Source organism: Streptomyces sp. NPDC053513 (assembly GCF_044544765.1).
In the GTDB taxonomy this organism is placed as follows: Bacteria; Actinomycetota; Actinomycetes; order Streptomycetales; family Streptomycetaceae; genus Streptomyces; species Streptomyces litmocidini.
Map to the genome: position 1 here is coordinate 332,661 of NZ_JBITXP010000008.1, position 47,267 is coordinate 379,927.

At 72.4% G+C, this 47,267-nt stretch carries 36 protein-coding genes (1 of these 36 only partly in view); 20 read left to right on the plus strand and 16 right to left on the minus strand.

Annotated elements, in window-relative coordinates:
* Positions 1–44 carry the end of a 2-phosphosulfolactate phosphatase gene (locus tag ACIGW4_RS17035; RefSeq protein WP_399581237.1) on the plus strand. 670 nt of this gene lie to the left of the window's left edge, so the window shows 44 of its 714 coding nt (coding positions 671–714); its start codon lies off the left edge, out of view; it ends in the stop codon at positions 42–44.
* A 146-nt stretch (positions 45–190) separates the two neighbouring features.
* Positions 191–862 carry a hypothetical protein gene (locus tag ACIGW4_RS17040; protein WP_399581239.1) on the plus strand — a complete coding sequence of 224 codons (672 nt, stop codon included), beginning with the start codon at positions 191–193 and terminating at the stop codon, positions 860–862.
* Positions 863–899: 37 nt separating this feature from the next.
* Here the strand turns inward: ACIGW4_RS17040 and ACIGW4_RS17045 are convergent, their stop codons facing one another.
* Together ACIGW4_RS17045 and ACIGW4_RS17050 are read right to left on the minus strand one after the other, a co-directional pair.
* Positions 900–1,676, minus strand: a complete 777-nt coding sequence (locus ACIGW4_RS17045) for a GNAT family N-acetyltransferase (RefSeq protein ID WP_399581241.1) — start codon at positions 1,674–1,676, stop codon at positions 900–902.
* A gap of 58 nt (positions 1,677–1,734) precedes the next feature.
* Complete coding sequence (locus ACIGW4_RS17050; RefSeq protein ID WP_399581244.1) at positions 1,735–3,162, minus strand: family 2B encapsulin nanocompartment shell protein; 1,428 nt, start codon at positions 3,160–3,162, stop codon at positions 1,735–1,737.
* Between the two features lie 296 nt (positions 3,163–3,458).
* Here ACIGW4_RS17050 and paaK point away from each other — a divergent pair, with 296 nt between their 5' ends.
* Positions 3,459–4,745 carry a phenylacetate--CoA ligase PaaK gene (paaK, locus tag ACIGW4_RS17055; protein ID WP_123458413.1) on the plus strand — a complete coding sequence of 429 codons (1,287 nt, stop codon included), beginning with the start codon at positions 3,459–3,461 and terminating at the stop codon, positions 4,743–4,745.
* A gap of 23 nt (positions 4,746–4,768) precedes the next feature.
* Positions 4,769–5,149 (plus strand): VOC family protein, encoded by a 381-nt coding sequence (locus tag ACIGW4_RS17060; protein ID WP_123458414.1) that lies wholly within the window; start codon positions 4,769–4,771, stop codon positions 5,147–5,149.
* A gap of 60 nt (positions 5,150–5,209) precedes the next feature.
* Here ACIGW4_RS17060 and ACIGW4_RS17065 read toward each other — a convergent pair whose 3' ends face one another.
* Positions 5,210–6,718, minus strand: a complete 1,509-nt coding sequence (locus ACIGW4_RS17065) for a fatty acyl-CoA synthetase (RefSeq protein WP_359587747.1) — start codon at positions 6,716–6,718, stop codon at positions 5,210–5,212.
* Between the two features lie 115 nt (positions 6,719–6,833).
* On the opposite strand from ACIGW4_RS17065, the gene ACIGW4_RS17070 reads away from it, so the two are divergent.
* On the plus strand, positions 6,834–9,317 hold the full coding sequence (locus ACIGW4_RS17070; RefSeq protein ID WP_399581247.1) for a penicillin acylase family protein: 2,484 nt from the start codon (positions 6,834–6,836) through the stop codon (positions 9,315–9,317).
* 9 nt (positions 9,318–9,326) lie between these two features.
* Here ACIGW4_RS17070 and ACIGW4_RS17075 read toward each other — a convergent pair whose 3' ends face one another.
* On the minus strand, positions 9,327–10,433 hold the full coding sequence (locus ACIGW4_RS17075; RefSeq protein ID WP_398709932.1) for a calcium:proton antiporter: 1,107 nt from the start codon (positions 10,431–10,433) through the stop codon (positions 9,327–9,329).
* 94 nt (positions 10,434–10,527) lie between these two features.
* The gene (locus ACIGW4_RS17080) at positions 10,528–10,932 is read right to left on the minus strand and encodes a MarR family winged helix-turn-helix transcriptional regulator (protein ID WP_399581307.1); all 405 of its coding nucleotides are present in this window, start codon (positions 10,930–10,932) and stop codon (positions 10,528–10,530) included.
* Positions 10,933–11,085: 153 nt separating this feature from the next.
* Here ACIGW4_RS17080 and ACIGW4_RS17085 point away from each other — a divergent pair, with 153 nt between their 5' ends.
* The gene (locus tag ACIGW4_RS17085; protein WP_399581250.1) at positions 11,086–11,925 is read left to right on the plus strand and encodes a nitroreductase/quinone reductase family protein; all 840 of its coding nucleotides are present in this window, start codon (positions 11,086–11,088) and stop codon (positions 11,923–11,925) included.
* Positions 11,926–12,121: 196 nt separating this feature from the next.
* On the opposite strand, the gene ACIGW4_RS17090 is transcribed toward ACIGW4_RS17085, so the two are convergent.
* Together ACIGW4_RS17090 and ACIGW4_RS17095 are read right to left on the minus strand one after the other, a co-directional pair.
* Positions 12,122–13,690 (minus strand): acyl-CoA synthetase, encoded by a 1,569-nt coding sequence (locus ACIGW4_RS17090; protein ID WP_123458421.1) that lies wholly within the window; start codon positions 13,688–13,690, stop codon positions 12,122–12,124.
* Positions 13,687–14,799, minus strand: coding sequence for a nitronate monooxygenase family protein (locus tag ACIGW4_RS17095; RefSeq protein WP_123458422.1), 1,113 nt, complete (start codon positions 14,797–14,799; stop codon positions 13,687–13,689). Before ACIGW4_RS17095 ends, ACIGW4_RS17090 begins: the two co-directional genes overlap by 4 nt.
* Before the next feature lie 117 nt (positions 14,800–14,916).
* On the opposite strand from ACIGW4_RS17095, the gene ACIGW4_RS17100 reads away from it, so the two are divergent.
* Together ACIGW4_RS17100 and ACIGW4_RS17105 are read left to right on the plus strand one after the other, a co-directional pair.
* Positions 14,917–16,782 carry a serine hydrolase gene (locus ACIGW4_RS17100; protein WP_399581253.1) on the plus strand — a complete coding sequence of 622 codons (1,866 nt, stop codon included), beginning with the start codon at positions 14,917–14,919 and terminating at the stop codon, positions 16,780–16,782.
* A gap of 300 nt (positions 16,783–17,082) precedes the next feature.
* Positions 17,083–19,074 carry an exo-alpha-sialidase gene (locus tag ACIGW4_RS17105; protein ID WP_399581255.1) on the plus strand — a complete coding sequence of 664 codons (1,992 nt, stop codon included), beginning with the start codon at positions 17,083–17,085 and terminating at the stop codon, positions 19,072–19,074.
* 66 nt (positions 19,075–19,140) lie between these two features.
* Here ACIGW4_RS17105 and ACIGW4_RS17110 read toward each other — a convergent pair whose 3' ends face one another.
* The 5 genes from ACIGW4_RS17110 to eccE form a co-directional block, all read right to left on the minus strand.
* On the minus strand, positions 19,141–19,662 hold the full coding sequence (locus tag ACIGW4_RS17110) for an alpha/beta fold hydrolase (RefSeq protein WP_399581258.1): 522 nt from the start codon (positions 19,660–19,662) through the stop codon (positions 19,141–19,143).
* 137 nt (positions 19,663–19,799) lie between these two features.
* A complete protein-coding gene (locus tag ACIGW4_RS17115) occupies positions 19,800–21,632 on the minus strand; it encodes an ABC transporter substrate-binding protein (protein ID WP_399581310.1) in 1,833 nt (610 codons plus the stop codon).
* Between the two features lie 192 nt (positions 21,633–21,824).
* Positions 21,825–25,133, minus strand: coding sequence for an SCO5717 family growth-regulating ATPase (locus ACIGW4_RS17120; RefSeq protein WP_399581261.1), 3,309 nt, complete (start codon positions 25,131–25,133; stop codon positions 21,825–21,827).
* A gap of 228 nt (positions 25,134–25,361) precedes the next feature.
* On the minus strand, positions 25,362–26,135 hold the full coding sequence (locus tag ACIGW4_RS17125) for a hypothetical protein (RefSeq protein WP_123455686.1): 774 nt from the start codon (positions 26,133–26,135) through the stop codon (positions 25,362–25,364).
* The gene (eccE, locus tag ACIGW4_RS17130) at positions 26,135–27,439 is read right to left on the minus strand and encodes a type VII secretion protein EccE (protein WP_123455687.1); all 1,305 of its coding nucleotides are present in this window, start codon (positions 27,437–27,439) and stop codon (positions 26,135–26,137) included. The genes ACIGW4_RS17125 and eccE overlap by 1 nt, the downstream gene beginning before the upstream one ends.
* A gap of 191 nt (positions 27,440–27,630) precedes the next feature.
* Between eccE and eccB the strand changes: the two genes are divergently transcribed.
* The 4 genes from eccB (at position 27,631) to ACIGW4_RS17150 (ending at position 31,338) form a co-directional block, all read left to right on the plus strand.
* The gene (gene eccB / locus ACIGW4_RS17135; protein ID WP_359592398.1) at positions 27,631–29,175 is read left to right on the plus strand and encodes a type VII secretion protein EccB; all 1,545 of its coding nucleotides are present in this window, start codon (positions 27,631–27,633) and stop codon (positions 29,173–29,175) included.
* A gap of 12 nt (positions 29,176–29,187) precedes the next feature.
* Positions 29,188–30,453 carry a type VII secretion-associated serine protease mycosin gene (mycP, locus tag ACIGW4_RS17140; protein ID WP_399581266.1) on the plus strand — a complete coding sequence of 422 codons (1,266 nt, stop codon included), beginning with the start codon at positions 29,188–29,190 and terminating at the stop codon, positions 30,451–30,453.
* A 190-nt stretch (positions 30,454–30,643) separates the two neighbouring features.
* Positions 30,644–30,994, plus strand: a complete 351-nt coding sequence (locus tag ACIGW4_RS17145) for a WXG100 family type VII secretion target (RefSeq protein ID WP_123455689.1) — start codon at positions 30,644–30,646, stop codon at positions 30,992–30,994.
* A gap of 53 nt (positions 30,995–31,047) precedes the next feature.
* Positions 31,048–31,338 carry a WXG100 family type VII secretion target gene (locus ACIGW4_RS17150; protein ID WP_123455690.1) on the plus strand — a complete coding sequence of 97 codons (291 nt, stop codon included), beginning with the start codon at positions 31,048–31,050 and terminating at the stop codon, positions 31,336–31,338.
* Positions 31,339–31,446: 108 nt separating this feature from the next.
* On the opposite strand, the gene ACIGW4_RS17155 is transcribed toward ACIGW4_RS17150, so the two are convergent.
* Positions 31,447–31,731, minus strand: coding sequence for a DUF397 domain-containing protein (locus ACIGW4_RS17155; RefSeq protein WP_123455691.1), 285 nt, complete (start codon positions 31,729–31,731; stop codon positions 31,447–31,449).
* Positions 31,732–31,813: 82 nt separating this feature from the next.
* The gene (gene eccCa, locus ACIGW4_RS17160; protein ID WP_399581269.1) at positions 31,814–35,767 is read right to left on the minus strand and encodes a type VII secretion protein EccCa; all 3,954 of its coding nucleotides are present in this window, start codon (positions 35,765–35,767) and stop codon (positions 31,814–31,816) included.
* 226 nt (positions 35,768–35,993) lie between these two features.
* Between eccCa and eccD the strand changes: the two genes are divergently transcribed.
* From eccD to ACIGW4_RS17190, 6 genes are all read left to right on the plus strand, one after another.
* Positions 35,994–37,463 (plus strand): type VII secretion integral membrane protein EccD, encoded by a 1,470-nt coding sequence (gene eccD / locus ACIGW4_RS17165; protein ID WP_359592400.1) that lies wholly within the window; start codon positions 35,994–35,996, stop codon positions 37,461–37,463.
* Between the two features lie 190 nt (positions 37,464–37,653).
* A complete protein-coding gene (gene rpsO / locus ACIGW4_RS17170) occupies positions 37,654–37,944 on the plus strand; it encodes a 30S ribosomal protein S15 (protein WP_015036567.1) in 291 nt (96 codons plus the stop codon).
* A 282-nt stretch (positions 37,945–38,226) separates the two neighbouring features.
* A complete protein-coding gene (locus ACIGW4_RS17175; RefSeq protein ID WP_123455694.1) occupies positions 38,227–40,446 on the plus strand; it encodes a polyribonucleotide nucleotidyltransferase in 2,220 nt (739 codons plus the stop codon).
* The gene (locus ACIGW4_RS17180) at positions 40,443–41,822 is read left to right on the plus strand and encodes a M16 family metallopeptidase (protein ID WP_399581273.1); all 1,380 of its coding nucleotides are present in this window, start codon (positions 40,443–40,445) and stop codon (positions 41,820–41,822) included. Before ACIGW4_RS17175 ends, ACIGW4_RS17180 begins: the two co-directional genes overlap by 4 nt.
* Positions 41,823–41,850: 28 nt before the next feature.
* Positions 41,851–42,603 carry a 4-hydroxy-tetrahydrodipicolinate reductase gene (gene dapB / locus ACIGW4_RS17185; RefSeq protein ID WP_398713381.1) on the plus strand — a complete coding sequence of 251 codons (753 nt, stop codon included), beginning with the start codon at positions 41,851–41,853 and terminating at the stop codon, positions 42,601–42,603.
* Between the two features lie 5 nt (positions 42,604–42,608).
* Positions 42,609–43,061, plus strand: coding sequence for a hypothetical protein (locus tag ACIGW4_RS17190; protein ID WP_123455697.1), 453 nt, complete (start codon positions 42,609–42,611; stop codon positions 43,059–43,061).
* Positions 43,062–43,108: 47 nt separating this feature from the next.
* Here ACIGW4_RS17190 and ACIGW4_RS17195 read toward each other — a convergent pair whose 3' ends face one another.
* Positions 43,109–43,654 carry a hypothetical protein gene (locus tag ACIGW4_RS17195; RefSeq protein WP_399581277.1) on the minus strand — a complete coding sequence of 182 codons (546 nt, stop codon included), beginning with the start codon at positions 43,652–43,654 and terminating at the stop codon, positions 43,109–43,111.
* A 54-nt stretch (positions 43,655–43,708) separates the two neighbouring features.
* Positions 43,709–43,948 carry a hypothetical protein gene (locus ACIGW4_RS17200; protein ID WP_123455699.1) on the minus strand — a complete coding sequence of 80 codons (240 nt, stop codon included), beginning with the start codon at positions 43,946–43,948 and terminating at the stop codon, positions 43,709–43,711.
* A 338-nt stretch (positions 43,949–44,286) separates the two neighbouring features.
* On the opposite strand from ACIGW4_RS17200, the gene dapA reads away from it, so the two are divergent.
* Both dapA and ACIGW4_RS17210 read left to right on the plus strand, forming a co-directional pair.
* Complete coding sequence (gene dapA / locus ACIGW4_RS17205) at positions 44,287–45,186, plus strand: 4-hydroxy-tetrahydrodipicolinate synthase (RefSeq protein WP_123455700.1); 900 nt, start codon at positions 44,287–44,289, stop codon at positions 45,184–45,186.
* A 100-nt stretch (positions 45,187–45,286) separates the two neighbouring features.
* Complete coding sequence (locus ACIGW4_RS17210) at positions 45,287–46,972, plus strand: ribonuclease J (protein WP_123455701.1); 1,686 nt, start codon at positions 45,287–45,289, stop codon at positions 46,970–46,972.
* The last annotated feature ends 295 nt before the right edge of the window (positions 46,973–47,267 follow it).

The window sequence follows — 47,267 nt, forward strand, 5'->3', positions numbered from 1 at the left end:
TGCCCTCGTCGGCGCCTTCACCGGCCGACGGCGCCGCGACCTGATCGCCGACGAAGACGGGCTCCCCCGCGGCTTCACCGCCCACCGAGCCCCCGAAGACAAGACTGCCGTTCCCGCCCGTGAACCGGGACACTCGCTTCCGGGGCGGCCCTCCGCGCCGCCCGTCCACGGGAGGAGTCACGGAGGACTCATGGCAGAGCTCTGGGATCCGCACGGCAGCCTGCGCCGGATGCTGTGGATCGGTGGCGCGCAGTGGGCCGGCAAGACGACCGTGTCCGACATCCTCGCCCGTCGCTACGGCCTGACGGTGTATCACTACGACTACCACGACGCCCGCGGCCATCAGGACCGCCGGATCGCGCGGCGGGTGGCACGGGGCGAGCCGGTGGCGGGTCCGGGGCCCGAGCAGGTCTGGACGGAACGGAGCCCGGCGGAGATGGCGGCCGAGACGCTGGCCGGCTTCCCGGTGCGGTTCGACTGGGTCCTGGACGACCTGCGCGCCCTGTCGACCGGCCGGCCGGCGATCGCCGAGGGGTGGGGGCTGCGGCCCGAGCTGGTCGTTCCGCTGGTCGACTCGGTCCGTCGGATGGTGGTCCTCGTGCCCACGGAGGAGTTCCGGCAGCACCAGATCCGCACCCTTCCGCGCGCGGGCGCCCTGGACGTGCCGGTCGGCGACCCGGCACGCGCCCAGGCCAACCGGATCGCCCGCGACCGGCTGGTCGCCGAGGACGCGGTGCGCGCCGCCCGGCGCCTGGGCGTCCGCGTGATCGAGGTCGACGGGACGCGGGACGCGGCGGCCGTGGCGTCGCTGGTCGCCGAGCACTTCTCCCCCTGGATGGGAGCGCCGGACGACACCCCCTAGACCCCGTACGCGTACGGCGTGGTCCGAAGGAAACGGCCTAGGCCTCGTACACGTACGGCGTGGTGGTCGTCAGCGTCAGGAAGCCGAGGCGGTGGAGGATGGGGCGGCTGGTGTCCGCCGCGTCGACCTGGACGTAGCGGTGGCCCCGGGCGGCGGCGACGTGGGCGCGGTGGGCGACGAGGGCGCGGTAGAGGCCCCGGCCACGCCAGCCCTCGACGGTGCCGCCGCCCCAGAGGCCCGCGAAGTCCGTGCCGGGGTACAGCTCCAGGCGGGCGGCGCTCACGGGTTCCCCCGCGGCGAGGGCGACGACGGCGGTGACCGCGTCGGGGTCGGTCGCGAGCCGGTCCAGGAGCCGGCGGCCGAGGTCGGAGCTGTCGGTGCCGAAGGCGCGCTCGTGGACCTCGACGACCTGGCGGACCCCCGCCTCGTCGGTGACCTCGCGGAGTTCGACGCCCTCCGGGAGCGGAACCTCCCGGGGCAGGGCCGCGGCCTCGGCGGCCATCAGGGTCTCCGGCTCCTCGGCGGTGAAGCCGGCCGCGCGGAGCCGGTCGCCGAGGTCGGCGGGGGTGTCGTGCGCGTACAGCTTCCACTCGAAGGACAGGCCGGCGGCGCGGTAGTGCTCGATCTGCGCGGCGATGGCCCTGTCCGCGTCCCGCGCGTCGAGCCCGGACCAGAGGACGCCGTTCCACGCGTGCGCGGGGCCGGTGTGGCGGACGACGCCGTCGACGTGCTCGACGCGGCAGCCGGGCCCGTCGGAGCGGGCTTCGCGGCGCAGTTGGAGGTCGTGGAGGTCACGCAGGTGCTGGGGTTCCATGGCGGCCACTCCAGCACCGGCGTCCCGGTCCGGGCAACGGGTTTTGCCCGGCCGGCGGTCAGGCCCGCGGGCGCACCTCGACGTTCTCCAGGATGCCGACCGCGTCCGGCACGAGGATCGCGGCGGAGTAGTAGGCGGAGACGAGGTAGGAGATGATCGCCTTCTCGTCGATGCCCATGAAACGGCAGTTGAGGCCGGGCTCGATCTCGTCGGGCAGGCCGGTCTGGTGGAGACCGATGACGCCCTCGTTGTCCTCGCCGGTGCGGACGGCGATGATCGAGGAGCTCTGCCGGTCGGTGACCGGGATCTTCCCGCAGGGGAGGAGGGGGACCCCGCGCCAGGCCGGCATGTGGCGTCCCTCGACGTCGACGGTGCCGAGCACGAGACCGCGCTTGTTGCACTCCTTGCCGAAGGCGGCGATGGCCCGGGGGTGGGCGAAGAGGTAGTCGGTGTCGCGGCGCATGCTGAGCAGGTCGTCGAGGTCGTCGGGGGTCGGCGGGCCCGAGTGGGTCTGGATGCGCTGGTCGAAGTCGGTGTTGTGGAGCAGCCCGAACTCGGGGTTGTTGACGAGTTCGTGCTCCTGGCGCTCGCGGAGCTCGTGGACGGTCAGGCGGAGCTGCTGCTCCGTCTGGTTCATCGGCTGGTTGTAGAGGTCGGCGACGCGGGTGTGGACCTTCAGGACGGTCTGGGCGACGCTGAGTTCGTACTCGCGCGGCCTGGGTTCGTAGTCCGCGTACGCGCCGGGCAGCACGGCCTCGCCGACGTGGCCGGCGCTGAGCTCGATGGCCGCCTCGCCGGCCCGGTTCACGGGACGGCGGTGGCCGTTCGTCCCGGTGCCCTGGACGTGGTCGCGGAGGTTCTCGTACTCCTCGGCCACGGCCAGGTAGGCGGTGCGGGGCAGGGCGAGGAGGGTGACGGCGGTGGCGGCCTTGGCGGTGAAGTCCCAGGTCCCGTCCCCGGCGAGCACCTGGCCGCCGAAGGTGTCGCCGTCGCCGAGCAGGCCGAGGAGGGTCTCGTCGCCGTACTGTCCGGTGCCGAGCTTCTCGATCTTGCCGTGGGCGATGAGGTGGACGTGGTCGGCCGGGCTGCCGGCGTTCACGATGACCTGGCCGGGCGCGTACTCCTGCTGGACGAAGCGTTCGGCGAGGGCGCCGAGCGCGGCGGGGTCGTCGAAGCCGCGCAGCAGCGGGAGTTCGGCCAGCTCGGCGGGGATGACCTCGACCCTGGAGCCGCTCTTGACGAAGGTGACGCGGCCGTCGCCGACCACGTACGAGAGGCGCCGGTTGACGCGGTAGACGCCGCCGGGGGTGTGGACCCAGGGGAGCTTGCGGAGCAGCCAGCGGGAGCTGATGCCCTGCATCTGGGGTTCGGACTTGGTGGTGGTGGCGAGGTTGCGGGCGGCGGCGGTGCTGAGGCTGAGCTGGATCTGGCGGAGCTCGATGGCGGGGGCGGGCGGGGTGGCCGCCGGCTCGGTGTCGACCGACATGGATGACTCGCTTTCTGGGGCGTTCGCGGACTCGTGCGTCACTCTCCGCGTCCAGATGTAACGCACGGTGGCGTACGTCATCCGGGTGCGGCGCGAACGGGTGGGAGCGCCGTGCGGCGGCGGCCGCCCGGCGAGCGCCGTGCGCGCTCCGCCGTCCGGGCGGTCGTCCGGTGGCCACCTGGCGGGAAAAGTCCTCCCGGCCTCTTGCCAAGCCCCGGGGGCCTCCGGATTTACTGGCCCCGAACGGATCAACCGAATGATCGGTTGTCCGTTTTACGATGGCGGAGGAGTGGCGCATGACGGAACTGCTGGACAGCGGCGAACGGCTCGGGCGCGAGGAGCTCGCGGCCCTCCAGCTGGAGCGGTTGCGCACGACCCTGCGCCACGCGTACGAGAACGTGGAGTTCTACCGGCGCTCCTTCGACGCGGCCGGGCTGACCCCGGACGACTGCCGCACGCTCGCCGACCTGGCCCGCTTCCCGTTCACCGCCAAGTCGGACCTGCGCGACCACTACCCCTTCGGCATGTTCGCCGTCGACCAGTCCCGGATCCGGCGGATCCACGCCTCCAGCGGCACCACCGGCCGGCCGACCGTCGTCGGCTACACCCGGGCCGACCTGGACATGTGGGCCGACGTGGTGGCCCGCTCGCTGCGCGCGGCCGGGGCGCGCCCAGGCCACAAGGTCCACGTGGCCTACGGGTACGGCCTGTTCACCGGCGGCCTCGGGGCCCACTACGGCGCGGAGCGGCTCGGGTGCACGGTGATCCCGGCGTCCGGCGGCATGACGGCCCGGCAGGTGCAGCTCATCCAGGACTTCCGGCCCGAGATCATCATGGTGACCCCCTCGTACATGCTGACGCTGCTCGACGAGTTCGAGCGGCAGGGCGTGGACCCGCGCTCCACCTCGCTGAAGGTCGGCGTCTTCGGCGCGGAGCCGTGGACGGAGGAGATGCGCAAGGAGATCGAGGAGCGGTTCGCGATCGACGCGGTCGACATCTACGGCCTGTCGGAGGTGATCGGCCCCGGCGTGGCGCAGGAGTGCGTGGAGACCAAGGACGGCCTGCACATCTGGGAGGACCACTTCTACCCGGAGATCGTGGACCCGTTCACCGGCGAGGTCCTGCCCGACGGGGAGGAGGGCGAGCTGGTCTTCACCTCCCTCACCAAGGAGGCCATGCCGGTGATCCGCTACCGGACCCGTGACCTCACCCGGCTGCTGCCGGGGACCGCGCGGGTGTTCCGCCGGATGGAGAAGGTCACCGGACGCAGCGACGACATGATCATCCTGCGCGGGGTGAACCTCTTCCCCACCCAGATCGAGGAGATCGTGCTGCGCACCCCGGGCGTGGCTCCGCACTTCCAGCTGCGGCTGACCCGGGAGGGCCGGCTCGACGCCCTGACCGTGCGGGCCGAGGCCCGTCCGGACGCGACGTCCGAGGAGCGCGAGGCGGCGGCCAGGGCGATCGCGGCGGCGGTGAAGGAGGGGGTCGGGGTCTCCGTGGGCGTGGAGGTGGTCGCCCCGGAGACGCTGGAGCGTTCGGTGGGCAAGATCAAGCGGATCGTGGACCTCCGGGGCGCGTAGCCTGGGGGAAGGAGGTGGTTGCGATGCTGTCGGACTCCCCCATAGCCGCGATCATTCCGGTCAATGACATGAACCGGGCCAAGCAGTTCTACTCGGAGACCCTCGGCCTCTCCCTCACGAAGGAGTCCCCGGAAGACACCAGGTACGAGTGCGGTGGCACGATCATCGGCCTCTACGAGACGCCGTACGGCGGCCAGGCGAGCCACACGCTGGCGAGCTGGAAGGTCGACGACCTCGACGGCGAGATGAAGGAGCTGCGCTCCAGGGGCGTGACCTTCGAGGAGTACGACCTGCCCGGCATCAAGACGGTCGACGGCGTGGTCGAGTCGGACACCATGCGGGGCGCCTGGTTCAAGGACAGCGAGGGCAACATTCTCTGCGTGATGGAGGAACGCACGGGCTGAGCGCGCGGACGCGCGGGGTGCCGGTCGCGGGCAGGCGGCCGACCCCCGTGCGCCACGGTGTCACGGGGCGCCGAAGCGGTCCCTCAGCTCCCGCTTGAGGATCTTTCCGCTGGCGTTGCGGGGAAGCGCGTCCACGAGGAGGACGCGCTTCGGCGCCTTGAAGCGGGCGAGCTTCTCGCGGGCGTGGTCGAGGAGTTCGGCCTCGGTGACCTCCCCGCGCGGGACGACGACGGCCGTGACCGCCTCGATCCACCGCTCGTCGGGGAGGCCGATGACGGCGACCTCCGCGACGCCGGGGTGGGTGTAGAGCGCGTCCTCGACCTGGCGGGAGGCGACGAGCACGCCGCCGGAGTTGATGACGTCCTTCACACGGTCGACGATCGTGAGGTAGCCCTCGGCGTCGCGGACCGCGAGGTCCCCCGAGTGGAACCAGCCGCCCCGGAAGGCCTCCTTCGTCTCGTCGGGCTTGCGCCAGTAGCCCTCGCACAGCTGCGGCGAGCGGTAGACGATCTCCCCCGGGGTGCCGTCGGGCACGTCCTCCCCGTCCTCGCCGACGACGCGGGCCTCGACGTGGCGCACGGGGCGGCCGCAGGAGTCCATCCGGCCCTCGTGCTCGTCGGGGCCGAGGACCGTGGCGAGCGGGCCGATCTCCGACTGGCCGAAGCAGTTGTAGAAGGCGAGTCCGGGCAGGCGGGCGCGCAGCCGTTCCAGGACGGGCACGGGCATGATCGAGGCCCCGTAGTAGGCCTTGCGCAGGGCCGAGAGGTCGCGGGTGGCGAAGCCGGGGTGGTCGGCGAGGCCGATCCAGACGGTCGGCGGGGCGAAGAGGCTGTCGGCGCGGCCCGCCTCGACCAGGTCGAACAGGACGTCCGGGTCGGGTCCGTCGACGATCGTGTTCTCGGCGCCGACGGCGAGGTAGGGCAGCAGGAAGACGTGCATCTGCGCCGAGTGGTAGAGCGGCAGCGCGTGCACCGGCCGGTCGTCCTCGCTCAGGTCGAGGGCCTCGATCGCGCTCGCGTACTCGTGGGCGAGGGCGAGGTGGGTCATCATCGCGCCCTTGGGGAGCGCGGTGGTGCCCGAGGTGTAGAGCAGCTGGGCGAGGTCACGGGCGTCGCGGTCGGTGAGGTACTCCTCCGGTTCGGCGAGCGCGTCGAGCAGTGAACCGGCCGCGTCCCGCAGGGGCTTGACCGCGAAGCCCGCGGGGATCCGGTCGGCGAGGGCGGGGTCGGCGAGCACGAGCGAGCTGTCCGACTGCTCCAGGACGTACGCAAGGTCCTCGCCGGTCAGGTGGTGGTTGACCGGCACGTGGACCAGGCCGGCCCGGGCGCAGGCGAGGAACGCGATGAGGTAGGCGTCCGAGTTGTGGCCGTACGTGGCGACGCGGGCGTACTCCGGCAGGGCGATCCCGTGCTCCGGCTCGCGCAGGACGGCGGCGGCCGTGGAGACGGCCGCGTCCAGCTCCGCGTACGTCCAGGTCCGGTCGGCGTACCGCACGGCGGTCCGGTCGGGCACGCGCCGGGCGCTCGCGCGCAGGAAACCGTCGACGGTGCGGCTGAGGAGTCGGTCCATGCGGTGATCCTCGGCGCGGGGCATGCGGAAGGTCAAGTACCGCGCGGGGGTGCCGTGTCCGCCCGGACCTCGGATACCGAACGGGATGTTGACAAGGGGGCGGGCAACTGCGTGCATGGTCCAACCCGCAGTGCCCGTCAGCCCGTTGGGAGTCATCTTGCACCTCCGGACCCGTCTGAAACACCTGGCGCTCACCGGCGCGGCCCTCGCCGTCGTCACGGCCTCGCTGCCCGGAGCGGCGGCCGCCGACTCCGGCGGCCGGGACCGTCACCCCGCCGACCGGGGCCTGTCGGCCGTCATCCGGTACACCGAGTACGGCATCCCGCACATCGTGGCGAAGGACTACGCGGACCTCGGATTCGGCACGGGCTGGGCCCAGGCCGCCGACCAGGTCTGTGTGCTCGCCGACGGCTTCCTGACCGTGAACGGGGAGCGCTCCCGGTACTTCGGCCCGGACGCCGCGCCCGACGGCTCGCTCTCCTCCGCCACCACGAACCTCTCCAGCGACCTGTACTTCCGCGGCGTGAAGGACGCGGGCACGGTCGAGGACCTGCTCCGCACCCCGGCGCCGGCCGGGCCGAGCCGGGACCTGAAGGAACTGATGCGCGGCTGGGCGGCCGGCTACAACGCCTGGCTGCGGAAGAACCGCGTCACCGATCCGGCCTGCGCGGACGCCGACTGGGTCCGTCCGGTGACCGCGCTCGACGTGGCCCGGCGCGGCTTCGCCGTCTCGGTGCTCGGCGGACAGGGCAGGGCCGTGGACGGCATCACGGCCGCCCGGCCGCCGGCCGCTCCCCCGGCGACCACCGCGCGCACCGCCGGCCCCGCCCCCGGCCCCGCCCCCGGCCCCGCCCCCGTTCCCGGCTCCGTTCCCGATCCGGACGAGGCCGCCGAGGCGGCACGGGCGCTGTTCGCTCCCGAGAACGCCACCATGGGCTCCAACGCCGTCGCGTTCTCCGGCGCCACGACGGCGAACGGGCGCGGACTCCTCCTGGGGAACCCGCACTACCCGTGGCAGGGCGGCCGCCGGTTCTGGCAGTCGCAGCAGACCATCCCGGGCGAGCTGAACGTCTCCGGCGCCTCGCTCCTGGGCACGGCCGTCGTCAACATCGGCTTCAACGACAAGGTCGCCTGGAGCCACACCGTCGCCACCGGGGTGCCGCTCAACCTGCACCAGCTGACGCTCGTACCCGGCGACCCGACCTCCTACCTGGTGGACGGGAAGCCGGAACGGATGACCCCGCGCGCGGTGACCGTGGCCGTGCGGGACGGCGCGCCCGTCACCCGCACCCAGTGGTGGACCCGGTACGGGCCGGTCGTCGGCGGCCTCGGGGCGCAGCTGCCGCTGCCGTGGACCGCGACCACGGCGTACGCGCTGAACGACCCCAACGCGCTCAACCTGCGGGGCTCCGACACCGCGCTCGGCTTCGGCAGGGCCCGCTCCACGCAGGACGTCGTCGACGTCCTGGAGCGCACGCAGGGCCTGCCCTGGGTCAACACGATCGCGGCGGACTCGGCCGGGCACTCGCTCTTCGCCCAGTCCCAGGTGCTCCCCCGGATCACCGACGAGCTCGCCGCGCGCTGCTCCACGCCGCTCGGCCGGGCCACCTATCCGGCCTCGGGGGTCGCCGTGCTCGACGGCTCGCGCTCGGACTGCGCGCCCGGCTCCGACCCGGACGCGGTGCAGCCGGGCGTCTTCGGCCCGGCGCGGATGCCGGTCCTGCGGGACGCCCCGTACGTGGAGAACTCCAACGACAGCGCCTGGCTGGCCAACGCCGACCGGCCGCTGACCGGTTACGAGCGGATCTTCGGCACGGTCGCGACGCCGCGCTCGCTGCGCACCCGGGGCGGGATCGAGGACGTGGCGGCGATGGCCGGCCGGGGCGGGCTCGCGGTGGCCGACCTCCAGCGGCAGCAGTTCGCCAACCGGGCGCCGGCCGGTGACCTGGCGGCGGCCGACGCGGCGAAGGCCTGCGCGACCGCGCTGCCGGAGGACCCGGAGGTCTGCCGGGTGATCGGGGCCTGGGACCGGACGATGGACACCGGCAGCCGGGGCGCGCTGCTCTTCGACCGCTTCTGGCGGAGGTTCACGGGCACGGTGAAGCCGGCCGACCAGTGGAGGGTGCCGTTCTCGGCGGCCGACCCGGTCCGCACCCCGAACACCCTGAACACCGGGGTGCCGGAGTTCGCGAAGGCCCTCGCGGGCGCCGCGGCGGAGCTGCGGGCGGCGGGCATCGCGCTGGACGCGCCGCTCGGCGCCCACCAGTTCGTCGTACGGAACGGGGAGCGGATCCCGGTGAGCGGCGGGACCGAGTCGCTGGGCGTCTGGAACAAGGCCGAGCCCGTGTGGAACGCGGCGGGCGGCGGCTACGTGGAGGTCGCGCACGGGACCAGTCACGTGCAGGCCGTGGGCTGGGACGGCGGCCGGTGCCCGGTGGCCCGCACCCTGCTCTCGTACTCCCAGTCGTCGAACCCGGCGTCGCCGCACCACAGCGACCAGACCCGGCTGTTCTCGGGCGAGCGCTGGGTGACCTCCCGGTTCTGCGAGAAGGACATCCTGCGCTCGCCCGCGCTGAAGGTGGTCGTCGTCAGGGGGTGAACCCGCCCGTCAGGGGCTGAAGGAGAGGAACACGAAGGCGGCGAAGATCGCGAGGTGGACGCTGCCCTGGAGGAGCGTGGCGCGCCCCGGCACCACCGTCAGGGCGCTCACCACGGCCGTGAGCACCAACAGCACCATGTGGAGGGGCCCCAGACCGAGGATCAGGGGCCCGTCCAGCCAGATCGAGGCGAGCGCGATCGACGGGATCGTCAGGCCGATGCTGGCGATGGCCGAGCCGTACGCCAGGTTCATGCTGGTCTGCATGCGGTCGCGGCTCGCCGCGCGCACGGCGGCGAGGGTCTCGGGCAGCAGCACCATCAGGGCGATGACGACGCCGACGACCGCCTTGGGCAGGCCGGCGGAGGCGACGGCGTCCTCGATGGTGGGCGAGACGAGCTTGGCGTTGCCGACGACGGCGACGAGGGCGACCACGAGCAGGCCGAGGCTGAACCAGGCGTCACGGGCGGTGGGCGGCTCGGCGTGCTCGTCCTCCGACTCCGGGATCCCCCGGTCCGGCCGCGGCACGGGCAGGAAGTAGTCGCGGTGCCGGACCGTCTGGACGCCGACGAACACCGCGTAGAGGAGCAGCGAGGCGACGGCGGCGAAGGCCAGCTGCCCGGCGGAGAACTCGGGGCCGGGGTGGGTCGTCGTGAACGTCGGCAGGACCAGGGTCATGGTCGCGAGGGTGCAGACGATGGCGAGCTCGCCGCCGGAGCCCTCCGCGTTGAAGACGGCGGTCCGGTTGCGCAGCGCGCCGACGAGCAGCGAGAGGCCGACGATTCCGTTGCAGGTGATCATGACGGCGGCGAAGACCGTGTCCCGGGCGTAGCTCGTCGCCTTGTCGCCGCCCCCGGTCATCAGCATGACGATCAGTCCGACCTCGATGACGGTGACGGCCACGGCGAGGACGAGGGAGCCGAAGGGTTCGCCGATGCGGTGGGCGATGACCTCGGCGTGGTGGACGGCCGAGAGCACCGCGGCGAACAGGCAGACGACGACGATCGCCACCGCGAAGCCCGGGAGGTCGCGCCCCCAGGCCAGGCCGAGTACAAGCGCCGCCACCACCGGCCCCCAGGTGGTCCACTGCCGTGCCCTTGCCGTCACCGTCGAACTCATGATCCGCATATTGCCACAAGAGGGGCCCTTCGCCCGTTTCGCCCGGGCGTCTCGCCCGGTCGCCCCGTTCGGTCGTCCCGTTCGGTCGTCCCGTTCAGTCGCCCTGGTCGGCGAGACCGCGCTCGTACGCGGCGAGGGTCTCGACGAACATCCTGCGTTCGGCCGGACCGAGGGGCGCGAGGGCCGCACGCCAGGCGCCGGCGCTGCGGCCCAGCCAGCCGTCGATGGCGGGGCGGCGCGCCTCGGCGATGGAGACGATCTTCCGCCGCCGGTCGGCGGGGTCCTCCGCCCGCTCCAGGACCCCCTTCTTGGCGAGGTCGCCGACCATCAGGCTCACGGTGGTCGGGGCGACCTCCAGGCGGGCGGCGAGCTCGTTGACGCCGAGCGGCCCGTCGAAGAGGAGGTAGGCGAGCAGGGAGAGGTGGCGGGGGGCGAGGGTGAGCGACTGCAGCTCGTCGGGGATCCTGATGCGCTTGACCCGTCCGACCATCCGGGGCATGAGCAGCAGCAGCGTACGGACGGCGTCGTCGACATCCGGCCCTTCGGCGCGCTCGCCGGCCTCGTGTGCGGTTGACACCCTGCACCCTCCGATTTAGCTTTGCTTTCAAAGCAAATAGATCTGTCGTGATCGATGCTACCGAAGGACACCGTCATGTCCGATTTCAATGAGCAGGTCATCGAGGAGTTCCGCGCCAACGGCGGCCGCGTGGGCGGGATGTTCGAAGGCGCCTCCTTACTCCTCCTCACCACCACCGGCGCCCGCAGCGGACGACCCCACACCAACCCCGCCGTGTACGTACGCGACGGGGCCCGGCTCCTCGTCTTCGCCTCGAACGCCGGCGGGCCGAAACACCCGGCCTGGTTCCACAACCTCCGCGCCCACGCGCACGTCACCGTCGAACTCGGCACCCCCGAGGGGACCGTCGAACGCTTCGCGGCCACGGCGGTGGTGACGGAGGGCGAGGAACGGGACCGGCTCTACGCGGAGCAGAGCGCCCGGGACCCCGCGTTCGCCGCCTACCAGGCCGGCACGGACCGGGTCGTCCCCGTCGTCGCCCTGCACCGCGTGGACCTCGCGGACCCGGCCCGGCACCGGGCGATCGCCGCCCACCTCGTCAAGGTCCACGACGAGCTCCGCGCCGAACTCGCCGCGCTCCGCGAGGGCCTGGACTCCCCGGCGCCGACGCTCGGGCGGCAGCTCGCCCGCCACTGCCTCACCTTCTGCGGCGCGCTCCACGCCCACCACCACAACGAGGACGGCGTCTTCGACCTCCTGGAGCGGCAGTTCCCGGACCTCGCCGAATCCCTGGACCGGATGCGCCGTGAGCACCGGGTGGTCGCCCGCACGGTCGACGAACTGGAGGCCCTGCTGAGCTCCGGCGCCGCCCCGGAGACTCTGCGCCCCCAGGTCGACCGCCTGGCGAAGAGCCTGGAGGAACACTTCGCCCACGAGGAGTCCCAGCTGCTCCCGGCCCTGGCACCGGAGCAGTAGTCAGACGCGCCGGTCCTCGCGGTATTGGACGTGCAGGGCGCCCGGCCCGTGTCGGCGGGCCCGGGGCCCGGACCTGCTTCCACGCGCCTCCTCACCCCGATCGACCGCCGCACCCCGACCCGGCCGCGCCTCCGGCGCGGGCCGGTTTCCTCCGGAACGGGTGCGGGGCGCGGTGCCGGGTCCGGGGCGCGTCGTCCTAGAGCGGGCGTTCCCGGCCCTCCCAGTACGGGTCGCGGAGGCGGCGCTTGTACAGCTTGCCGTTGGGATCGCGGGGCATGGCCGGGACGAAGTCGACCGACTTCGGGCGTTTGAAGCCGGCGAGGCGGTCGCCGCAGTGGGCCAGGATCTCGGCGGCGAGCGCGGGCCCCGGCTCGTACCCCTCGGCCGCCTCGACGACCGCCTTGACCTCCTCGCCCCAGTCGGCGTGCGGGATCCCGAAGGCGGCGGCGTCCGCGACGGCGGGGTGGGCGAGCAGCGCCGCCTCGATCTCGGCGGGGTAGATGTTGACCCCACCGGAGATGATCATGTCGATCTTGCGGTCGCGGAGGAAGAGGTAGCCGTCCTCGTCGAGGACGCCGAGGTCGCCGACGGTGAAGAAGTCGCCGATGCGGTTCTTCGCGGTCTTCGCCTCGTCCTTGTGGTACTGGAAGCCGCCGGTGTTCATCTTGAGGTAGACGGTGCCGAGTTCGCCCGGCGGCAGCCGCCTGCCGTCGTCGTCGAAGACGGCGAGTTCGCTGATGGGCCAGGCCCGGCCGACGGTCCCGGGCCTCTTGAGCCACTCCTCGGCGGTGGCGAAGGCACCGCCGCCCTCGCTGGCCGCGTAGTACTCCTCGACGCACCGGCCCCACCAGTCGATCATCGCCCGCTTGACGTGCTCGGGGCAGGGCGCGGCGCCGTGGATGGCGTGGCGCATGGAGGAGACGTCGTACCGTTCCCGCACCTCCGCGGGGAGGGCGAGCAGGCGGTGGAACTGGGTGGGGACCATGTGCGTGTGGGTGCACGCGTACCGGTCGATCAGCCGGAGCATCTCCTCGGGAGCCCACCGGTCCATGAGGACGAGCGGGTGGCCGATGTGCAGGGCGGCGGCCGCGAACTGGAGCACGGCGGTGTGGTAGAGCGGCGAGCAGACGAGGTGGACGTTGCCGTCGGCGGGCCGGATGCCGAAGATGCCGAGGAAGCCTCCGAGGTGGGTCTCCTCGGGGAGCTTTCCGGGCAGCGGGCGGCGGATGCCCCGGGGCCGGCCGGTGGTGCCGGAGGTGTAGTTCATGACCCAGCCGAGCGTGCGGTCGGCGGGCGGGGATCCGTCCTGTCCGTCGAGCAGTTCGGCGTACGGGCGGAAGCCGGGGACGGTGCCGACGGCGTACCGGTGGGTGGGCGCGAGTCCGGCCTCGTCGGCGGCGAGGGTGACCGCCTCGGCGAACCGCTCGTGCGCCACCAGGACCTTGGCGCCGGAGTCGGCGACGATCCAGGCGATCTCGGGGCCGACGAAGTGGTGGTTGACGGGGACGAGGTAGAAGCCGGCCTGGGTGGCGGCGAGGTGGGCGGTGAAGAACTCGGGGCCGTTGGGCAGGACGACGGCGAACGCGTCGCCGCGTTCGAGTCCGGCGGCGCGCAGCCCGTGGACGAGCCGGTTGGCCTCGGCGTGCAGCCGGCCGGCGCTCCACTCCTCGCCGTCGGGCGCGACGAGGACGGTGCGGCCGGGGTCGGCGGCGGCCTGGGCCCAGAATCCGGTGGGGGCCTGGGTGCCGGTGGTTCCCGTGCTCATGCCTCGCTCCGTCCTGCGATGCGGTTGATGCGGTCGACGGCCTCCTCGAAGCCGCGGGTGAGGTCGTCGACGACCTGCTGGACGCTGCGTTCGGAGTTCATCCGGCCGACGATCTGTCCGACGGGGGTGCCGAGCAGCGGCTCGACCTCGTACCGCTGGATGCGGGAGACGGCCTCGGCGACCAGGAGCCCTTGGAGGGGCATGGGGAGCGGACCGGGCCCCGCCGGGTCGTCCCAGGCATCGGTCCACTCGGTGCGGAGCTGACGGGCGGGTTTGCCGGTCAGGGCGCGGGAGCGGACCGTGTCGCCGGAGCCGGCGGCGAGCAGTTTGTCGGTGAGGGCGCGGGAGTGCAGCTCGGCCTCGGTGGTGGTGAGCCAGATCGAGCCGAGCCAGACGCCCTGGGCGCCGAGGGCGAGTCCGGCGGCGATCTGCTCGCCGCTGCCGATGCCGCCGGCGGCGAGCACGGGCAGCGGGGAGACGGCGTCGACGACCTCGGGGGTGAGGACCATGGAGGCGATCTCGCCGGTGTGGCCGCCCGCCTCGTACCCCTGGGCGACGACGACGTCGATGCCGGCGTCGGCGTGGTGGCGGGCGTGGCGGGCGCTGCCGGCGAGGGCGGCGACGAGGACGCCGTGGTCGTGGGCGCGGGCGACGACGTCGGGCGGCGGCGATCCGAGGGCGTTGGCGAGGAGTCTGATCGGGTAGTCGAAGGCCACGTCGAGCTGGCTGCGGGCGACCTGCTCCATCCAGCCGGTGATCCGCCAGCCGGAGGCCTCGCCCTCGGGCAGTTCGGGGACGCCGTGCTTGGCGAGCGTGGCGCGGACGAACGCCCGGTGCTCCTCGGGGATCATGGCCTCGATCTCGGCCTCGGTGACGCCTTCGACCGCCTTCTTCGCGGGCATCACGACGTCGAGGCCGTAGGGCAGGCCGTCGGTGTGCTCCTGCATCCAGTCGAGGTCGCGGGCGAGGTCGTCGGGCGCGGTGTAGCGGACCGCGCCGAGGACGCCGAACCCGCCGGCCCTGGTGAGTGCGGCGGCCACCGCGGGGAAGGGCGTGAAGCCGAAGATGGCGTGCTCGATCCCCAGTGTGCGACTCAGCTCCGTCTTCATGGGCGGCAGGATGCCGCAGCGGCGCGGCGGAGGGAAGACATTTTCTGATGCAGCGTCAGATTCTTTGTGGGCGGCACGTCGGCGTCTCGCCGCCGCCCCGAGTGGGAGAGGGTGGGCATGACGGACGATGTGGAACGAGGCGGAGGGCCGAGCCGCCGTGCGTTCGGCGGCGGGGTACTGGCCCTCGGAGGTGCGCTGGTGATCGGTGCGGTGCCGGGGGCGGCGGCCTCCCCGGGGCGGGGGACGGGAGCGGGAGCCGGGGCCTCCCCGGGGCGGGGGACGGGAGTCCCGTACGGGGCCGTGCGCGGGTCCGTCCGGCGGACGACGCTGCGGCGCGGCTCCGCGGAGCGCGCCGGGCTGCTCGCGCCGCACCTGGACGGGCTGGTCGCCGACGCCGAGCGCTTCCTCGCGCCCTCCCCCGCGCACCCGTGGTACGCGGGGGCCGTCCTGCTCGCCGGGCGGGGCGGGACCGTCGCCCTGCACCGGGCGATCGGCTCGGCCGTGCGGTACGCGGCGTACGACGAGAAGACCGACACGGGGATCGAGCTGCCGCCGGAACGGCGGATCCCCATGACCGAGGACACCGTCTTCGACCTGGCGTCGGTCTCCAAGCTGTTCACCTCGATCCTGGCGGTGCAGCAGATCGAGCGCGGGGCGCTGCGGTTGGAGGAGAAGGTCGCCGCGTACCTGCCGGAGTTCGCCGGCGGCGGGAAGCAGGACGTCACCGTGCGGCAGCTGCTCACCCACACCTCCGGGTTCCGGTCCTGGATCCCGCTCTACCGGGAGCCGACACGGGAGGGGAAGCTGCGGCTGCTGTGGGCGGAGGCCCCGGCGAGCCCGCCGGGGTCCGCGTACCTCTACTCGGACCTGAACCTGATCTCGCTCCAGCTGGTCCTGGAGGAGATCACCGGTCGCGGTCTGGACGCCCTGCTCCACGACGAGATCACCGCTCCACTCGGGATGCACCGCACTCGTTTCAATCCGCCGCTCTCCTGGCGGCCGGAGATCGCCGCCACCGAGGACGCCCGCCCGCCCTGGTCCGGCCTCGACCGGGGCATGGTGTGGGGCGAGGTCCACGACGAGAACGCCCACTCCCTCGGCGGCGTCGCGGGCCACGCCGGCGTCTTCTCCCGCGCCTGGGACCTCGCGGTCCTCGCCCGCACCCTGCTCAACGGCGGCGCGTACGGCCGGGCCCGCATCCTCTCCCCCGCCTCGGTGGAGCTGATGTTCACCGACTTCAACACCGCCTTCCCCGGCGACGAGCACGGGCTCGGCTTCGAGCTCTACCAGCACTGGTACATGGGCGCCATGGCCACCCCGCGCACGGCCGGGCACACCGGCTTCACCGGCACCAGCCTCGTCCTCGACCCGACGACCGACGCGTTCCTGATCGTGCTCGGCAACTCCGTGCACCCGGTGCGCTCCTGGCGCTCCAGTTCCGCGCCGCGCGTCGCCGCGGCGGACCGGCTGGCCCGCGCCGTCCCCGTCCGCCCGGCCCGGGGCCGTACCTCCCCCAAGCTCTCGGCTTCGCTCGAGCAGGGGGGACCCCCATGGTTCTCCGGCATGGCGAGCGCCACGACGGCCACCCTGACGCTGCCTCCCGTGACCGGCGCCGCGCGCCTGGAGTGCGCGCTGTGGTGGGACACCGAGCCGGGCGCCGACCCGGTCGCCCTGGAGGCCTCGGTCGACGGCGGCGCGACCTGGCGGCCGGTGCCCTTCACCACCGACGGCCGCGACGGACATCCGACGGGCACGGTCGGTGGCTGGTCCGGCCGTGTCTGGCACACCGTCTCCGCGCCGCTGCCCGGGGCGGACGCCGTCCTGCGCTGGCGGTACACCACCGATCAGCGGTACGTGGGACGGGGCGTGTACGTGGACGGGCTGCGGCTGCTCGACGCGGCGGGACTGCCGGTGTTCGACGAGGCGCGACCGGCCGACGGGGCACGGATCGAGGCGAACGGCTGGACCAGGTCCGCCGATTGAGCCCGAGCCGACGAACCGTCGGGGCGGGCCGGGGAGCGGGCTGCGCACGCGTGATCACATGAGGTAGCGTCACCGCCGGGAGATCTCACCGGGGGATGGGACGAACGCCGAGGCGAGCGTCTGTCGCGTCGCCCGTTCGCGGTGCTTCCACTGCGCGGGGGTCGCCGCAACCGGCCCGCCGGCGGACGCGGCACAACCGCTTCCCGGCCCAGCCGCCCCGTCTTCCGTCGCCTCCGCCTTCGCTCTCGTAAGAGCCTTCGCTCTCGTAAGAGCCTTCGCTCTCGTAAGAGGTGTCCCTTCATGCTGCCCCTGTCCGAGCGCCGTCCACCGGGCGCTCGCCGCTTCGCGCTGTCCGCATGGTTCTGCGCGCTCGCCCTCGCCGTCCTGGCCGCGGTCGTGCTCGCGGTCACGCCGCAGGCGCCCGCCGCCGCGGCGCCGACGGCCGCGTCCGCCGCGCCGGAGGTCGCGAGGCAGGTGTCCACCACGCCGTTCAAGGCGCGGGAGGACTACTACTGCACCCGCATCCCCGCCGTCGTCACCAGCAGGACGGGGGTCCTCCTCGCCTTCGCCGAGGGCCGCACCCGGCTGACGACGACCGGCTGCCACGACGTCGGCGACAACGACATCGTGCTCAGGAGGTCCCTCGACGGAGGGGCGACCTGGCAGCCCCTCCAGATCGTCGTCGGCGGCTCCGACGAACTCGCCCACGGCAACCCGGCGCCGGTCGTGGACGCGGTCACCGGCCGGATCACGCTCCTGTACTCCAGCAGCGACTGGAACCACGACGCGACCAGGCCCAGCCGCACGGGGTACCCGCGCTCGGTCCACGCCGTCCACAGCATGGACGGCGGCGCGACCTGGTCGGCGAGCGTGCCGCAGCCGCAGCTCAAGGCCGCCGGCTGGGGCTGGGTCTCCACCGGCCCCGGCCACGGCATCCAGCTGAGCCGCGGACAGCACCACGGCCGGCTGGTCGTCCCCGGCGACCACACGGCCGGCGGCGACACGACCGCCGGCGGCCAGCTGTACGTCAGCGACGACGGCGGCCTCACCTGGTCGCTCGGTGCCACCTCCGAGGCGAGCAAGACGGGTGCGTACCCGGGGGAGCTGACGGTCGCCGAGACCGTCGACGGCAACCTCTACGTCAACGCCCGCAACTCCGCGCCCACGCACTGTCTGACCAACGAGCACCGGCTCGAGACCGTCGGCACCGACGGCGGCGCCTCCTTCGCGGCCCCCTTCACCCAGGTGGCCGACCTGGACACCTCGCCGGTGTTCGGCTCGCTGCTGCGGCTGCACGCCGTGGACCAGGACGGGAAGCCCGACCGGCTGCTGTACTCGGGTGCCTCGCGACTCGGCGCGAGCGCGCTGGAGGACCGGCGCGAGCTGGCCGTCCGCTCCTCGTACGACGAGGGGAAGACCTGGCAGACCGTCGGCACCCTGGTCTCGGCGGCCCGCACCGGCTACTCCGACCTGACGCTGCTGCCGAACGGTTCCGTCGGCATCGTGTACGAGACGGCCGGCAACATCCCGCACGGCAACGTCGCCTTCGCCGCCTTCACCGAGAACGCCATGAAGGCCTCCGAGACCGAGCTGCGCCGTCCGCGCACCTCCGACACGCGCGTCAAGGCCCCCGGCGAGGCCGGCAACCACGCCGTCGTCCACGGCGGGGCGCAGCTCGGAACGCGTCTCGACGGCGTCGCCATGGAGTTCGACGGCGTGGACGACTACCTGCGCCTCGTCTGCTCGCCGTCCCTGCGGGTCGAGGACAAGGACTTCACCGTCACGGCCTGGTTCAGGCACGACGCCACGACCGGCACGCTGCCGATCGTCTGGGCGTACGGCATGACGGGCCGGCACTTCTCGGTCCGGGCCGAACCCGGCGGCGGTGTGCTGCGCGGCACCGTCGGCACGGACGCCGGCACCACCGAGGTGACGCTCCCGTCCTCGTACAACGACAACCAGTGGCACCACGTCGTGTTCACGCGCCAGGGCCTCGCCCTCCGCCTCGCGGTGGACGGGGGCACCGCGGCCACCGCGACCCTGCCGGCGGGGACCTCGGCGAGCGACCGGAACCTCACCCCGGCCGGGGAGTTCAACATCCACATCGGTGCCCGGCCCGACTTCCCCAACCAGCCGCCCGGTGTGGCGCAGCTCTTCCGCGGCACCCTGGACGACGTGCGGCTCTTCACCACCGCGCTGACCGACGCCGAAGCGGCCGACGTGAAGAACGGCTCCCTCGCCGTGAGGAACGGCGAGGAGAAGCTGCGGCTCGGCTTCTCCACCATCTGGTAGCCGGACGAACCCCTCGGCCGGCCGGCGGACGAACCGCCCGCCGGCCGGGGGCTCCGGTCCCGGGGCTCAGGCCGCCTCGGCGTACAGCTCCTCGATCAGCCGGGCGACGTGCTCCGGTTCGCGCAGCGTCGGGTAGTGGTCGGACCCGGCCATCCTGACGAGACGGCAGCCCGGGATCCGTTCGGCCATCTTCTCGTTGCAGCGCACGACCACCGGCCGGTCCTGCTCGCCCAGCGCGAGCAGGGTCGGCGCGGAGATCTCCCCGAGCCGGTCGAAGGCCGGCGGGCCGGTGAACTGGCGGCCCGCGTTGCTGAACCAGGCGGGCAGCACGGCCCGGCAGAGCTCCGCCGCGACCGGGTCGGACTCGGGGGTCCCGCCGCCCGCCCTGCCCCACTCGGCGAGGCCGAGACGGACGATGCCCTCCGTGTCACCGGCCTCGGCCAGGGGGCCGAGGCGCTCGAAGAACTCGCCCGAGTCCAGCCCCTCGTACCCCGACACGCCGGGAACGAAGAGGGCCAGGCCCGCCACCCGGCCGGGCGCCTCCAGGGCGAAGTCCACCGAGGTGGCCCCGCCCATGCTGGAACCCACCAGGACCGCCCGCTCGACCTCGAAGCGGGGGGGGGGGGGGGGGGGGGGGGGGCGGCGGGGGGGGGGGGGGGGGGGGGGGGGGGGGGGCCCCCGCCGCCCCCCCCCCCCTCGGCGGGGGTGCTTGCCGTCGTCACGTACTACTCGCGGTCGTCGGCGGTGGAGCGGCGGCGCATCCCGAGGAGGACGCCGACGCCGGCGACGACCACCACGGCCGCGACGATGCCGACGATCACCCCGGTGGACGATCCGCCGTCGGAGTCCTCGGCCCGCGCCGCGGGCACGGCGGACCACCAGCTCCAGTAGCCGTCCTGGCCCCACAGGTTCCCGGCGGCCTCGGGCATGGTCGTGATGGACCTGATCTGGTCCGTGCGGTACGCCTCCAGGGCGTTCGGGTAGGCCATGACGTTCATGTACCCCGTGTCGTACAGCCGGGACTGCATCCGCTTCACCAGATCCGCCCGCTTGGCGGCGTCGTACTCCACCGCCTGCTGCGCGTAGAGCCCGTCGAACTCCTTGTCGCAGATGAAGTTGTCGGTGGCGCCGGAGTCCTTCGGGGTCGCCGGGAGCGTGCCGCAGGTGTGGATGGAGAGGACGTAGTCCGGGTCGGGGTTGACCGACCAGCCGTCGAAGGCGAGGTCGTAGTCGCCCTTGACCCAGGGGTCGGAGACGCTGTCCAGGCACTCGACCTTCAGGCCGATGCCGAGCTTGCCCCACCACTCCTGGAGGTACTTGCCGACCGCCTTGTCGTTCGGGTCGGTGGCGTGGCAGAGGATCCGGAACTCCAGCGGCCTGCCGTCCTTGCCGAGCCGCTTGCCGGCGGCGTCCTTCCGGTATCCGGCGGCGTCGAGGACCTGCTCCGCCCGCGCCGGGTCGTACGCCCGCTTCTGCGCGCCCTCCGGCTTCCAGAAGTACGAGCCGAAGCGCGGCGGGACGTACCCCTCGCCCTCGACGGCGTGCCCCTGGAAGACCTTGTCGACGAGGGTGGTGCGGTCGACGGCGAGGAAGAGCGCCTTGCGGACCTCGGGGTCGAGCAGCGCCTTGTCGCCGTTGCCGAAGGTCTTGCCGTCCCGGGCCTTCGCGCCGGGGTTGGTGGCGAGGGCGTAGAAGCGGCGGCCGGGGGCGTCGTTGACCTTGATGTTCTTCTGGGTCTTCAGGGCGGCCGCCTGGGCGGGCGTCAGGTTCGGTACGAAGGACACCTCGCCCTTCTGCAGGGCGGCGACGGCGGCGTCGCCGTCCTTGTAGTACTTGAAGACCAGCTCGTCGAACTTGGGGGCGCCCCGCCAGAACTTCTTGTTCGGCTTGAGCTTGACGTACTGGTCGACCTTGAAGTCCGTGATGACGAAGGGGCCGTTCCCGACGATCGGGAAGGTCTTGTCGTTGTTGAACTTCGAGAAGTCGGTGACCTTCTCCCAGACGTGCTTCGGCACGATCGGCACGTCGAGGGCCGTCATCGTCGCCTGCGGCTTCTTCAGCCGGATGACGAGCGTCTCCGGGTCGGGCGCGGTGACCTGCGCGAAGTTCGCGGTGAAGCTGCCGTTGGCGGTGGCGGCGTTCGGGTCGGTCATCATCTTGTTGAAGGTCCAGGCCGCGTCCTCGGCGGTGGCCGGCTTCCCGTCCGACCAGGTGGAGTCCTTGCGGATCGTGTACGTCCACGTCAGCTTGTCGGGCGAGGACTTCCAGGCGGTCGCCAGACCCGGGATCGTGTGGGCGTCCTTCGGGTCGTAGTTCGTGAGGTACTCGTACGCCAGCCGGTGGATGCTGGTCGAGGTGAGCTTCTGGGCCAGGAACGGGCTCAGCGAGTCGATGCTCTGCGAGACGGCGACCGTGAGGGTGGTGCCGCCGGACTTCTCGTCCTCCGCCTGCGCGGGGCCGGGAACGACGACGAGGGAGCCTGCGGCGAGGCCGGTGGCGAGCAGCAGTCGGAGGGCTCTGCGGGCGGGGGCGGAGCGGGGTGGAACCTTCGTGACCATGACCATGGGACGTGACCTCGCGTCGGAGTTACTGTCGTGGATCTTGGGCTGACGATGGGTGAAGCGAAGGTGTATCAGCGGTGGTCTGCCGTCGTCAACGATCCCTCAAACCCCTTGTGGACTGCGGGAACGCCAAAAGGCTCCGTATCGGTGAGCCGATACGGAGCCTCATTGGTCTAATCCTGTGACGCCCTACTGCTGAGGGGCTGGCGGTGCCTGCGGAGGGCCCTGCGGATCCGCCTGCGGGGGCAGCGGCTGACCCGGCCGGCCCTCGTTCCCGTCCTGCGGTTGCTGCCAGGACTGCGGAACCCCCGGCTGCCCCGGCTGACCGGGCTGCGGCGGGTACGGCGCGCCGGCCTGGGGCCCGTACGGCTGACCGGGGACGGGCTGGCCGGGGCCGAACTGACCCGGCATCGGGCCGGGCATCTGACCCGGCACCTGACCCGGCATCGGCTGTCCCGGCTGGGGGTAGGGCTGCTGACCCGCCTGGGGCTGCGGCGGATACGGCTGACCGGGCTGCGGAGGCTGGGGCGCGTACGGCTGACCGGGAGCCGGCTGACCGGGCGCGAACTGGCCGGGCATCGGGCCGGGCGCCTGCCCGGGCACCTGACCCGGCATCGGCTGACCCGGCATCGGCTGTCCCGGCGTCTGGCCCGGCGCGAACTGGCCCGGCACCGGCTGCCCGTACTGCTCCGGCATCGGCTGTCCCGGCATCGGCGGGGCCATGTGCGGGGGCACGGCGCCCTGGCCGTCCCCGGTCCACAGCCCCTGCGCCTGCTGCGCCCGCACGAAGTCCTCGGCCACCATCGCCGAGAGGTGGAAGTACGCCTCCCGGGTCTTCGGCCGCATCATGTCGAGGTCCACCTCGGCGCCGGCCGCCAGGTGCTCGTCGAAGGGCACGACCACGACACCGCGGCAGCGGGTCTGGAAGTGCTGCACGATGTCCTCGACCTTGATCATCTTGCCGGTCTCGCGGACTCCGGAGATGACCGTGATGGAGCGCTGCACCAGGTCCGCGTAGCCGTGCGCGGAGAGCCAGTCCAGCGTGGTCGAGGCGCTGGAGGCGCCGTCCACGGAGGGCGTGGAGATGATGATCAGCTGGTCGGCGAGGTCGAGGACCCCGCGCATGGCGCTGTAGAGCAGACCCGTGCCCGAGTCGGTGAGGATGATCGGGTACTGCTTGCCGAGGACGTCGATCGCGCGCCGGTAGTCCTCGTCGTTGAAGGTCGTCGAGACGGCCGGGTCCACGTCGTTGGCGAGGATCTCCAGACCGGACGGCGCCTGCGAGGTGAACCGGCGGATGTCCATGTACGAGTTGAGGTACGGGATCGCCTGCACCAGGTCGCGGATGGTCGCCCCGGTCTCGCGCCGCACCCGGCGGCCCAGCGTGCCGGCGTCCGGGTTGGCGTCGATCGCCAGGATCTTGTCCTGCCGCTCGGTGGCGAGGGTCGCGCCGAGCGCGGTGGTCGTCGTGGTCTTGCCGACACCGCCCTTGAGCGAGATGACCGCGATCCGGTAGCAGGAGAGGACCGGCGTCCGGATCAGGTCCAGCTTCCGCTGCCGCTCCGCCTCCTCCTTCTTGCCGCCGATCTTGAAGCGGTTGGCGGCGCCGGGGTTGCGGCTGGACTTGGGCTTCTGCTTGTTGTTGCGGAGCAGCCGGTCGGAGGAGAGCTCGACGGCCGCGTTGTACCCGAGCGGGGCGCCCGGCACGGACCGCTCCCGCTGGTCGTGCGTCACCGGCGAGGGCCAGGCGGCGCCGGTCCGCGGGTCCACCGACGGCTGACCGCCGTACGGCGGCTGCGGAGCCTGCGCCGCCTGCGGGGGCACGGCTCCGGGGTGCGGGTAGCCGTAGCCGCCCTGCGCCTGCGGCGGGACGCCGCCGGGCGCTCCGGGCTGCTGCGGGTAGCCGTAACCGGCCTGCTGCGGAGGCGTCCCGGGCTGCGGGAAGCCGTAACCGCCCTGCGGCGCCGGGGGCTGGGGGGCCTGCGGAGGCTGCGGGGCCTGCGGGTAGCCGTAGGCGCCGGGCGCCTGGGGCTGGCCCTGCGGCGGTACGGGGCCGGGCGCGGCCGCCTCGGGGGCGGGCCAGGCGGCGGTGGGCGGCAGCGGCGCGGCCGGCGGCACCGGCTGGGCGCCGGGGGCGGGCTGCGCGGGCCACTGCTGCGCGGGCCCGGGGGCGGCCGGCTGGAAGGACGGGGGCAGCGGGGGCAGCCCGGCCCCGGCCTGCGGACCCCCGGCGGGGTACGGAGCGGGGTGCGGGGCGCCGGGGAAGGGCCCCGGAGCGCCACCGGGCTGCTGCGCGGCGGAGCCGTACGGACCGGGGGCCGCGCCGGGACCGAAGCCCTGCGGCGCGTCGGGGGCCGGCTGCGCGGCCGGGAGGGGGGCGGCGGCGGGGGCCTCCGCCTCGGTGCCGGTCCCGGAGTCGGGCTCGGTCACCGCGAGGGGTGCGGCGGGCTCGTCCTCCGCCCCCGTGGTGTCGTCGGCGGTGTCGGCCCCGGTCGCGTCGTCGGCGGCCGCCCCGGCCCGCTCGACGCCGTCCGAGCGGTCGGAACTCCCGGAGCCGTCCGCGTCGTCCGACGTATCCGACTCGTTCGTCCCGTCCGATCCGTCCGATCCGTCCGACGGGCGCGGCGCCTCGGCGCCCGTCGCACTGTCGGTGGCGTCCCCGGCCGGCGCGGCGACGGAGGTCGCGGACTCGTCGGGAGCGGCGGGGGAGTCCTGGACGGTGTCCGCCGGACCGGCGGGCTCGGCGGTCCCCTCGGCCGCGGCGGGCTCCGACGTATCGGCGGCGGCGGGCGTCGGGGAGCCGGTGGAGCCCTCCGCGGCCTCCGGCCGTTCCGCCGAGCGCTCGGCGACCTCGCGCTGGAGCTGGGCGGGGGAGAAGCGCATGGTGGCGCCGCCCTCGACGTCCCCGCCCCCGGAGGGGGCCGCGGGCGCCGGGACGGAAGGCGAGGCGTCGGACGACGGCGAGGCGTCGGACGCCGGCGCGCCCGGTACAGGCGCGCCGAAGGGCGCCGCCGGCTGCCCCGGCACCGGCGCACCGGGCGGGAACGCCGGCGCGGGGACGCCGGCCGCGGGGGTGCCGTGACCGGGGGTGCCGGGACCGGGCGTGACCGGAACCGGCGCGGCGGCCGCGGGCGCACCCGGCGCACCGTACGGAGGAACCGCCGGAGGCACCGCGCCGCCCGGCTGCGCCGGGGCAGGGGCGACGGGCGCGACCCCCGGCGCGGGGGCGGGAGTCACCGGCGGGGCCGGCGGTGCGACGCTCCAGCTGGGCTCGAAGCCGCCGCCCGCCGGGAGGCCCGGCACGGCGACCGGCGCTCCGCTCGGCGGCGGGGGAGTGGCACCGCCCGTCCCCGTACCGCCCGACGCGTTCTGCGTGTACCAGGCGGGCGGGGTGTAGTCGATGGTGAACTCACCCGTCATCTCGGCGGGATCCGCGTCGGACTGATCGTCGGCGGGTGGATTCCAACCCCCGTGGATCTCGTCGCGATCGCCGTTCACTTTGCCTCCTGGTGTGGTCGAGCACCCTTGTGCCGTTGTGGGCGGGGCCCTTCCACCCTAAACGTCGCGGGGCGCGCCGGGGCAGGGCCGACGGCCCCTCCGCGCCCGCCTCCGCACCCCGGTCCGGGCCCCAAGTGACCCGGCCGCGCCGCAGAGTGAGAACCTCCACCGTTCAAAACGATGCAAAAACGGACGTACTTGAACGGTCTCGTGTCATGGGGGCGCCGCTCAGTCCATCCGGCGGGCGCCGCCCAACAATCCGGTCTCGGCGTCCGTCGCCTGGGTCATCACGAACTGGCGGTCGTTCGGCGTGCACCAGAGGGTCACCCCGTCGGCGAGCGTGGACAGCGCCTCGTACTCGGTCCGGGGCAGGTTCATGATGCGGCCGATCTGGGCCGCCTCGTCCGGGGACACCCGCTGGACGCCGACCAGGGAGGACTTCTCCAGGAGCCGGGGCGCGACCGGGCTCAGATAGGGCAGCAGCGTCACCACGGACTGCCAGGGCGCCGACACGACGCGGCCGCGCGGCGGCCGCATGCCGCAGTCGCGCACCACGACCACCGGACTGCCCGCCGACGCGCCCTGCGGCGGCACCCGGCCCACGTCGTGCAGCGTGATGCACGGCTGCCCGCCGCCCGCCGCCTGCGCCAGGGCCGTCCACGCCTGGGCCCGGCCGGTCTCGACCGCCACCCGGGCACCGGTCGCGGCCGCGCGCAGGGCCAGCACCTGCGCGGTCCACAGACCGCCGATGAGGGTGACGTCGTAGGGAACGGGCCGGTTGATGCCGAGCACGGCCGGACGGCCCTCGGCGTCCACGCCGATGACCATGCCGTCGTCGCCGACCGGCAGGGCCAGCGCCTCCAGCTGTTCCAGGGCCACGGAGTGCCGGTCGCGGCGCGGCCCGACGAGCCCGAAACCGAACCGGGGCCGGGAGGCCCGCCCCGTACGCCGGACGGAAGAGGAGCCCGGGGCCGGTGACGTACCGAAGGAGGCGGTGGACATCAGCGCGCACCTCCCAGCGGAAGCGTCGCCAGGATGCCGGGCACCTGTTCCCGGTCGAGCCGGACGAGCCCCGTCTTCACCCCGCGCGCCGCACGCTCCAGCTCGTGCCGCGCGGCCACCAGTTCCTCGTCGCTGCGTCCGGTGATCCGCACGTGCCCGGTCACCGTCACCTCCTGCCGGTCCCCACCGCTCAGCGTCAGGCTGAACGTCGTCGCGAGCGCGGGCAGCGAGGTCAGCAGGGCCACCAGCTGCGGCATCGACGCGCCCGCGCCGCCGTTCCGCCCGCCCAACTGGGGCCAGCGCCCCACCCAGTACGTCGTGTGCCGCCGGTCGTCCACCCGCCAGGTCCGCGCGGTCTCCTGGGTCCGGCGCCCCTGCGCCTGGCCCCGGCCCGCCTGCGCGATCGCCATCGGGCTGGCACAGCTCGACGTGGCGAGCGCCGACGTCAGCTCCTGCTCCGTCAGCACGCTCGCCCGGAACCCGGCGCCTGCGAGCCGGCTCGCCAGCTGGTCCGCCGCGCGCACCACGCACTTCTGGGCGCCGGTCATGCCGCCGCCGCGCGCGGCGACCGCCTCCGGGCAGAGCTCGGGGTCGAGCTTGAGCGCGATCCAGGTGATGCGCACCGCGGGCGAACCCGTCTGCGCCTGGAGCGGCCCGTAGTTGCGGGCGGCCATCGACTGCGCGGGCAGGTGCGGGGCGGGCGCCGGCTGCGTGTGCTGCACGATCTGCGCCGACTCCAGCCGGATGCCGTCCACGCTCAGCACGTCCCGGACGAGCCCGACGGGCAGCGGCTTCGCCGCGCGGTCCGGACGAAGCGCCGTGCCGTCCGACTCGACCCGCAGGACGGCGGTCAGGAAGGTGCCGTCGCCGACCATCCCGACCGGACGCCGGTCGCGGTCGCTGTACGCGTAGGTCCGCAGCGCCGGATCGCACTCCACGAGCGGCGCGAACCCCGGCTCGGTGCCCTCCGGCACCGTGAGCGAGGCGGCCCGGCGCGAGCGGGCGCGCAGCGCGAGGAAGGTGCCGAGCCACTCGGGCAGCGAACGCCGGTGCCGGCGCACCACGGCGAGCAGGACGAGCACGACGGCGATCACGCCGGCGGGGACGAGCAGCATCGGCTCGACGACCCAGGCGAGGAGCAGCAGCGCCGCCGCCACCTCGATCAGTACGAGCTGTTGCAATCGGAACGAACCGAAGTGTCCGGGACGCGCCTGGAGCCGCGGCGAGACCGCGGGGGCGGAGCCCGTGGACGGGGGTGTGGAGGCAGCGGCCGCGGCGGGCCGCCTCCGCCTCGCGGAAGCCATGATGGAGAATCCCCCTCAATTCGTCCCGATGACCCTGGCCCGCCAGGGCTTTGGCGGCCGGATCACCCTACCCGCCCCACGAACCCCACGGGACAGCAGGCATAGTAGGGGGCCGGTCCGAAGGCCGGGGCCCGGGTGTCACCACCCCGGCGGCCCCGCGCGAAGATCGCGCCTGACGAGAATGGGGACTCATGGCATCGCGGCGGGACGAGCTCAACGCGTACACCTTTGCGAAGAAGCGCACGGTGGCGGCATTCCTCCAACCCTCGCCCTCCGGCACGGAGGAGGGGGCTCCGAAGCCGCTGAAGGCGGTCGTCCCCGGTCTGATCGTCTCCGCGCTCGTGGTCGCCGGATTCGGCGCCTGGGGCATGTTCAAGCCCACCGCTCCCAAGGGCTGGGACACCCCCGGCACCCGGGTCATCATCGGCAAGCAGTCGACCACCCGGTACGTCGTCCTGGAGACCGGCAAGGGCAAGGGCAAGAAGACCCTGCTCCACCCCGTCCTCAACCTCGCCTCCGCCCGACTGCTGCTCGACCCCGACCAGTTCCAGATCGTCCAGGTCGACGACAAGAAGCTCGACGAGGGCAAGCCGCCGCGCGGGCCCATCCTCGGCATCCCGTACGCCCCCGACCGGCTGCCCGCCCCGGGCGACGCGGGCACGGAGAAGCGGTGGGCCGTCTGCGAGCAGCCCGGCGGCGGCAAGGGCGCCAGCGTCCAGAAGGCGACCTTCCTCTTCGCCAAGCGCGACATGAAGCGGACCGAGGACGGCCACGAGCTGAAGAACGGCGAGATCCTGTACGTCAAGGGGCAGAAGGGGAACGCCCAGTTCATCGTCGACCGCACCGGCACCAAGTACCCGGTCAAGGCCGACGACCCCAGGCTCCTCACCGCCCTCGTCGGCCCCAACAAGGAGCCGCAGCCCGTCACCGACGACTGGCTCGCCACCCTGAAGACCGGCGACGAGATCGACTTCCCGGAAATCGAGGGGAACGTCGGCGCCGCCACCGACATCCCCGACAGCAACCTCAACGGGACCGAGAACCGGGTCGGCCTGGTCCTCCTCGCCCGGACCGGTTCCGGCCCCCAGTACTACGTGGTGCTGCCCGGCAAGGTCCAGCCGGTCACTCCCTTCACCGCCTGGCTGATCATCAACTCCCCGCAGACGCGCGACCTCGACATGGACGGCCAGCCCACCACGGTCGACGCCTCCTCCTTCGTCTCGGACCCCGCCGTCTTCCACGCCGACGCCCGCTGGCCCACGCTGAAGCCCCAGCAGGTCAACGCCGCCACCGGCAACGGAGCCCGCGACACCGTCTGCAACGTCCTCACCGACGTCGACGAGAAGGGCGGCACCACGCTCACCACCTGGGCCGGCACCGAGTACCCCGCCGACATCACCGCCGGCGGCACCAGCACGTACGTCACCCCCGGCACCGGCCTCCTCTACACGCAGATCCAGGGCAAGCAGAAGACGCCCGACGGCTCCCTCTTCCTCGTCACCGACACCGGCCTGCGGTACGCCGTCCAGGCCAACGGCGACAGCGACTCCGCCCGCTCCGAGATCGGCGCCGGCGAACAGAAGCAGACCGACGGACGGCCGGAACCCAGCGACGCCCAGAAGCGTCTCGGCTACGACAAGGTCCAGCCGGTCCTCGTCCCGATCGAATGGTCGGAGTTCCTCTCGAAGGGCCCCCGGCTCGACACCAACAGCGCGCGTCAGCCGCAGGGTTCCTAGGGGGTGACACCGGTGACGACGACGTACCGCGCGGCCGCCCTGCTCGCCGCGGGCACCCTCACGGCCCTGCTGGCCGCCCCCGCCGCGGCCGCCGCCCCCGCCCCGCCCCGCCCCGACGGCCCGGCCCTCGACGGCAGCGGCGAGTGCACCTTCCCCATGAAGAAGCAGATCGAGGGCGTCCCCTGGCCGCTCCAGCGGGTCCTCCTCGACGAGCTGTGGCAGGACACCAGGGGCGAGGGCGTCCGGGTCGCGGTCATCGACACCGGCGTCGACGACGTCAACCCGCAGCTGCGCAAAGCCGTCGACGCCAAGTCGGGCAAGGACTTCCTCAAGCCCGACAAGAACAACCCCTCCTTCGGGGACGAGAAGCGCGGCAAGACCGACGGCACCGTCGACGAGGTCGGCCACGGCACCAAGGTCGCCGGCATCATCGCCGCCCGCCCCGTCAAGGGCACCGGCTTCGTCGGCCTCGCGCCCGAGGCGACGATCATCCCGATCCGGCAGAACGACGAGAAGAACAGCGGCAAGTCCGACACGATGGCGCAGGCGATCACCTACGCCGTCGACAAGGCCGGCGCCGACGTCATCAACATCTCGCAGGACACCACCCAGCCGTTGGGCCTCGACTCGCCCATGGCCAAGGCCGTGGCCCACGCGATCGAGAAGGGCGTCGTCGTCGTCGCCTCCGCCGGCAACGACGGCATGGACGGGGCCCTCAAGAAGACCTACCCGGCCGCCTTCCCCGGCGTCCTCGCCGTCGCCTCCTCCGACCGGAACAACGAACGCGCCGTCTTCTCCCAGTCCGGCCCGATGGTGGGCGTCGCCGCGCCCGGCGTCGACATCGTCTCCACCGTCCCGGGCGGCGGCCAGTGCGTCGACAACGGCACCAGCTTCTCCGCCCCGTACGTCGCCGGCGTCGCCGCCCTGCTCCGCGCCAAGTACCCGAAGTGGAGCGTGGCCCAGATCGTGACCCGGATCGAGCAGACCGCCGTCCGCTCCGTCAACGGCCGTGACGACCACGTCGGTTGGGGCGTGATCGACCCCGTACGGGCGCTCGCCGACCAGCCCGGGACGCCGGCCTCCTCGCCCGTGCCCGACCCGGGCCCGCCCAAGCCGCCGGCCCCCGAGCCGGCCCGGCTGACGCTGTCGGAGACGCCCCAGGAGCGCTCCGAACGGCTCGCCACCTACGCGTTGGGGATCGGAGGTGTCCTGGTGGCCGTGGTCGCCGGGACGGCCACCGTGATCCGCGACAGCCGCCGCAGGAGGGAGGCCCGGTGACGCGCGTATCGGTCAAGTATCGGGTCCTCCCTTTGCAGTTGGAACTGCCGCCGTCAATGGCTACAGTGACCGCTGGGGGCACGGCAGTGCGAACCCAGCACGGGGGCGGCATCAGAAGATTCCCGTCCGCATCACGACCGGATGGCCCGACGGCCGGTCCGTCGCAGCCACCGAAGGAAGAAGGGGCAAGATGTCGAAAGACCTGAACGTAACCAGTGCCGAACAGATCAAGCTCGCCGGCCGGATCCAGGACTTCTCCGACGAGCTCCAGGCCCGCATCACCTCCCTCAACGGCGTGGTGGACCGCGTCCAGGCGGGCTGGCAGGGTGCTGCGAGCAAGGAGTACGACCGGGTCCAGAACGACCTGAACCAGCGCCTGCGCAGCATGCGTGCCGAGCTCAGCAAGCTCGAGGAGATCATGCGCATGAGCGCCGACGGGTTCTCGCGCGAGGAGGAGGACCGCCTGCGGTCCTTCCGTCAGATGGACAGCGGCTCCGGCGGCGGCGCCTCCGGTGGCCAGAGCGCCATCCTCGGCGTCTGAGCCGTCCGACCCGACCAGTCCTCCGCGCCACTCTCACTTCAGGAGTCATCACCATGACCACTGCGGTCAATTACGACACCGTGACGCAGGCGGCGGCCGACACCCGGCTGACCTCCACCACCCTCACGCAGAAGCTCGACGACCTCATGGCCGAGGTCAACCGCGTCGCCTCCAACTGGGAGGGCGAGGCGAAGATCGCCTACCGCGAGAGCCAGGACCGCCTGACCCGCGACATGGCCGGCATGAACCAGGACCTGGCGCGCATCGCCCAGCTCCTCGACGAGTCGGTCGCGGGCTACCAGGACACCGACAAGGGCAACGCGGCGCGCTTCCGCATGATGTGAGCCCGCTGACGCGGGTCCGGCGGCGTGCGTCCGCGCCCGCCGCGAGACCTCGCGAACACGTGTGAGGGGGTGGCCCGTCCGACGGGCCACCCCCTCACGCGTACGTCCCTACCGAAGGTCGAACTCGCCGTCCCTGGCGCCCAGGACGAACGCGTCCCACTCGGCCTTCGTGTACCGCAGCACCGTGTCCTTGTCGAGCGACGAGCGCATCGCCACCGCGCCCCCGGGCAGCCGCGCGATCTCCACGCGCTCCTCGTCCGGGCTCGTCCCCGGCGCGCCCTGCCACTCCACGCCGGAGATGTCGAGCGCGTACAGCTCGTCCTTCTGGCGCTGCTTCTCGGCGGCCAGGGCCGCGTCCGCGCTCTCGGCGGCGGTCTCGTGGGCGTCGGTCATCGGCGCAATCCCTTCGCGGTGGTACGACGGTCCCTCCCACAGTAGTGGGAGGGACCGCTCCGCTCAGGGCCGTTCCGGGAGCTCAGTGCTGTTCGGGCAGCCAGCCCAGCTGCACCAGCGGCGTCCCGCGCTTGCGCGAAACGAACGTGCCCCGGCCCGGCGGCATCGGCCGCGCCCGGACGCCGCCCAGGATGTCGCCCTCCTGTGGATCGCCGGAGAGCAGCACGCCCTGCGCGCCCAGCTCCCGCATCCGCTGCATGAACGGCTCGTACATCGCGCGGGAGGCGCCCGCCTGACTGCGCGCCACGACGAACCGGATGCCGACGTCCCGCGCGAACGGCAGGTTCTCCACCAGAACGGCCAGCGGGTTGCCCGAGTTGGTGGCCACCAGCTCGAAGTCGTCGATCAGGACGAACAGTTGCGGACCCGACCACCAGCTGCGGTCGCGCAGCTGCTGCGGCGTGATGTCGGGCTTCGGCGCCCGCTTCGTCATCACCGTGTTGATCGCGTCCATGTGCATCTGCATGGCCGAGGCCATCGGCGCGTACTCCAGGAGGTGCGAGGGCGCCACGGCCTCCAGCATCGTCCGCCGGTAGTCGCCCACCACGATCCGCGCCTGCTCCGGCGAGTACCGCTCGCACAGCTGCTTGGCGATCAGCCGCAGCAGCGCCGTCTTGCCGGACTCGCTCTCGCCGAAGATCAGGAAGAACGGATCCGACTCGAAGTCGACGAACACCGGCTCCAGGTTCGTCTCGTCGATGCCGATCGCGATGCCGTGCTGCGGGTACTCGAAGCCCTTCGGCAGCTGCTCCGCCGGCAGCTTGCGCGGCAGCAGCCGCACCGCCGGCGCCGGGGCCCCGGTCCAGCTCGCCTTCACGGCCTGCACGAACGCCGCCGTGCCCTCCGCCAGGTCGGCCGAGGAGCTCGACCCGTCGATCCGCGGCAGCGCCCCCATGAAGTGCAGCTTCTCCGGCACCTGGCCGCGGCCCGGCACCCCGGTCGGCACGTTCGCCGCGACCTTCCGGTCGAACTCGGAGTCCATGACGTCACCGAGCCGCAGCTCCAGCCGGCCCAGCATCTGGTCCTTGAGCGCCGCCCGCACCTCCATGTACCGGGCGGCGGTGATCACCACGTGGATGCCGTAGCCCAGACCGCGCGCCGCGATGTCGGAGACGATCGGCTCCAGCATGTCGTAGTCGTTGCGGAAGGTCCCCCAGCCGTCCACGATCAGGAACACGTCGCCCCAGGCCTCACCCGGCAGTTCGCCCGCGGCCCGCTTGCGCCGGTAGGTCGCGATCGAGTCGATGGAGTGCGCGCGGAAGAACTCCTCCCGCCGGTTCAGGACGCCCATGACCTCCGCGACCGTCCGGCGCACCCGCTCCGGATCGAGCCGGGACGCCACCCCGCCGACGTGCGGCAGGTCGGCCAGCGAGACCATGCCGCCGCCACCGAAGTCCAGGCAGTAGAACTGCACTTCGGCCGGGGTGTGGGTGAGCGCGAACGAGGAGATCAGCGTCCGCATGATCGTCGACTTGCCGGACTGCGGACCGCCGACCACCATCATGTGACCGGCCGCGCCCGAGAAGTCCCGGTACAGCACCTCGCGCCGCTGCTCGAACGGCTTGTCGATGAGGCCGAGCGGCACCGTGAGCCCGCCCTGACGCGTGTACTCCGTCGCCGTGAGCCCCCGGTCCGCCGTCTGCGCGAGCCCCGGAAGCAGCTGGTCCAGTGAGGGCGCCTGGTCGAGCGGCGGCAGCCACACCTGGTGCGCCGGCACCCCCTGGCCCTCCAGACGGCGCACGATCACGTCGAGGACCGTGTCCGCGAGCGCGTCGTCCTCCTCGTCGCGCTGCGCCGTCAGATAGGCCGGGTCCGGCGCCGCGTACACCACGGGCACCGGCGCCGCCGTGAACAGCGCGGGCCGCCGCTCCACCGGCAGCTGCCCGATCTCCAGGCGCGGCCCGCCCGTCCGGTACGTCCCCGACACGTACGCCGCCTTGAAGCGGGTCATCTCGTCCGTGCCGAACTTCAGATAGCCCGAACCGGGCACCGACGGCAGGTGGTACGCGTCCGGCACTCCGATCGCCGTCCGCGACTCCGCCGCCGAGAAGGTCCGCAGACCGATCCGGTACGAGAGGTACGTGTCCAGGCCCCGCAGCTTGCCCTCCTCCAGGCGCTGCGAGGCGAGCAGCAGGTGCACGCCGAGCGAACGGCCGATGCGGCCGATCTGGATGAACATGTCGATGAAGTCGGGCTTGGCGGTGAGGAGCTCGGAGAACTCGTCGATCACCAGGACCAGCGAGGCCAGCGGTTCCAGCGGAGCACCCGCCGCCCGCGCCTTCTCGTAGTCGTGGATGTTCGCGTAGTTGCCCGCCGAGCGCAGCAGCTCCTGCCGCCGCTGGAGCTCGCCGCGGATCGCGTCGCCCATGCGGTCGACCAGGGTCAGGTCGTCCGCCAGGTTGGTGATGACCGCCGCCACGTGCGGCATCTGCGACATGCCCGCGAAGGTCGCGCCGCCCTTGAAGTCCGCGAGGACGAAGTTCAGCGTCTCCGAGGAGTGCGTCACCGCCAGACCGAGCACCAGCGTGCGAAGGAGCTCCGACTTTCCGGAACCCGTCGCGCCGACGCACAGACCGTGCGGGCCCATGCCCTCCTGCGCCGCCTCCTTCAGGTCCAGCATGACCGGCTGGCCGTCCTCGCCGACACCGATCGGCACCCGGAGGCGTTCGGCCACCGACCGGGGGCGCCAGGTCCGCGTCACGTCCACCGAGGCCGCGTCGCCCAGGTTCAGCAGATCCGTGAAGTCCAGGTTGGCGAGCAGCGGCTCGTCGTCGTCCCCGCCGCCCATCCGCAGCGGCGCCAGCTGCCGGGCCAGCGCCTCGGCCGCCGGCAGCGAGATGCCGTCCGGCACCCCCTCGTACGCGTAGCCGCCGCCCGACTCCAGCCGCAGCCGGCCCGGCCGTACCACCACCGAGAGACCACCGCGCGGCTCGTCGAGCTCCCCGGGGACGACCTCCACGATCGTCACGCCCTGAAGGCCCTCGGGCGCCGCGAGCAGCGAGTCCGGCGGCACCATCCCGCCGTCCAGGATCACCACCACGTGCGGCTGGTCGAGCACCGGCTGGCTCTCCCGGGAGAACCGCGTCCGCCCGTCCAGCTTCGAGCGGACCAGGTTCTCCAGCTCACCGAGGTCGTCGCCGAACAGGCGCTTCGTGCCCGCCCCGTCGACCTGCCCCGGCACCTGCGTGTGCGGCAGCCACTTCGTCCAGTCCCAGCGCTCCTGCGCAGGCCGCGCCGCCACCACGGCGAGCATCAGGTCCTCGGGGGAGTGCAGCGTCACCAGCTGCGCCACGAGCGCCCGCGCCGCCGCCTGCGCCGACTCCGGATCGCCCGACACCGTCACGTGGTAGAACGCCCGCATCGAGACCGCCATCGGCAGTCCGTCCAACGTCCCGTGCACCGCCAGGAACTGCTGCATCGCACCCGCGCACAGCGGCTCCAGCTCGTCCACCGGAGCCGTGTCCGGCGCCACCAGGGGAGTCGCCAACTGCTGCGCCCCGAGACCGATCCGCGCCTGTCCGAAGTCGTGGTCGCCGACCCGGCGCTCCCACACCCGGGAACCCTCGGCCACCACCGACCACAACTGCTCGGGAGCGGGGTGCAGATACAGCTGCGCGTCCCGCTGCCTGCGCGCCGTGCGCCGGACCGTACGCCGGGTCTGCGCGAGGTATTTGAGGTAGTCGCGGCGGACATCGGCCATTTGCCCCTGCGTACCGCGACGGAATCTGACGAACTGGGCGATGGCCATTCCGACCGTCGACGCCAGCATCAGCGAGCCCATGATCCGCATGATCGGCGACGGCGTCATGAAGAAGAAGACGACCGACGAACCCATACCGAGCATCGGCAGGAGCTGCATCAACGCCGACTCCTGCTGTCCCCGCGGAAGTTCCGGCGGAGGCTCCAGGACCAGCTCTTCACCGGGCACTTCCGGAGGAAGGGACCTCGGCGGGCGTTTGACGACGATCTGGCTCACCGGCGCATCAATCCCTCGTTGGAGGCGGGCTCGTGGCGGGAGCATCCGCACGCCACCCCTGTCGGCAGCCGAGTGCGCGGACTTCCCCCATGGGACGGCGATCCTACTTGCAGCCCCCACCGGCCGTCCCCGGTAGGGTGGCGCGCGCATCGTGCGCAACCGCGAATCAGAACGGGCGCAACCGCGAACCGGACGGACGCAACCGCGAATCAGGGGGTCCACACACGTGAGTACGACCGCAACGACCGGCTTCTGCCGCGTCACCGTCGTGGCGCCGGACAGCCGCATCGACGTCGCGCTCCCCGAGGACATCGCCGTCGCCGACGTCTACCCGGAGATCCTGCGCCTCACCGGCCAGACCCAGGCGCCCGGCACCCCGACCGGCTACCACCTGGTCCGCCGCGACGGATCCGTCCTCGACGGCGCCCGCACCCTCGTCGCCCAGCAGGTCCTCGACGGCGAGGTGCTCTCGCTGCGCCCCTTCGCCCAGTCCCTCCCGCCGGCCGTCTACGACGACGTCTCCGACGCCGTCGCCTCCGCCGTCACCCGGGACCGGCACCTGTGGAGCGACGAACTGCTGCGCGGCGCCGGACTCCTCGGCGGCGTGCTGCTCCTCGTCCTCATGGGCTTCGTCCTCTGGTTCGCCGACCCGGTCCGCCACGACATGCACAGCCTCCCCGGGATCGTCGCGGGCGCCGCCGGCCTCCTCCTCACCGCCTTCGCCGGCGTCCGCGCCCGCGTCTACGCGGACCGGGCCACCGCCGTCGCCCTCGGCCTTGGCGCCCTGCCGCTGCTCCTCATCGCCGGCTCCGGCATCATCGCCGCCGACGCCGGTCAGGGCCCCGGGCGCCTGCAGTTCCTGCTCGGCTCCGTCACCGTCCTCGTCGCCTCCGTGGCCCTCGTCGCGCTCACCCCCAGCGGGGACGCCCCCTTCGTCGCCGCCACCTTCCTCGCCGGCGTCGGCACCCTCGCCACCTTCCTGATGATCCTCACGGAGACCACCGCCACCGAGGCGGCCGCCACCTGCGCCCCCGTCGCCATCGGCCTGGTCGCCTTCCTGCCCGGCCTCTCCGCCCGCTTCGCCCGCCTCCCCATCGGCTACGCCGCCCCGCGCAGCGCCGCCGCCGACGACTTCTCCGCCGACCCGCAGAACGAGGAGGCGCAGCCCGTCGACGGCGAGCGCATCGCGCTCCAGGCCCGCCGCGGCCACGAGATGCTCCTCGGCCTGGTCGGCGGCTGCGCGGCCGTCGTCGTCGGCTCCGCCGCCGTCCTCGGCTTCGCCGGGAACGTCTGGGGCCAGCTCCTCGCCCTCGCCGCCGGCCTCGCGATGCTTCTGCGCGCCCGCCTCTTCCGGTACACCTCACAGGTCGCCTGCGTCCTCGTCGCCGGCATCGCCGCCATCGCGCTGCTCGTCCTCGGCCTCTCCCTCAACCCGCCGGCCGACCTGGTCAAGGACCTCCTCATGTACGGGGACCGCGGCGGCCTCGACGTCCGGACGATCTGGCTCACCGCCGCCGTCGCCGCCGGTGCCGCGCTGATCACCGCGATCGGTCTGATCATCCCGAAGAAGGGCCTCTCGCCCTTCTGGGGCCGCCTCCTCGACCTCGCCGAGGGCTTCGTCCTGCTCTCCCTCGTCCCGCTCTGCCTCGCGGTCCTCGACGTCTTCGACCAGGTCCGCTCCCTCACCAGCAAGTAGGAGGGCGATACGGGAGCGCTCGGGCGAGCTGGTACGCTGTGTGACGGCCGTTTGTGTACGCGCTCCCGGAAGTCTTCCCAGGCCCTGGAAGCTGCGCCCATCGGACCTTCGCCCGTCGAGTCACGGAAGCTTCCCCTGAGAACTGGACCAGGGGCACTCGCGGGCGCACGAACACCAAGAGGAGATCCGCGTGGCTCTCGACGCCGCTGTCAAGAAGCAGATCATGGCCGAGTTCGGCACCAAGGAGGGCGACACCGGCTCCCCCGAGGTCCAGGTCGCGATGCTGTCCCGTCGCATCTCGGACCTGACCGAGCACCTCAAGCAGCACAAGCACGACCACCACTCCCGTCGTGGCCTGCTGATCCTGGTCGGCCAGCGCCGCCGCCTGCTGCAGTACCTGGCGAAGAAGGACATCCAGCGCTTCCGTACGCTGGTCGACCGCCTCGGCATCCGCCGCGGTGCGGCCGGCGGCGCCAAGTAAGACGCCATGAGGGAGCGGTTCCCACTTTCAGGGGGCCGCTCCCTTTGCTGTACGTGCACAAAGTGCGCATCGGCACTTAGGCTGGTCGCACAACCCCGTACGACGAGCGTGAAGCCGCCGGCCAGCCGCCGGTCCTCGGTAGTGGCCCCCGGAGACGAAGATCCGGGTGCTTCGATCGAAGACCGGCCCGCACCCAGGGCGAGCTTCTCCGCCTCCGTCGCACACCGTCCCCGGCCACACGGGCCGAAGGACGCAAAGACGAACACGTAGGAGAAACCCATAGTGGAGAACGAGACCCACTACGCCGAGGCCGTCATCGACAACGGCGTCTTCGGTACCCGCACCATCCGCTTCGAGACCGGCCGTCTGGCCAAGCAGGCCGCCGGCTCCGCCGTCGCCTACCTGGACGACGAGACGATGGTCCTCTCGGCGACCACCGCCTCGAAGCGCCCCAAGGACCAGCTCGACTTCTTCCCCCTCACGGTGGACGTCGAGGAGCGGCAGTACGCGGCCGGCAAGATCCCCGGCTCCTTCTTCCGCCGCGAGGGCCGCCCCTCCGAGGACGCCGTCCTCACCTGCCGCCTGATCGACCGGCCGCTGCGCCCCTCCTTCAAGAAGGGCCTGCGCAACGAGATCCAGATCGTCGAGACGATCATGGCGCTCAACCCCGACCACCTGTACGACGTGGTCGCGATCAACGCCGCCTCGGCCTCCACGATCCTGGCGGGCCTGCCCTTCTCCGGCCCCATCGGTGCCACCCGCGTCGCCCTGATCAAGGGCCAGTGGGTCGCCTTCCCGACGCACACCGAGCTCGAGGACGCCGTCTTCGACATGGTCGTCGCCGGTCGCGTCCTGGAGGACGGCGACGTCGCGATCATGATGGTCGAGGCCGAGGCCACCGAGAAGACCGTCCAGCTGGTCAAGGACGGCGCCGAGGCGCCGACCGAGGAGGTCGTCGCCGCCGGTCTCGAGGCCGCGAAGCCCTTCATCAAGGTCCTCTGCAAGGCCCAGTCGGACCTCGCCGCCAAGGCCGCCAAGCCCACCGGCGAGTTCCCGGTCTTCCTGGACTACCAGGACGACGTCCTGGAGGCGCTCACCGCCGCCGTCAAGGACGAGCTCGCCCAGGCGCTCACCATCGCCGGCAAGCAGGAGCGCGAGACCGAGCTCGACCGCATCAAGGAGATCGCCGCCGAGAAGCTCCTCCCGGCCTTCGAGGGCCGCGAGAAGGAGATCTCCGGCGCCTACCGCGCGCTGACCAAGAAGCTGGTCCGCGAGCGGATCATCAAGGACAAGGTCCGCATCGACGGCCGCGGCATCACGGACATCCGTACGCTCGCCGCCGAGGTCGAGGCCATCCCGCGCGTGCACGGCTCGGCGCTGTTCGAGCGTGGCGAGACCCAGATCCTGGGCGTCACCACCCTCAACATGCTCCGCATGGAGCAGCAGCTGGACACCCTCTCCCCGGTGACCCGCAAGCGCTACATGCACAACTACAACTTCCCGCCGTACTCCGTCGGCGAGACCGGCCGCGTGGGCTCGCCCAAGCGCCGCGAGATCGGCCACGGCGCCCTCGCCGAGCGCGCCCTCGTGCCGGTCCTCCCGACCCGCGAGGAGTTCCCCTACGCGATCCGCCAGGTGTCCGAGGCCCTCGGCTCCAACGGCTCGACGTCCATGGGCTCGGTCTGCGCCTCCACCATGTCGCTGCTGAACGCCGGTGTGCCGCTGAAGGCCCCCGTCGCCGGCATCGCCATGGGCCTCATCTCCGAGGACATCGACGGCCAGACGCACTACGTCGCCCTCACCGACATCCTCGGTGCGGAGGACGCCTTCGGCGACATGGACTTCAAGGTCGCCGGCACGAAGGAGTTCGTCACCGCCCTCCAGCTCGACACCAAGCTGGACGGCATCCCGGCCTCCGTCCTGGCCGCGGCCCTCAAGCAGGCCCGTGACGCCCGCCTCCACATCCTCGACGTGATGATGGAAGCGATCGACAAGCCGGACGAGATGTCCCCGAACGCCCCGCGGATCATCACCGTCAAGATCCCCGTGGACAAGATCGGCGAGGTCATCGGCCCCAAGGGCAAGATGATCAACCAGATCCAGGAGGACACCGGCGCCGAGATCACGATCGAGGACGACGGCACCATCTACATCGGTGCCGCCGACGGCCCGGCCGCCGAGGCCGCCCGCGCCACGATCAACGGCATCGCCAACCCGACCATGCCGGAGGTCGGCGAGCGCTACCTGGGCACGGTCGTCAAGACCACCACCTTCGGTGCCTTCGTCTCCCTGCTCCCGGGCAAGGACGGCCTGCTGCACATCTCGCAGATCCGCAAGCTCGCCGGCGGCAAGCGCGTGGAGAACGTCGAGGACGTGCTCGCGATCGGCTCCAAGGTCCAGGTCGAGATCGCCGAGATCGACCAGCGCGGCAAGCTCTCCCTGATCCCCGTGATCGCGGACGAGGACGGCGCCGAGGGCGACAAGGACGACGCTGCCAAGTGACGTCCCGTAGTTCCCGCGCGACGGCCCGCCCCTCTTCGGAGGGGCGGGCCGTCGCCCGTACCCAAACGCTTCTCCCGGGCAAGGACGGCATCGGCACGGTCCGGCGCACGATCCTCCCCGGCGGCCTGAGGATCGTCACCGAGACCCTCCCCTCCGTGCGCTCCGCCACCTTCGGCATCTGGGCGCACGTCGGCTCCCGCGACGAGACCCCGACGCTCAACGGCGCGACCCACTACCTGGAGCACCTCCTCTTCAAGGGCACCCACAAGCGGTCCGCCCTCGACATCTCCGCCGCGCTCGACGCGGTCGGCGGCGAGATGAACGCCTTCACGGCGAAGGAGTACACCTGCTACTACGCCCGGGTCCTCGACACCGACCTGCCGCTGGCGATCGACGTCGTCTGCGACATGCTCACCGACTCGCTCATCCTCGACGAGGACGTGGACGCCGAGCGCGGCGTCATCCTCGAGGAGATCGCGATGACCGAGGACGACCCCGGCGACGTCGTGCACGACCTGTTCGCGCAGACGATGTTCGGCGACACCCCGCTGGGCCGCCCGGTCCTCGGCACCGTCGACACGATCAACGCGCTCAGCCGCGGCCAGATCGCCCGCTTCTACAAGAAGCACTACGACCCGACCCACCTGGTCGTCGCCTGCGCGGGCAACGTCGACCACGCCACGGTGGTGCGCCAGGTCCGCCGCGCCTTCGAGAAGGCCGGCGCCCTCGGGCGCCCCGACGCCGTCCCCGTCGCCCCCCGCGTGGGCGCCCGGACCCTCCGCACGGCGGGCCGCGTCGAGCTCCTGAACCGCAAGACCGAGCAGGCCCACGTGGTCCTCGGCATGCCGGGCCTGTCCCGCACCGACGAGCGCCGCTGGGCCCTCGGCGTGCTGAACACCGCCCTCGGCGGCGGCATGTCCTCCCGCCTCTTCCAGGAGGTCCGGGAGAAGCGCGGCCTGGCCTACAGCGTGTACTCGTACACCTCGGGCTTCGCCGACTGCGGCCTCTTCGGGGTGTACGCGGGCTGCCGGCCCAGCCAGGTCCACGACGTCCTGAAGATCTGCCGCGACGAGCTCGACAAGGTCGCCTCGGACGGCCTCACGGACGAGGAGATCACCCGCGCCGTGGGCCAGCTCTCCGGCTCGACCGTGCTCGGCCTGGAGGACACCGGCGCGCTGATGAACCGCATCGGCAAGAGCGAGCTGTGCTGGGGCACCCAGATGTCGGTCGACGACATGCTCTCCCGGATCGCGGCGGTCACCCCGGACGAGGTCCGCGAGGTCGCCCGCGATGTACTGGAGCAGCGGCCCTCGCTGTCGGTGATCGGCCCGCTGAAGGACAAGCAGGCGGACCGCCTCCACCGAGCGGTCTCCTGACCCACGAAGTCCCCCTTAAGGAAGAGCAATGAGCAAGCTGCGTGTGGCGGTCCTCGGAGCCAAGGGCCGCATCGGCTCCGAGGCGGTCAAGGCCGTCGAGGCCGCCGAGGACATGGAACTGGTCGCGGCCCTCGGCCGCGGCGACGGCCTGGAGGCGCTCACCGGGGCGGGCGCCCAGGTCGTCGTCGAGCTGACCACCCCGGACTCGGTCATGGAGAACCTCGACTTCTGCGTGCGCCACGGCATCCACGCGGTCGTCGGCACCACCGGCTGGACCGAGGACCGCCTCGCGCAGCTGAACGGCTGGCTCGCCGCCTCCCCGGAGACCGGCGTCCTCATCGCCCCGAACTTCTCCATCGGCGCGGTCCTCACCATGAAGTTCGCGCAGATCGCGGCCCCGTACTTCGAGTCGGTCGAGGTCGTCGAGCTGCACCACCCGAACAAGGTGGACGCCCCCTCCGGTACGGCCACCCGCACCGCCCAGCTGATCGCCGAGGCCCGGTCGAAGGCAGGCTGCGCCCCGCAGCCCGACGCCACGACCACCGCCCTGGACGGGGCGCGCGGTGCGAACGTCGACGGAGTCCCCGTGCACGCGGTGCGCCTCCGGGGCCTGCTGGCCCACCAGGAGGTGCTGCTCGGCGGCGAGGGCGAGACCCTCACCGTCCGCCACGACTCCCTGCACCACTCCAGCTTCATGCCGGGCATCCTGCTGGGAGCCCGCCGCGTGACCACGACTCCGGGCCTCACCTTCGGCCTGGAGCACTTCCTGGACCTGGGCTGACGGCCATGGGCGGAAAGATCACGTACGTCTTCCTGGCCACCGTGCTCGTGCTCGTCTTCGGCGTGGTGGGGATGGAGGGCGTCCTGCTGCTCCTCACGGGCGAGCCGGCCGCCATGGGCATGGGCGCGGTGGCGTTCCTGCTGCCCGTCGTGGGCGGCTGGTTCCTCTGGAAGAACACCCGGTTCGCGCGTCAGGCGGGCCGCCTCGCCTCCGAGCTGGAGGCCGAGGGCGGCCTGCCCGTCGACGACCTGAAGCGCACGCAGGGCGGCCGGATCGACCGGGACTCGGCCGACGAGGTCTTCGCCCTGCGCAAGGCCGAGACGGAGGACTCACCCGAGGACTGGCGCTGCTGGTTCCGGCTCGCGGTGGCCTACCACGACGCCCGGGACACCCCCCGGGCCCGCAAGGCGATGCAGCGGGCCATCGCGCTCCACGAGGGGCGCCCGGCCGGCGCGTAGCGGCCCGGGTCCGTCCTTCGGATCGGGCCGGATCAGGGGGACGGGCCTCAGGCCGCGCCGTACTCGGCGTTCCAGGCCTCGACCGTGTCGGCCGCCCGGTCGAAGGCCTCGACGCGGGAGAGGAAGTCGGCGTTGTGGTCGGTGAGCAGCAGCAGCTGCTCACCACCCTGCCGGTCGAGCACCAGGGCCTGGCCCTGGACCGCACGGGGGAGGCCCAGCCAGCGCACCGGCTGCTGGGTGGTCCGCAGGGACGTCACCTTCGCCCAGGGCACGGTGACGGTCGAGAAGAAGCCCACGCGCCGCACGCCGGCGCGGCTCACCCAGGCGCCCATGCGCAGCATCCGCAGGGCGGCCGCGATGACGAGCAGGGCGATGCCGAACGTGACGCACGCGCCGCCGAAGGCTCCGGCGAAGGCGATGATCACGGCGGCGAGCAGGACGAAGGACGCGAGGAGCAGCGCGAGCGCCGCCGTCCCCACCCGCCACGACCCCGGCCGGTACGGCCGTCGCCACTGGTCGTGGTCGTCGAACGGCAGGGCGACGTGGTCGGTCGTGTCAAAAGCACGGTCGGCCGTCAGGAAGGGCAGGGGCACGACAGGTCCTCACTCACAAGCACGCTCGAAGGGGCGGTGCCCGGTGAGGCTACCTCAGCGGTTGTCGGAGGCCTCGGACTGCTGCTGACGAGTGGCCGAGTCACCCGACTGGAGCGAGGGCATTCCCAGGACGAGAGACCCGACGAGGCCGGCCACGACGGTCAGCCCGAGCAGGGCGCGGCCCACGATCTGCGAGGCGCTGAGGCGCTCCCGGGGCGGTGGAGTGACGTTACTGCGGAAGTGGTCGGCCTCCGCGACGAACGCGAACGGTACGGCCTCTCGCCGGCGGAACATCAGAGCCACTCTCCTTCTTCGTCGTGCTGCGTCACAGGTACAGACGACGGAACCGACGTTTTGGTGCCCTTTTTCATCAAAGCGGCCGAATCTCATCCTCCGGTAGGACGTCACGGGTGTGTAGAGATTCGGGCAGGCCGTCCGACCGTCCGGCCCTACAGGCACACATGTCCGAAAGCACGATACGAAGTGTCCGTATTGCGACGTTTCGAGAAGTTCATCTAGGCTGATCAAACGGACCCGGCGCTGCCTGAACCCCCGAGCAGGCAGCGCCGGGCTCCCTTTCTCCCGTCCCCCTCCGGGGCACCCGGCGCTGAGCAGCGAGTAGCGTGTTACCCATGGCTCCGATCTCCACTCCGCAGACCCCCTTCGGGCGGGTCCTCACCGCCATGGTCACGCCCTTCACGGCGGACGGCGCACTCGACCTCGACGGTGCCCAGCGACTCGCCACCCACCTGGTGGACGCAGGCAACGACGGCCTCGTCATCAACGGCACCACCGGCGAGTCCCCCACCACCAGCGACGCGGAGAAATCGGAGCTCGTACGAGCGGTGCTGGAGGCGGTCGGCGACCGCGCCCACGTCGTCGCCGGCATCGGCACCAACGACACCCACCACTCCGTCGAACTGGCCCGCACCGCCGAGCGCGACGGCGCCCACGGCCTCCTCGCCGTGACCCCTTACTACAACAAGCCCCCGCAGGAGGGCCTGTACCGGCACTTCTCGGCCATCGCCGACGCCACCGGCCTCCCCGTGATGCTGTACGACATCCCCGGCCGCAGCGGCGTCCCGATCGACACCGAGACGATCGTCCGCCTCGCCGAGCACCCGCGCATCGTCGCCAACAAGGACGCCAAGGGCGACCTCGGCCGCGCCAGCTGGGCCATCGCCCGCTCCGGCCTCGCCTGGTACTCCGGCGACGACATGCTCAACCTGCCGCTGCTCTCCGTCGGCGCCTGCGGCTTCGTCTCCGTCGTCGGCCACCTCGTCACCCCGGAGCTCCGCGCCCTCCTCGACGCCCACCTCGGCGGCGAGGTCCAGAAGGCCACCGAGATCCACCAGAAGCTGCTGCCGGTCTACACCGGCATGTTCCGCACCCAGGGCGTCATGACCACCAAGGCCGCGCTCGCCCTCCAGGGCCTCCCGGCCGGACCGCTGCGCCTGCCGCTCGTCGAACTCTCCGCACAGGAGACCGAGCAGCTCAAGGTCGACCTGGCCGCCGGCGGGGTAGAACTCTGACAACGGACTTCACAACTGAACACTGACAACAGCAAGTGCACGATTGTCATGCGCGCCACGTGCCCGACCGGTACGTGGCGCGCATGGTGAGGAGAGTCTTTTGAGTCATCCGCATCCTGAACTCGGCGCCCCGCCGAAGCTGCCCAAGGGCGGCCTGCGCGTCATCCCGCTCGGCGGCCTCGGTGAGATCGGCCGCAACATGACGGTCTTCGAGTTCGACGGCCGTCTGCTGATCGTCGACTGCGGCGTCCTCTTCCCCGAGGAGGAGCAGCCCGGCGTCGACCTGATCCTGCCGGACTTCAGCATCATCCGGGACCGCCTCGACGACATCGAGGGCATCGTGCTCACGCACGGGCACGAGGACCACATCGGCGCCGTCCCCTACCTGCTCCGGCTGAAGCCGGACATCCCGCTCATCGGCTCCAAGCTGACCCTCGCCCTGATCGAGGCGAAGCTCCAGGAGCACCGCATCCGCCCCTACACCCTGGAGGTGAAGGAGGGCGACCGCGAGGTCATGGGCCCCTTCGACTGCGAGTTCGTCGCCGTCAACCACTCCATCCCGGACGCCCTGGCCGTCGCCGTCCGCACCCCCGCGGGCATGGTCGTCGCCACCGGCGACTTCAAGATGGACCAGCTCCCGATGGACGGCCGCCTCACGGACCTCCACGCGTTCGCGCGGCTCAGCGAGGAGGGCATCGACCTCCTCCTGTCCGACTCGACGAACGCCGAGGTCCCGGGCTTCGTCCCGCCGGAGCGGGACATCTCCAACGTCCTGCGGAACGTCTTCGCGAACGCCCCCAAGCGCATCATCGTGGCCAGCTTCGCCAGCCACGTGCACCGCATCCAGCAGATCATCGACGCCGCCCACGAGTACGGCCGCCGCGTCGCCTTCGTCGGTCGCTCGATGGTCCGCAACATGGGCATCGCCCGCGACCTGGGCTACCTCCGCGTCCCGGCCGGCCTCGTCGTGGACGTGAAGACCCTCGACGACCTGCCGGACGACGAGGTCGTGCTGGTCTGCACGGGCTCCCAGGGCGAGCCGATGGCGGCCCTGTCCCGCATGGCCAACCGCGACCACCAGATCCGCATCGTCCCCGGCGACACGGTGATCCTCGCGTCCTCGCTCATCCCGGGCAACGAGAACGCGGTCTACCGCGTGATCAACGGCCTGACCCGCTGGGGCGCGAACGTGGTCCACAAGGGCAACGCCAAGGTCCACGTCTCGGGCCACGCCTCGGCCGGCGAGCTGCTGTACTTCTACAACATCTGCAAGCCGAAGAACCTCATGCCGGTCCACGGCGAATGGCGCCACCTGCGCGCCAACGCCGAGCTCGGCGCGATGACGGGCATCCCCAAGGACCACATCGTCATCGCCGAGGACGGCGTCGTCGTCGACCTGGTCGACGGCCGCGCCCGCATCACCGGCAAGGTCCAGGCGGGCTACGTGTACGTGGACGGCCTCTCGGTCGGCGACGTCACCGAGACCTCCCTCAAGGACCGCCGCATCCTCGGCGAGGAGGGCATCATCTCGGTCTTCGTCGTCGTCGACTCGTCGACCGGCAAGATCGTGGGCGGCCCGCACGTCCACGCCCGGGGCTCCGGCATCGACGACTCCGCCTTCGACGCGGTGCTCCCGAAGATCGACCAGGCCCTCAACAAGTCGGCCCAGGACGGCGTGGTCGAGCCCCACCAGCTCCAGCAGCTGATCCGCCGCTCCGTCGGCAAGTGGGTCTCCGACACCTACCGCCGACGCCCGATGATCCTCCCGGTCGTCGTCGAGGTCTGAGACGCCTGACCAGCGCAACAGCGGAGCGGGGCTCCTCGATTTGCATCGGGGCGCCCCGCTCCAGTACGTTTACGGCTCCGCCAGATCGGGAAGTCCCCGGCGCCGCAGTGCGCCCGGAGGACGAACCGGGAGGCGGGAAATCCGACTCAGAACTTCTGATAAAGTCGGAACACGCCGGAAGGCCTCGAAGAAAACAAATTCGGGACCGGAAAGCACCGAGGAAATCGGATCGGAAAGATCTGATAGAGTCGGAAACGAAGGAAGCGCCCGGAGGGCCCGGAAACGGGACCGAAGG

What these genes read in the sequence shown, in the direction of transcription:
- dapB (WP_398713381.1), top strand. Translation starts at nt 41,851, where the DNA reads ATGAGCAAGCTGCGTGTGGCGGTCCTCGGAGCCAAGGGCCGCATCGGC.
- eccB (WP_359592398.1), top strand. Translation starts at nt 27,631, where the DNA reads ATGGCATCGCGGCGGGACGAGCTCAACGCGTACACCTTTGCGAAGAAG.
- ACIGW4_RS17145 (WP_123455689.1), top strand. Translation starts at nt 30,644, where the DNA reads ATGTCGAAAGACCTGAACGTAACCAGTGCCGAACAGATCAAGCTCGCC.
- ACIGW4_RS17150 (WP_123455690.1), top strand. Translation starts at nt 31,048, where the DNA reads ATGACCACTGCGGTCAATTACGACACCGTGACGCAGGCGGCGGCCGAC.
- ACIGW4_RS17095 (WP_123458422.1), bottom strand. Translation starts at nt 14,799, where the DNA reads ATGAAGACGGAGCTGAGTCGCACACTGGGGATCGAGCACGCCATCTTC.
- ACIGW4_RS17040 (WP_399581239.1), top strand. Translation starts at nt 191, where the DNA reads ATGGCAGAGCTCTGGGATCCGCACGGCAGCCTGCGCCGGATGCTGTGG.
- ACIGW4_RS17050 (WP_399581244.1), bottom strand. Translation starts at nt 3,162, where the DNA reads ATGTCGGTCGACACCGAGCCGGCGGCCACCCCGCCCGCCCCCGCCATC.
- ACIGW4_RS17155 (WP_123455691.1), bottom strand. Translation starts at nt 31,731, where the DNA reads ATGACCGACGCCCACGAGACCGCCGCCGAGAGCGCGGACGCGGCCCTG.
- ACIGW4_RS17045 (WP_399581241.1), bottom strand. Translation starts at nt 1,676, where the DNA reads ATGGAACCCCAGCACCTGCGTGACCTCCACGACCTCCAACTGCGCCGC.
- ACIGW4_RS17190 (WP_123455697.1), top strand. Translation starts at nt 42,609, where the DNA reads ATGGGCGGAAAGATCACGTACGTCTTCCTGGCCACCGTGCTCGTGCTC.
- dapA (WP_123455700.1), top strand. Translation starts at nt 44,287, where the DNA reads ATGGCTCCGATCTCCACTCCGCAGACCCCCTTCGGGCGGGTCCTCACC.
- ACIGW4_RS17070 (WP_399581247.1), top strand. Translation starts at nt 6,834, where the DNA reads ATGGTCCAACCCGCAGTGCCCGTCAGCCCGTTGGGAGTCATCTTGCAC.
- paaK (WP_123458413.1), top strand. Translation starts at nt 3,459, where the DNA reads ATGACGGAACTGCTGGACAGCGGCGAACGGCTCGGGCGCGAGGAGCTC.
- eccE (WP_123455687.1), bottom strand. Translation starts at nt 27,439, where the DNA reads ATGGCTTCCGCGAGGCGGAGGCGGCCCGCCGCGGCCGCTGCCTCCACA.
- ACIGW4_RS17085 (WP_399581250.1), top strand. Translation starts at nt 11,086, where the DNA reads ATGTCCGATTTCAATGAGCAGGTCATCGAGGAGTTCCGCGCCAACGGC.
- ACIGW4_RS17125 (WP_123455686.1), bottom strand. Translation starts at nt 26,135, where the DNA reads ATGTCCACCGCCTCCTTCGGTACGTCACCGGCCCCGGGCTCCTCTTCC.
- ACIGW4_RS17080 (WP_399581307.1), bottom strand. Translation starts at nt 10,932, where the DNA reads ATGCCCCGGATGGTCGGACGGGTCAAGCGCATCAGGATCCCCGACGAG.
- ACIGW4_RS17075 (WP_398709932.1), bottom strand. Translation starts at nt 10,433, where the DNA reads ATGAGTTCGACGGTGACGGCAAGGGCACGGCAGTGGACCACCTGGGGG.
- ACIGW4_RS17100 (WP_399581253.1), top strand. Translation starts at nt 14,917, where the DNA reads ATGACGGACGATGTGGAACGAGGCGGAGGGCCGAGCCGCCGTGCGTTC.
- ACIGW4_RS17105 (WP_399581255.1), top strand. Translation starts at nt 17,083, where the DNA reads ATGCTGCCCCTGTCCGAGCGCCGTCCACCGGGCGCTCGCCGCTTCGCG.
- ACIGW4_RS17200 (WP_123455699.1), bottom strand. Translation starts at nt 43,948, where the DNA reads ATGTTCCGCCGGCGAGAGGCCGTACCGTTCGCGTTCGTCGCGGAGGCC.
- ACIGW4_RS17065 (WP_359587747.1), bottom strand. Translation starts at nt 6,718, where the DNA reads ATGGACCGACTCCTCAGCCGCACCGTCGACGGTTTCCTGCGCGCGAGC.
- ACIGW4_RS17090 (WP_123458421.1), bottom strand. Translation starts at nt 13,690, where the DNA reads ATGAGCACGGGAACCACCGGCACCCAGGCCCCCACCGGATTCTGGGCC.
- ACIGW4_RS17060 (WP_123458414.1), top strand. Translation starts at nt 4,769, where the DNA reads ATGCTGTCGGACTCCCCCATAGCCGCGATCATTCCGGTCAATGACATG.
- ACIGW4_RS17115 (WP_399581310.1), bottom strand. Translation starts at nt 21,632, where the DNA reads ATGGTCACGAAGGTTCCACCCCGCTCCGCCCCCGCCCGCAGAGCCCTC.